This window comes from Sneathiella sp. (assembly GCF_047631475.1).
Classification (GTDB): domain Bacteria; phylum Pseudomonadota; class Alphaproteobacteria; order Sneathiellales; family Sneathiellaceae; genus Sneathiella.
The window spans coordinates 1-57,671 of record NZ_JBLHZT010000007.1 but is presented as its reverse complement, the minus strand read 5'-3'; the positions used below and the strand labels follow the sequence as shown (position 1 = coordinate 57,671).

The following is a 57,671-nucleotide window of genomic DNA, read 5'->3' as shown; positions in this document are numbered from 1 at the left end:
ATTGTGCTGCCAAGCCGGATACACCGGAAAACATTGCTGCTGTAAGACTCATTTTTTTACTCCTTTAGAATACTGCTTGCCTGCCATAAGCAATTTTAAATATGTGTATGACATCAGGATGCTCCTCCTGATGAATCTGGAACCTCAACAGAGGTGATATTTGAAAGTCCGATTGGAAGACCATTGACCATCAGTACGGGAACGCCGTTGACTGTTTCTGCACTTGTTGCAAGTCCCTTGAAGTTAAAGGTGACGTCAGGAACACTGCCGCCCTCAGTCTTGGCATCGACGGTTAGGAAGTAAGTACCTTCCGGGGCCTGTCCGCCGCCGTTAATGGTACCATCCCATGTGAAGGTGTTTGGTCCTTTGCCCACACCATCCGTGTCATCGATGGTATAAACCTTGTTACCCGCTTCATCGTAAATCGAGTAAGAGACTTCGTCTGCGGTTGCGCCAAACTCCATATTCCAGGTTGCTTCACCTTCGTCGAGCCCTGCAATATTGAGGTTCGATCCGATGGTTTTACCCAGATAGTTAATAAGAATGGTTGCCTCATTATTCTGCTGGCTGATCGACTGCAGATTAATGAGTGCTTCCAGATTTTGGTTAGACGCAATGCTTTGCTCAACTTGCGTAAAGGAAACCAGCTGATTGGTAAATTCAGTTGAATCTGTTGGGTTCAGCGGATCCTGATTTTGCAGCTGTGTTGTCAACAGGGTCAGGAAGTCATCGAAGTTATCGGCAAGTTTGACCGCAGATTGGCCCGCCTTCGACTCCTCGTTATAGTATTGGGCATTTGCCTCGGAAATATTCATAAACGTTGCTCCTGTTTCCGGATCCGCATCTTAAACCGCGATATCCAAACCGCCGTCATTCAGCTGGTTTGCAATTTGTTGAGGGGTTGGATTGGTTTCGGTTTCTTCCAATGCAGGCTCCGTTCCATCTGTGTCGCTGTTTCGCGCGGTATCGAAGTCACGGTCCTGGTGTTGTTGCTGGTTCAAGCTAAAACTCAGGCTGTCTTCACTGGTTTCAAATCCAGCGTCCTGCAAAGCTTTTTCCAAGGCCTTTGAATCTTGTTGCAGTAGATCAAGGCTGTCCTGATTATCGGCTGCTATGGCCGCTAGAATTCTGCCGTCTTGTGCGATTTCCAGTTTGATATCAACGCGGCCGAGTTCTGCCGGGTTGAGCTGGATTTTAAGAGTGTCATTTCCTTCTCTCACGGCGGCGGTAATTTGTCTGGAAACCTGCTCAGCAGGGCTTCCTCCATGCATTGTCGCACGGGCACTGTTGGCCGCCTGACTATTGCTACTGCTCGACGAGGCCTCCACACCTGGAATGGCGGCGCCCTGCACGGATGAATTCCCTGTTAATGAAGGGTCCGTTGATGCCTGCTGGTTAATCGGAGCAGGGGCGGTTGTCGGAGTTTGAACGTGAATGGGGGTTTCAGCCTGCTGGGCAGCCTGCGTTACCGTGTCTATTGCCGTGGATCCGTTTGCAGTATTTTGGGTTGCGGCCGATGTTGCTGAAAAGGCTGTCTGGTTGCTTAAAAGTGAAGTAGAATTCGAACCCGCGGCTGTTTGAGGCTGCGTGCTGGTCAGGGAGACTTTTCCTTTCGCACTGTTGAGCATTTCAGTGATTTTTGCTGAAAGAACTTCCTTTTCGGACAGTTTTGCCATTTCGTCAGCGCGCAATAGTCCTAATGCGTTGGGTTGCTCTTTATTAGGTCCAGCGGGTATCTCAGCCTGTTTTGCCGGAGAAGATTGGTCAGCGGCGGCTGCTTTAACCGGGACATCGCTCTGTTTTCCTGGTGCAGATGCGGCATTCGGGTTTGTCCCTGTGTCAACACCCTTGGCTTTTGAGCTGTTTTTCTGCGCCGCAGCGGCTGCATTTCCAGCCAGCGCGTTTGTTGCGGCGTTCCCCTGGGCCGCCATACCCAGTTCAGCTGCTTTCTGCGGGCCTTTGGCTTTGTCAGTCGGTTCGCTTTGGGAAGCCGCTGCCATTTGTTCAGCGGTCTGGTCTGGTGTGCCGGTCGTCAGGCCCTGTTGCGCGGCGGGGGTGACAGATGCTTTTTCCGCCGATCCGGATGGGGCACCTTTAACGTCTGTCGCTGCTGTCTGGGCGGCTGTTTTCTCTGTCGCGCCCGTTACAGTGGCTACGACTGCAGGAGAGGTTGCTGATTTATCCGCGCTTTCCGTATTTATTGGGGCGGCTGCGGCTATGGATGAATAAGCAGGGTCGGTTTTAACATCCTGCTGGTCAGAAGCGGCGGTGGGATCTGGGTCACGATCTTCATCAGATCTATCATAATCCTGTTCGTCTTCCAACCGATCGTCATGTCTTGGCTTTTCTTTGGCTTCACGCACAGGTTCGTCTGCGTTTCGATCCTCTTTGATGTAAGAGGAGAAATCTTCAGTGTGCGAACTCTTATAGGCGATGTCCCATGCAAATTGGGTGCGTTCACTTTTTCCTGTTTGTGATACATCCATTTTCTTACTTTCTCTACAAGTTACCTATTGCGGTCTGTGTCTCGCCCTAACTAATGCAAACCGCGGGCCAGTTTTTGAAAGAAAATGAATTTGGCAGTTTTTCAGGCATCTCAGGAAAATATTGTGAAAGAAACGTGGTCCTGCTTGGGAGTTGCGGGAAAAAACTTCCGGATCATTGCCCAAAACTGCCGGGCAGGAAATGTCGCATCCGAAATCACGTTTTCACTCTTTATATATAGGGGCGTGTAAGAGCGGAAATTTGGCGTTTCCTCAAAATGGATCCATTTGGCATCTTCTTTGCATTGTAAAGGTCAAAGCGCGACATTTGTGTCGTTATCTATGGATCGGAAAATAGGTTTATTTTGAAAAAAAGATATGAAAATCAATGTGTTGATGTGGAAAGGGTCCGGTTTGTTCAGAGTGGAAAAAACTGCCGTCAGGATGACATTTTCGGTCAAACACAGATTTCGGGGATCTTTTTACCTAGCGATGATCCAATAGTCGGGAGAACCTGAAATGAGCTTGTCATCGATTATGAATTCTGGCGTCAGTGGTATGCTGTCTCATCAGCAGGCCCTGTCCGTCACATCTAACAATATTGCCAATGTCCAAACCGAAGGCTATTCCAGAAAAGAGGTTCTGTATTCCTCTGTGGTGCTGAATGGTATCGGCTCTGGTGTAAATGTTGAAGATGTCCGGCGTGTGACAGACCAGTTCATTACCAAAGAGCTTAGACTATCAACGGCTGGTTCAGAACAATATCGTGCAATGTCTGAGATTTATGGCGATTTGCAGGCGCTTATGGGGGATCCTGCGGCAAATACGTCACTGACAGGCAAGCTGGACAGCATTCACACGTCGTTTGCGGCGATGACGGTTGATCCCTCTTTGTCAGTTTCCCGCACGGCAGCACTGACTGAGATCCAAAATTTTGGAATTGAAACCAATCGATTGCAAACGCAAATCCAGAGCCTTCGAAAAGAAGCTGACAATCGCATTGAAAATGAAATCAACACAGTTAATCAGGCCATTTTAAGAATTTATGAGCTGAACCTGGAGATTGTTTCTGCAACCGTTGGAGAGCAGCCAACGGGGGAACTTGAAGATCAACGGGATCAGGCCATTGATCAAATCTCGAAAATCGTTGATGTTAAAACCTATCCGCAAGGTGATGGATCACTTGCGATCGTCACCAACGCGGGTCAGCAATTGCTTGATTTTCAGCCAAGGCAGCTTGTTTATGATGCAGCTGCGACGGTAACATCAGAAACAGTTTTTGATCAGGTTTCCCTGAACATATACGACACCATTACGCAGACGATTGAACCAACCGGGTTGCCGCTGGATCCGGAATTGACAGGTGGCTCGCTGCGTGGCTGGCTTGATATGCGCAATGTGGAGTTGCCGTCGCTGTATAATCAGATCGGTACCCTTGCTGCGGCAACGGCAGAACAGTTCAACGCGGTTCATAACGATAATATCGCCGTACCGCCACCGGCAACGTTGACCGGAAAGAATTCTGGCGTTTTGTCAACTGATGCACATGGATTTACGGGGCAGGCGACCTTTTACAGCTTTGATGCCAATAATGATATTGCGGCCTCTTACACCGTCGATTTTGATAATGTCGGGACGGTCACCGTTGCTGATGTAATGGCGGAAGTAAATGGTGCGTTGGGCGCGGGAACCTTGACCCTGACCAATGGGGTCATGGCAATGACCGCGCAAGGCGGTGCAACGGGCGTTGGAATGGCGCAAGATGCAACAACGCCCTCAGAACGTGGCGGGAAAGGCTTTTCCCATTTTTTCGGAATGAACGATCTTGTTGAAGCAACAGTAGAATCCAGTTTTGCAACCGGCCTGTCAGGCACGGATGCCCATGGTTTTACCGGTACAACTGAAATGATTGTGCGGGGTCCAAACGGCGAAAATTCATCAACTTTTACGGTGGATTTCGGCGCGATCGGTGCCACGATGAACGATGTGATTGCAGAAATAAATACGGGGCTTGGTTCCTCTGGAACTGCATCGCTTGCCGCCGACGGCTCCATTCAGATCAGTTATGCAACTGGTTACGAAAACTACACATTATCTGTTTCAAATGATTCAACTGTGCGCGGGGCTACCAATTTATCCTTCCCCGATATGTTTGGTGTTGGTCTTCGTTTTCCAGGAGATCAGGCGCTGGGCTTTACCGTGCGGTCCGATATTCTGGCGTTGCCAATGACAATGGCACTTGCCGACATCGATCCAACCGGCTCCCCGGCGATTACTCTTTCTGATAACCGTGGTGCACTGGCATTTCAAAACCTGACATCGACAAAAACAAATTTTGGGACCGTCGGTGGCCTGCCGGGATCAAATGTTACCCTGTCAGAATACGCCTCTCAAATTCTGGCCAAAGCCGGACTGGATGCTGCCCGTGCGGACAGCCTTTATTCAGATCGAGAAGCGTTAAAAGGGGTGCTGGAAAACAAGCTTGCGACGATTTCCGGCGTCAATATGGACGAGGAACTGGCAGACCTTATTGTGTATCAAAATGCGTATAACGCGGCGGCTAGAGTGATCACAACAGCGCGCGATATGTACGATATCCTGCTTAATATTGTTTAAGTGGGCCCTGTAGGAGAAAAGAAATGACACGAGTTTCAACATTTCAGCAAAGTCAGCTTCTGTTAAATGACATGTTGCAGAACCAGCAGGCCGCGAACAAGGCTCAACGACAGGTGTCCACGGGTCATGTCGCGGACTTCTACAAGGATATTTATCAGGATACGGCAAGCCTGACGGGCGCAAAATCGCTGCTTGCTCGCCTGGAGCAGCATAAAGAAAATAGCGGTGTCATAAAGTCGACCCTGTTCAGCTACGATCAGGCGTTGGGCGGCCTTGAGAAGGCGGGAACAGATGTCAAGGAGGCTGTAATCGGGGCGATTAACTCTTCGACGGCGTTGGGCTTTGATGCGGCGATAGAAGGGGCCTTTGAGGCGACGATGAATTTTCTGAACAGTCAGACCAGTGAAGGATATTTGTTCAGTGGCTCCAAACAGGATACGTCGCCGTTGAATATCACGCAGGTGAGTGACTTGCTGGCAGCGGCAGAGCCTCCAACTGATATTTTCGTAAACAACTCTTTGAAAAAGACAATCAAAATTGATGAAAATCGGTCGATCGAGCTGGGCATACTGGCGGATGATGTTGGCCTTGAAATCATGACGGCCATTCAACGCATCGTTTTATGGCAAAATGGCACTGTTCCATCGACAGCCCCGGTTCCGGCCGGCCCGGCAGGACCAGCATCAACACCGCTGAGTGCTTCTGATCAGGCTTTCCTGACCGGTGAAATCGCGAATTTGGAAGATCTGGTAAAAAATCTTGCTGAAAAACGCGGTATTAATGGTCTTAACCAGAAGATTGTTGATGAGACACTTGTTTCTTTGGATGCGCAGATCGACCAGTCAAAAGTTTTTATCAGTAATATTGAAGATGTCGATGCGGCAGAGGCTATTACGAATCTCAATCAGAAGAATTTTGCGCTGGAAGCGTCCTATAACGTACTGAGTCAGGTAAACCGGCTTAGTCTCTTAAATTTCCTCAGATAAGGGGCTTTAAGGGGCTTTAAGGGGCTTAAAATGTGATAGCGATAACGTCTGAGCTCAGAAAACTTGCATCCTGCTAAATGGGGCCTATAGTGCGCGCCATGAATTCATTAGGTTTTGATACAGCACCCGAAGAAACCCGCGTTGTCGTTGCCATGTCTGGTGGCGTGGACAGCTCGGTTACGGCTGCCCTGTTGAAAGATCAGGGCTATGATGTCGTCGGGATCACGCTACAACTGTATGATCATGGCGTTGCGGTTCAGAAAAAAGGGGCTTGTTGCGCCGGTCAGGACATTCACGATGCGCGGCGTGTTGCCGATGCAATCGGTATTCCCCATTACGTGCTGGATTATGAAAATCGCTTTCAAGACAGCGTAATGGACGAGTTTGCGGATAGCTATCTGCGCGGAGAAACCCCGGTTCCGTGTGTTCGGTGTAATCAAACTGTTAAATTCCGCGATCTGCTGGAAACCTCTCAGGATTTGGGGGCGGTTGCGTTGGCGACCGGTCATTACATTCGCCGGGAAGGCGGGCTTGAAAATGCCAAGCTTTATCGCGGGCAGAATTCGATAAAAGATCAAAGCTATTTTCTGTTCGCAACAACACAGGAACAGGCAGATTATTTGCGCTTTCCGCTCGGGGGATTGACGAAAGAAGAAACCCGGGCGCTTGCCGAAAAATACAATCTGTCTGTGGCGGCGAAGCCGGAAAGTCAGGATATCTGTTTTGTACCCAACGGAAATTATGCCAGCGTGATCGAACGGATCCGCCCTGGTGCGGGCAAAGAGGGCGACATTGTTGATCTGGCCGGCAATATACTGGGCCGGCATTCTGGTATTATTAATTACACCATTGGGCAACGGCGGGGTCTGGGCATTGCCACCGGGACACCGATCTATGTGGTTCGTCTGGATCCGGTTCAGAACCGTGTGATTGTTGGTCCGCCCGAAGCCCTTCTTGTCGCCGGGATTTCCCTGCGCGAGATGAATTGGATTGGCGACACTCCGCTTTCTGATCAGGGAACAGACGTCATGGTCAAGGTGCGCTCGACGCAAGAGCCTATGAAGGCAACTGTTTTCGGAGCGCCCGATGGATGGGCTGAAGTGCGGTTGGCGGATCCTGAAGCAGGCGTTTCTCCGGGACAGGCATGCGTCATGTATGACGGGGAGCGTCTTTTGGGCGGCGGATGGATTGCCGGAACAGAAGCACCGGTTACAGTTTCTCAGTCTGCGTAGACGCCTTCTTCCGGGCCAGCTCTGCCAGTTGTTTTTTCATGTTTATTGCGGCAAGGGCAAAACCACCATCTCCGCCATCAACAAAATGAATATGGGCGCCTTCCGCCAGGTTGAAAATCAGGCAGGTCATCAAGGCAGAGTCTGATTGATGCATACCGTAGACAATTTTCCCCTCTTCATGGAGCGCGTCTAAATACGTTTCCATTGCAGCGATCTGATTTTCGCGGCAATCCAAGACAAGTCGGATCATGTCGTCAAAACGCTGAAAGTCAGTATTGGCGATGAGCTCGGTTCGGTAAACCGTGCCGTCATAGCTGCCTGCCTTTTTACCGGAGGCATCCAGAACGTAATGGATAAAGCTTTGCCAGATCAATCCGGCAAAGACCTTCAGTACATTCTGGTTTTGCGCGGTAAGCTTTGCTTCTGCCCACAAACCGCGCGGGGGCCAGCGTAGTTTAAGATTTTGCTCGGTCGTTGGCCGAAAGGCGGCCACTCTCTGGTCCAGAATGCTGTTCAGTTTTTCAAGAATGTCACGATATAAACGGGATTTCTCGTCCGCACTACCTGACGGGCTGTTAATCATCAGGCTGACCATCCGGCCATTGCGCGAGACAATGGGCTCCCAGCGGCAGGAAAGGCCATGTAGGTCAGGCGGGGTTTCAGGTTTCGCCTCGGGAGAAATGATATAGGGGTTGTCCGGGGACTCATCCTTCAGCAGACGATCTGCTTCCAGAAGGCCACCGCCAGAGAACATGGCAAGGAATAAGTTCGGACTTACTTCATATTTAAGAACATCAACGGAATGCCCTTTATCCAGAATATCTGACACTGGGATGATCCCAACTCGCAGGCTGAGGCCGAAATTGGCAGCGGCCAACTCACGGATCTGGATCAGAAATGTTTCGGCGACCTGTCGAAAAGAGGCAGGTATCGCGAGGGTCGCGCCATCACCGCCAAAAACATAGGGCAGATCTGTTTCATCCAACAGATTAAGAATGCCCATGATACAGGCCGCGCCGACCATATTCACGTTCTTGTAAGCGCCTTCCTGAATGGCTTTGGTCGATCCTTTTACATCGGCAAGAACAATGATCCAGTCTTTAGGTAAAGGCGTATAGGCATCATTCTGGGTCACGGCAGAGAAATCTGAAACGGGCGTCAAAGACGCGAAAAAATCTTTTGACTGCTCCATGAACGCGGATTGCCTCGGTAAAATTTTGAGTTTGATTTGTATAAGGATAGGCATCCAAAAGAAATTGAGAAGTAAAAAACGGGATGCCGTCGAAATAAGCGTGCATTTTCTTGATTTACGCGCTTGACAGCGCTGTAAAAAGACCCTAAAAACCGGCTTCCAGACACACCTTCGGGTGTCCTCGTATATGTTTTCATATACCGTGTGGCGGAGTAGCTCAGCTGGTTAGAGCAGCGGAATCATAATCCGCGTGTCGGGGGTTCAAGTCCCTCCTCCGCTACCAATAATTCCTTTATATATCAATGCATTATAGATTTTGCGCTTTGCTTGACTAGACGTTAGGCTCCAGATAGGCACTTTCAAAAGTTGTGAAATTCTTTGGTTAGCACTACCAGTATGTGCTATTTTCTAGGAATGAAAAAAGGGCGATACCATTTCGATCTGCTGTATAGGCACTCCAATGAGTTGTCTTTGGAGACGCGTCGAACTTTTAAGAATGAGGTCAAGTCGATAAAGGAAGCCTTTGGGTTTCTTGACCAACACTTAGCCGAATTGGAAAAATCGCCAAAAAACCATCATCGAAACGTCAAGATGGCGCTCACGGCTAGGTTTTTAAATCATCTCTTTTCGTATGTCATTTTAACTGAACGAGGTCTGATCCTAGATGCAAGTAATTGTGGACGCAGCGCGACCGAAACAACCGCCTTCTATTGGCTAGTCTGCAAAGACCCTTCTTCTTCCAGTTTGTACGATAAGGAACAAAGTCCGCGACCGATTGACGTTCGGAAAAAATTGGAAGCGATCGGCGTAGACGTATCAGAACTTCGTGATAAGTACGGTTTTGAGAGCAATATTGCTCACGTTGGTAACAAGTATGACAACCTCCAAATTAGTTGGGAAAAACAAAAATCTGGTTCGCTACACATTGGCGGCGGTGGTGATGTAAATACCCGTCGCGAGTATTTGCAAGCTGTCTCGCATTACATTTATATGTTTGTGCTCCACGATCCGAATTATGTGGTAACCAATGATGCTGGGAACTAGTCGGATGTACTATTGAAGTTTTTCTGAGTTCTCGTAGATATTACCAATGGCTTCGATATGGCTACATGAAAACGTAAATCTGCTTTCAGAGGTTGAATGTCTGCATTCCCAAGAGTGAAAAGCTCCCCACTCTAAGACGCATACGTAAGAGATTGTATCTGGGCTGAGAATTCCGCCCGCAGCCTGCTTCCAGATGACAATATCACCCTCATATAGCTCCTTACCATTCTTGTCTTTGAGGCCGGTGTACTGAGAAATGCTAAATTTTCCATCTTCGTCATCATATCCGAACTCATGAGTGCTAAATTGAGCAGCTACGGGATAAGGGTTTTCAGCCCAGTTTTTCTTTATGTTATCCCACGCTCTAAATTTAATTTCTCTTTTCATATTATTTTGAATTATGTACCAAAAAAGGCAGACCGTGTTGCAAGTAGTCTGCCGTTTTTAGTTGCAACACTATTAACCTAATTATCGTATCACGTTATGAGAATTTGTCTAATTTTAGGCTCTTTTTTAGGCACATTATAGGCTCCAAATAATTGCTTTCAGAAAAAGTCAACATATATCAAGGGCTTAGAGTTCTATACACGCGGTAATTTACTCCGCTGTTCTATAAGAAGTGTTGTTTATCAATGCCTTAGTTGTGTACTGGGAGCATCATAATCCGCGTGTCGGGGGTTCGAGTCCCTCCTCCGCTACCAAATATCCCATTGATATTATTAATTTTTTTGCTGTTCCGAAAGATTTAAGATTTTGTAATCCGCGTGTCGTGTGCCCGCTTTTGTGCCCACCACCTCGTGAAGATGCTCGATCTCAAGGAAGGCACAGGTCCTTTGAACTTTCTCTGGATTATGGAATAGTCTTGTATCCCATGGCAGCGACAATTTCGCTGGCAAGCCACGCTCGATAGTGTGTTTGAACCTTGCGCGATCGGCCGCCGCCATCAAACTGCTTGAGAATTTTCCGTATTTTGTTCTGATTGAATTGTAGAACACTCAGTCGTGCTTATTTCTGATCACCGATAGGCCTTGGGAATATGCCCAGTATTGTGCCGCCCTGTCTAATTGCGGCTTCCATAATAGAGGACATACCGATTTTTGGCCTATCTCCTTGAAGAGAAGGGCGACCAGCGATCAAAGCAGTTTTGGTGGCGAGGCTGGTGTTGTGCCATCGTCTTCAAAGAACGGTGAGTTCTTGTATTTTTTGAGAATTTTTCCTTTCAGTAAGAACGGAAGAACTTTGAGCGTATCCAACAGGCCTATTTTGTCAGAAATCTTATAAGGTGGATTATTGTTTGCATATTGTCCCATGATCCGGGCCCGGATAGGGCCGAAATCTTCGAGAAAATTGGGATCCTCTACCGTAAATACCGAGTGCATTAAACCCGCCCACGGCAGATTGGATTTGGTGTTTGCAATGGGTGAATTGCAGCAGTTAGCCGTCCACCGGTTTAGTCCCTCCGGAGAAAGGCGATTGCACTGCAAAAATTCCTTTCCTTTTAGAATTTCAACTTCGCTCGGGTAAACTGGAATGACTTCGGTTCCGCCGTACTCATCCAAAAGATCGGTACGGTTGATTTTTTTCAGAAAATTCTGGCAGTCGTTACAATAACATACAAGCCTACCGGGTGTGTGTCTTGGAAAGCCTGTCAGTTGAGCCTGAGCCTTGCCGCACTGGCATTGAATTTTCATGGGGTATCCTGTCTGTCATCACGCTTGGATGTTCCCACTTTACCAGTGTTGTGAAAGGATGAAAGGGGCTAAGCTTATCTGATATACAATTTTTGCGAGCCCTGTGGTCTTTTTGTGACCAAGACATTTTTGGACGGGCCTTCAGCATCGAATATTGGTGCATTAATCGATGGCCGTAAGGGCGGTACGAGCCCCCGCCAGACACCATGTTCAAGCTTTGTATGTCCGGCGACGGCTGTCCGTTTGCCAGCGCCGTATTGATGGTGCCGGCAGAGAGATATTTGGTCGTTTCAGAATACCATCCAAAGCCCAACGGCAATCAAAACTGCCCCAATCGGTTTTGAAAGATGTTGGGGGCTGGGCACAATTTTCTCGATCAATACATAGGCGGTGATGGCAATGATCCAGCCAGTATTCATGATGCCGGTGACGAATAGCAATCCCATCAACGCCCAACAACAGCCAACACAGAACAAACCGTGCGAAAGTCCCATTTTCAGCCCGCCCATGCTGCCGTTTTTCCAACGGGTCATCAGGAAACTGATCGGCGATTGGCACTGACGCAAGCACGTTTGTTTGAGCGGCGTAAACTGATATATTCCAGTGATGATCACAATTGTGCCGGCAATTGGACCCGCGGCCACCTTCATCATCATCGGTGACATCGCGGAAAATTCAGTCAGGCCTGCCTGCATGACTGCCGCCACCAGACTAAAGCCTGCCCAGGCGACAACATAGCCGCCTGAGAACATAAACACCGGCAACCAGCCCGCGCCATTATTCCGATCCACCATCTGCATGCGCGTATAGGCGATGATCATCGGCGCGGCAGTTGGCAGCATCATGGCAGCCATCATGATTGCCCACATTAAAAACAACCCGAAAAGTTGCAGCGGATCGAGCATTGCGGGGTTCATCATCATTGCCGACATGCCCGGAATGGCAGACATATCGGCAATCATTATCCCTAGATAGATCCAGCTGCCGATTGCAATGGCAATCGGACCAGTTGTCATGAGGGCTAGTCTGGCGGCTGAGGAGGGCGAACCCGTGCCGGCTTTTGCTCCGTCGGTCATCATTGTTCGCTTTGATAACTGAACGGAGAGAAAAGACCGCTTTTGTCAGAAAACTCCCACGCCATGTCATGATCAGCATAAGAAAAGCTATTGGATTTTGCTACTGTCAGGGTTTGTCCCGGTGCAATACATAAAGGATGGCCGGATATTGAAATTGGTCCATCTTCCTGCCCGGTGCTGGTTTCGATTTCAGTATGTGCAATTTCGGGTATTTTTAAGGAATGCTTGCCGTTGGACGCGGTGAACTCTATGGGCACTTGTCTGACTCCAACAATTTCGCCGATATGGCTGGCAAGACGGGCCGGGTGTCCACCGCCCTGACCGCCGTAAATTTTCATGAGACTGGCATTCTGTTTTTCGTCGGCACGCGCATCAACATAGACGGCGACACTCCATTGGTTTTCAGCCATATTTCCTTGAGTGTGCACCGCAAGAGCGACATTCAAGCCGGAGAGCGAAACCCCTTCATCATGGCCTTCGTCAATATGCCAGCCAACAAGGGCGGTGCATTCACCAGTGGTTGGCGGGCCCAAGAAAATACACGGGCAGACAACGTTACAGTTACAGCTTTCAAAATAAGTACCGCTTAGTGACCAGGACATGGTTTTTTCCTTTTTTGGTAGGATTGACCATCCGACCTTAGGAGCAATCAGCAACCATTGCTTGAAGAGACGATTGAGATTACATTCAGATTCCAATGATTTCTGGTCATGATTGGGCTAAATAATGATTTACCGGTTTGGCGAATACCATTTGGATACGGTGAAAATTGAGTTCAACCGCGACGGAGAGGCACTGGACATAGAGCCCCAAGTCTTCAGTTTGCTTCAGCATCTTGTCGAAAACCGGGATCGTGTCGTGTCAAAAGATGAACTGATCGGTGCCGTCTGGGACGGGCGGGCAATTTCTGATACCACGTTGAGCAGCCGCATTTTTTCCCTCAGACGTGCCATAGGGGATACGGGGCAGGCCCAAACCCTTATTCGTACCATTCCGCGTCGCGGTTTTAGGTTTGTCGGCGAGGTAACTGTGAACGCGGCACCAAGCGAAAGCGCGGGGGCTGATCCGCTTTGGCCTCTGTCTGACGTAATGCATTGCAAAGCAACGGTTATGCTAACACTGGCGGTTCTACCGTTCAAGAAATCAAGTAACGGCCTTGATGAATATTTCTGTGAGGGTTTAACCGAAGACATTATTTTCAACCTTACTCATTTCAGCGAAATTCGTGTGATTGCCGGAGGGTCGTCCTTTCAGTTTAAAGATCGGTCATTGAGCGTCCCTGAAATTGCCAAAAGACTACAGGCCGATTTCATTGTTGATGGGAGCGTTCGGCGTGACGGAGAACGATTGCGTATTGCCGTTCAACTGGTTGAGGCCGCCAGTGGTGTTTCCATATGGGCGGATCGGTACGATCGGGAAATGTCGGACCTGTTCGCCGTTCAGGACGCCGTGACCCACATGATTGTTGCTTCCCTGGGCGTTAAAATTCAAAACGCTGCGTTGACGCGGTCGCTTGAAAAAAGTCCATCGAACCTTGACGCGTATGATTGCCTGCTACGGGCCCGGCGCTATACCGCAACCCTTAACGAGGAGATGCATGCCGAGGCGCGCGATCTTCTGGAAAAAGCCATATCAATTGATCCGAATTATGCTGATGCATATGCGTTGCTTGCCAATGTCTATCTTGCGGAATATCGGTTTGATGCTAACCCGCGGCCTGATCCTGTGAACCGTGCCTTGACGATGGCGCTTACCGCGACCCGACTTGATCCCGAAAATGCCTATGCTCATTGCTGGCTGGCGATTGTCCATTTCTTTCAAAAAGACAACGCAAAGTTCGAGGCCGAAGCTAAACGAGCGTTGGACCTCAATCCGAATGATCCTGAAATTCTAGCCGATATTGGTCATTTCCTCGCATATATGGGAGAGTTTGATCGTGGGACTGAGTTGTCAAGACGGGCGCAGGCTTTAAATCCGCTGCATCCGGGTTGGTATCATTTCGCTAGTGCCCGGTACCATTATCATGAAGGCGCCTATGAAGAGATGCTCGTCGATATTGCCCGTATCAGCATGCCTGATTTTTACTGGACGCATCTCCTGAATGCGGCTGCTTTGGGGCAATTGGGCCGAGAGGAGGCGGCGCGTTCGCTTGAGCAAATGAACAAACTGAAGCCAGATATTTCCGTTGCCGCTGAAATGCATAAATGGAACCTGGCACCGGATGATTTTGATCACATTATGGAAGGTTTACGCAAAGCCGGTCACCCCGAATAGGGAGCCATAAGTCGGCGGTGAGATCGTCTCAAGCTGGTCGAAACATGCGGGTTTTAAGTACTCCTGAAGCGGTCACATTCCCTGATTGCCGTTTGTTGTTCAAAACCTTACCGGATCGCCGAACCTTTTTAATCGAGACTGAACTTACAAAATCAGATAGCGAGCCCTAATTTGGTATTCGCGACGCATCGTCGGTTGGTCTATGCAATCACGAACTATAGCAGACACAGTTTTGTAGGCTTTGCTGATGGCGGTGTGCCGACGAAAAACAAAGTCTACGGAGATGTCTCATTCCGATCATGGCAGGCAGTTTAACAAACCAAGCGCGCCACATGACAAAGACTTTTGTTGCCGACTGGTTTTTCCAGGATCTCATATCAATAAAACACGATAACCCAGAAAGGAAAAGCCCGCTATTGAGGCGATTCCGGTAAAGGGTTTTCTCCATGATTTAAAGGAAGAAGGACTGTGGCTATTTGTTTGCGAAGCCATTGGTGCGCTGGGTTGTTATTGGCACGTTTGTGCCAGATCATGCTAATGAGCGCAGGGTCCATCGGCATTGGTGCTCTGTATATTTCAAGGCCCAGAGACGGCGCGACTGCTTCTGCATATTGCCGCGGGACCAGCGCAATATGATCGCTGTTGGAAACGGCACGGCAGACACCAGAGAAAACCGGTAATGTCATGACGACGGTCCGTTCCTGTCTAACACGAGCCAATGCGGCATCACCCATGGCTTTCAGTTTTCCTTCCGGCGAAAAGAGAATATGCCCGAGATCACAAAAGAGAGCCATTGGAATTGTCGATCCCGGCTTTATTTGAGCGGCCTCAAGAGCGGCGTGCCGGTTTCGGGCGATGACTACAAAGCTCGAGTGAAATACCGGCTGGGAATTGATCCATTCAGGGAACTGGGTTTGAGGAATCAACGCAAGATCCACTTCATATTTTTCCAACGTTCCCACATAATTATCCGGAACCAAGTCCACCAGCTGAATTCGAATGCCAGGAGCTGTATCTGATAGGAAGGCTGCAAGAGGTGGCATGAGTATTTCTGCAAAAAAATCGGAACCCGATAGCTTGAAGCACTCTTGTGCAAGGGCGGGGGCAAATCGGGCCGGCCCCGCTAGTATTTTTTCAAGTTGGTCCAGAATTTCTTTGATCGGTATTTCCAATGCGCGTGCATAGTCAGTGGGTTGCAGATGTTGACCATGCCGAACGAATAACGGATCGTTCAAGCCCTCTCGTAATCGGCGTAAAGCTGCAGATACCGCAGGTTGCGACAAGCCCAGACGCTGCCCGGCAAGCACAGTCGAACCCTCATGCAAAAGGGCATCAAGCACACGCAACAGGTTAAGGTCGAATTTGTGTATATTCATTCAATTTATATTATATATAAAAACAATTCATTATATAAATATAATAAAATAAGCAACACTGAGATGGAAGTTGTTTTTGGAGGAGGGAGATATGACAGGAATAGCGTCTCGGTTCTTTATCGTTGGGGCCATAACCGGAGTGATCGGAATGTTATGGGGGGTTCAGATGTCGGCCTCGGCCGATCATGCCCTTTATCCGGCACATGCCCATTTGAACCTTCTTGGATGGGTAAGTTTCGCCTTGTTTGGCCTTTATTATCATGTACAGCAGAAAGCGGCGGAAAGCGTTCTTTCGACTGTCCATTTTTGGATGGCGACGGCTGGGCTTGTTCTGATGATCCCGGGGATCGTCCTTGCGTTACGGGAAATAGATGAAACACTGGTGAAACTTGGCTCACTTTTGACTGTAGGGGCGATGCTGTTATTTGTATTCATAATTTTTCGGTACCGCATTCGGACAGCCGAAATGCCGTCCGTATCGACCATATCTTCCAGAAAAGTATGAGGCTCCGCATGCCTGGACGTTTGACTGTTTACCACATTCCTGTTTGCCCTTTTTCACAACGGCTCGAAATTCTACTGACCCTGAAAGGGCAAATGGAAAGTGTACGGTTTCAAGTGGTGGATATAACAAAGCCGCGGGATACGACCTTGTTAAAAAAAACCAATGGGACAACTGCACTTCCGGTTTTAGAGACCGAAGACGGATTAATCCTGAAGGAAAGCCTTGTCATCCTGCGTTACCTTGAAGAGCGGTTTCCAGAACCCCAGATCGCTCGTTCCGATCCATATGAGCGAGCAGTGGAGCGTATGCTGATTGCGCGGGAAAATGCGTTTGCCATGGCGGGGTATCTGTATGTCATGAACCAAAATCCAGACGAAAAACAGAATTTTGAAGAAAAGCTTCTCGAATTATATCGGGAGTTTGATGCTTTTCTGATGCGCTATAATCCTGAAGGGGTTTATCTATTTGACGATTTTGGATTGGCAGAGGTTGTCTTTACACCATTTTTCATGCGCTTTTGGTTTCTGGATTATTATGAGAATTTTTCCTTGCCATTTAAGCCAGAATATAATCGGGTGCGGCGCTGGCAAGAGGCGTGCCTGAACCATTCTACCGCGCAACAAGTCAGCCGTGAAGAAATTGTCAAACTCTACTTTGATTATGCCCTTGGGGCAGGAAACGGGGCTTTGCCAACGGGGCGGGAGCGGTCCAGTTTTTTGTTTGAACCTCATTGGCGGAGCCGACCCTGGCCCCCGAAAGACAAGTATACCGCTCGGCCGGATGATCAGGAACTGGGTCTTGTCTGATAAGAGTGCCACTCTCCACTGTGCGGAATCTCAGGCTTGTGGTTCTAAGGCGTCATCGTTGAATAAAACTTGCGCTGGCCGGTTAGAGATTTCAGGCATGCATTGGAGGAGGCGTCCTGGCGTGCGCGGGTACAGGTTGACATCAAAAAATCGGTTTTCCGGAATTGCCCGATGCATTTACTCTTCCAGTGCTAAGGCACAAGGTCTTTTGGTCTGCGGTTTTATCGGTCTGTTTGAACGTTGAGCGGGCCGTTCATTTCCAACAGCTTTTGATTGCCGGTTCTACCATCTGGGTCTTGGGAGTACATATCTTTAAGGCGGTCAAGAAAATACATCGACATGGGGGCTTTGTTTTTGACCTCAATCGTTCCTTGTCCTGTAAAGTCGAAGTATGGAGCCATTTGATGATAAACACGGTCAGAGACATTTATTCGACCGCTTTCACTGTGCGCTTCCAACCGCGCAGCAACATTCACCGCATCCCCCCAAATGTCGTAAGTAAACCGTTTTCGCCCGATCAGGCCGGCGATGACAGGACCGCTATTAATGCCAATACGAAATTCAAAAAAAGGTAAACGCAGTTTTTGGCGTTCCGTCTTTTTCTGTTCAGCAACCTTTTGAACGGATAAGGCTGCAAGACAGGTATTTTGGCAGTGCAACCTATCTGAAATTGGGACCCCGGCGACCGCCATATAGGCATCACCAATTGTCTTTAGCTTTTCCAGACCGAACCGCTCCATTACGGTATCGAATTCTGAGAAATAACTATTGAGCATATTAATGAGCGTGGCCGGTTCCGCTTTTTCGGCAAATGATGTAAATCCTACGATGTCTATGAAAAGAATAGTTGCATCACTGAAAAAACGGGGGGCGACTTTATCATTTTCAATCAATTCATGGGCAATGGTGTGTGGTAGAATAGTTTCCAGTAGCTGGTCGGCCCGAGCTTTTTCTTTTGCAAGCGCAAGATGTGCAGCGTCTAACTCATTAATTGTCTGATCCAGTTCGATAATCCTACGTCGGTATTCTAATTGTGCAATTGTTTGGTGGGCCAGCCGGCGCAGGGATTCTTGCTGCTCAAAATTCAATTCGCGGGGCTTCATGTCCATGACACATATTGTTCCGATAGCATAACCATCCGGAGTGACGAGCGGCATTGCACAGTAAAATGCAAAGTGAGGGGGCTCGAGAACAAAAGTAAAGTTTTTAAAATAGTCATCCTTGGTCAGATCTGGAACAATCACAATGTCTGATCCACAAACGGTTACAGAACAAAATGCTATCTCTCGAGGACATCCTTTAAATTCTTCAGGTAAACCATATTTTGATTTGAACCAGAATTGATCATCTTCAATGAAACTGACATAGGCAACGGGGCAGTCACAGATCTGTGCCGCAAGATTACTTATTTCATCAAAGGCTGTTTCAGACCGGGAGTTCATAATTTTGTAGGATCGAACTGCTTCATTTCGCTCAGTTTCGTTGTCGGGGGTTGGGTACACCACAGTCTGACCTCACGATGAAGATTTTTTAATATTCCTATTATCTTATACTATATTGTGGTGTTTGTGATTGTTATTTTAAGTCGACAAATTGGTGACATAGGGATGTGTGCATGCATGAGGGGAGCGGCATGTTCGGTCCATATCTAGGACGGATGTACCTTTTATGAGGCTGAATTATTGCCCCCACCAAGACTATAAAGCCCGTGATGATTGGAGGCCCGCCTCTCACACCTTAACTATATTCTTTAATTCTGATATAAAGAATATAGTTCGGGAAGTATAAGGCGCGATTTACTACTCTTATTATTACAGTTCCTCCGAATATACGCTTGTTCCACCTGTAAATTTCTTTCCTGTCGTCAACATTAAAGAGAAATGTCGATGTCCGATACTTTACGACAATGGCTGGCTGATCTTGACCTTGAGAAATATATTGAGGTTTTTCGGGAAAACGAGATCACCTTTGACGATGTTTCGGATCTGAACGATGCGGATTTAAAAGAACTTGGACTGCCAATGGGTCCTCGGAAAAGAATATTGCGCGCGGTAAACTCAGCAGGCCTGACACCAGATGAAAGCACAGGATCTGTTTTAAAAGAGTTGAGAGAGATCCCGCGAACCGCAGCAGAGCGCCGGCTGCTGACGGTTGTTTTCTGCGATCTTGTTGGGTCTACTGCGTTATCCCAACAACTGGATCCCGAGGATCTTCGCCACCTCATAAATCAATATGAAAATACCATCATCACTGTGGTGAAAAAGTATGGTGGGTTTGTTGCAAAGTTTCTGGGGGATGGCGCTTTAATATATTTTGGGTGGCCGCTGGCCCATGAAGATCAGGCCGTGCGGGCCATATATGCCAGCCTGGATATTCTATCAGCGGTGAAGGATTTATCGGTCATTGGAAACCTGAAACTACAAACGCGCGTTGGTATCGCTTCTGGGGAAGTGGTCGTCGGTAATCTGGACGGTGAAACAGAGCGCGGTATCGGTGAGGTCACCGGTGTGACTCCCAATTTGGCCGCTCGTCTACAAAGCGCAGCGAAACCAGATCAAATTGCAATCAGTGCCATGACAAAGGAGCTGGTTGGGCAGTCCTTCATCCTTGAAGAATTGGCTCCCGTTAATTTAAAGGGATTTGAAGAGCGTGTCCCCCTGTGGTTGGTCGTTGGAGAGGCGTCAGTGGGGAGTCGCTTTACCATTTTTCATGAAAAAATGATGTCAGAATTTGTTGGGCAGACACGGGAATTGTCGATTATCCGAGATGCCTGGAACCAGGCCTGCCATGGTCAGGGCCAATTTCTGATCATTTCGGGGGAAGCGGGAATTGGGAAGTCGAGGATTATTGAAGAGATCCGGCATGAGATACGAGGAGTGCGCCACCTTGACCTTCAGCATCAATGCTCGGCCTTTCATACAAATAGTGCATTTTTTCCCATCATTCAGCGCATTAAACTGGCGGCCAATATTACTTATGACGACACAAATGAAAATCGACTGGCTAAACTCGAGATGTTGCTAGAGGATATTTCAGTAGATCTGCCGCGAGATGTCCCTCTTTTTGCTTCGCTTCTTTCATTACCTTATCTCGGACAATACAAGCCGTTGAATTTGCCTGCTCATCAAAGGCGCGTTTTGCTGATGGACGCCATTGTAAACCAATTAAGGAAATGCGCTCAATCGCAACCGGTTCTGTTCGTGCTTGAAGACGCGCACTGGATTGATCCAACAACGGAAACATTGATCTTGGAAATCATGCCATTTCTAAAGGATCTTCCAATTCTGATGATTGTTTCCCATCGCCCGGATTATACCCCTCCTTCCAGCAGTGAAACGCCGACAACAGTAATCAATCTCAAGCGCCTTGGATTGGAACATTGCAGGAAGATAGCCAGCAGACTTGGCGGTAATGTCTTAAAGCCCAAGGTCATTGAGGAAGTTGCTAAAAGAGCGGAAGGTATTCCGCTCTATGTGGAGGAAATGACTCGTTCGTTGCTTGACAATGGATCGAAAACGGAAAAAATACCGATATCCCTGCAGGCGTCGCTGATTGCGCGCTTGGATCGTCTGGCAGAAGGGAAAATTGTTGCCCAGATTGGAGCGGTTATCGGGCGCGAATTCAGCGGAACGCTAATTGAAATGCTGGTGCCAATGTATAAAGAGGATATCCAGCACACGCTTCGCCTTTTGGTTCGCTCCGGCCTGGTGACGGAGCATCAGCATGGCGGAGACGTGCATTATGTTTTTAAGCATGCGTTAATTCAAAACGCCGCTTATGAAGCGCTTCTTAGAAGCAAAAGGCTGACTTATCATAGCCAGATTGCGGATGTGTATATCCGCGACTATCCCGAAGTAATCTCAGACTATCCACAGCAAATTGCCCATCACCTTTCTAAGGCGCACCGACCTGTTGAAGCCGCAGATTATTGGATGTTAGCGGGTAAGCGGGCGGCTGAAAGGTCAGAGCAACAAGAAGCTGTGTTCAACCTTGAAAAAGCGTTGCGTGAATTGAAATATTTTACTGTCGATGTCCAACAGGATGAATATGAGCTGGGTATCCGCCTTGCCCTAGGGGCATCCTTACTGGCGATACATGGTTGGTCAGCGTCTGACGTCAAAGAGAACTATGACAAGGCTGCAACGTTAGGGAAGAAGGTTGGAACGGTCCATCAACGGGTGGCCGCTTCGCATGGACTTGCCAACGTATTTTTCCTGAACGGAAAAATCAATGATGCCCGGACGCTTGCAGATCAGGAACTGGAAACAGCGATCGAGCAAAATGATCAGACGTTACTCATGGGGGGCCATCGATCTGTTGGCATGTGTGGATTTTTTGCCGGTGATTTTCGGTATGCGGCGGATCACTTGTCTCAGGCTATCTCACTATATGATCGGAAATTGCACAGCGTTCAGGCTTTTGATCAGGGAACGGATCCAAATGTTATTGCCGTGAGCGTAAGAAGTTGGGCAAACTGGTTTTTGGGTAAGAACGGCGAGGCCAATAAGCAAATGAAAGAAGCAGTTGCATTTGCAGATCGACTAAATCATCCGTTCAGCACGGCATATGCAAAATCGATTGCCTCCTCAGTCTGCCAAACAGATCAGAATTATCAACAAGCCCAAGAATATGCATCTGAAGCCAGAGAGATTGCAGCTGAGTTTTCGTTTCCCTATTGGTTGGGGTGGGCGTCGATTATATTCGGATGGTCTATCGCCGCGTTGGGCGATTGCGATAAGGGGCTAAAGATATTGCGCGACGGACAAGCGATGTATGAAAGTACGGGGGCTCTGCAGATTAAGCCCTATAGTTTCACGCTGGAGGCCGAGATCCATGGTTGGGCGGGCCGTTACGAGAGCGGCTTGGAATTGTTGCAACAGGCGTTGGTTGAAAACAGCGAGACCGATGTCAGCTTTTATCAAGCGGAAACCTTGCGCTTGATGAGCAAGTTTACCCATTTTATAAATCCAGGTTCTGCTCAGGTGAAGGAATATCTGAATAAAGCCATGGCTGTTGCCAGACAACAAAACGCTTTGGCGCTGGAGCAACGCACCCTGATCAACGCGGCGTATACCAACGCAATCCCAAAAGAGAACATCGCAAAGCTTACCTCTGAAATCGAAGCACATTACGGCTTTGTTTTACAGTCCCGTCTACTGAACAAGGTCGACCGACCAATTTCCGATAGGCCAACTCAGCAAGGAGGCTCCCAGACACGGCGGCCTGAGTGATTGGATATGAGTTAGGTGACGATCAAACCTTCAGTTTCAGCAAACGAATGATCTGTTAAAGTGAGTGCCACGGCGTGCGTTGCGCTGGATAGTTTACATGCCGGTATTGACGATAAGCGGGCTGGTACATCGACCCAGACAATAGAGCGGCGGTGCCATGTCTGCCAGATCCGCAGGCGGATATCCTTGAAACAGCATATCAATGCAATTGTCGTCGGCAGAAGTGTAAAGGTGCTTATAGGGAGAGGTGGACGAGCTTGAATTATCGACCCATTCCCAATTCCAGTTTCCGTTCAGCATTTCAGCATGCCAGACACCTTTGATCTTTATTTTTTTACCCTTTGCCCAAAGCTTATAGTTGTGACCCAATGCATTTGATCTTGCCACCATTTCACGCGTAAAGGGAATTGTTCCGGGAAAAGGATCATCATCCCGCCATTTATTGACAATTGTGAACCCGCCCGGCTTTACATTGACCTTCCAAATGAAGGCTTCAGCTTCGACACTTGCTTGCCCCATAGTGGGTTCGGGTTTCGGGTTGTTTGAAAAGGGATTTGTCATTGCTACAACAGGCGTTACCGTTGTGGTGAGGTAGGTTGCAGCAATTAACACGCCGCTGCCTGCCAGTTTGTCAAATTTGTAGTTTAGTATTTGTCCCGACATGGAAAGCCTGACACGCACTGCAGTATTGAATGTAACCTCCGGATTAGGACCAGTTGTTATTAATACTGCTTTTTGGGCGGCGTTATAAAACGCACGTGATGGAATACCTCCAATTCCATTATGCTGACGGAGCAAATCTTGCGTGCTGATTTGGTTCCACAGTTCCGTTAGCGAATAGGCCTGACCCTTATCGTCTGTTTTGATTGAATTATAGATTTTCAGGGCCTCAATCAAATTTTCTTCACTTGAGAGCGCCTTGTTGACAGGCATTGGCGCGCGAGGTTTCGCGGGCCTCATGGCTGCGAGGTCAAAATTTTCCGCAAGGACCAGGTTGGTCGGTGTTATTGCCTGCCATGGCTTTCCTGCTAAATTCGGAACAGACTCCTGCGCACAGGCTGTCAACGGTATAAGGATAAGCGCTAAGTAAATGGGAATTTGGCCAAAAATATTTTTCATTGTTCCCCCCCAGAACCACTAATTACTATCAACAGAGTAATAGCGTGATTCTAATATTAGAAAAATATAAAATAAAACGCAAGTCATAAGGCATATTCAAGAGGTGCTGTATGATTCAGCATCACGACAAACAGGTTGGTATCTAAGAATTTGGGGAGCTAGTCTGTCTGTTATAGCTTCAGTGCTTACTTTGAATTGAAAAAGTACAGTTTGACCAAAGCTGTTCTGCATTTCGATCGGTCTGCCTTTTGGCTCCATCCCAATCAAAGCCCGCGTTGTTGAGTACCCGATGCAACAACGCCATAATTTCAATTGTTTCACCGAGTAGTAGTTTCTCATCTCCATATTTAATTTTTTCAGGAAACTGTATGTGTCCCTCATCCAATCGAAGATTATGGGCAATGAACATGTCCCTATTTGCTTTGAGCTTTTTATTGACATAGTCGGTGTTTGCTTTTTCAATCTTGTTGATCGCATCTTCGAGCCGTTGTTTTTTTTGCCTTCTATTGTTTCTGAGGGTTGTTCCGCATCTTCGTGCTCGAGTGAGAGTTCAGCCCTGAAAACCATTGTGTCATCAGCCGAATTTGGTTTTTCCTTCCGATCATTGAGATGCCATAGACAGATGTCTTCGACGATCTTCTTTTTTATCCGGGGTGTGTTGATGAGGGCATGGACCGTTAAAATACTTTCACGGTCCATTGCCCCGCTATCCCAAATGGCGCAAAGACGCACGAGTAGAAAATAATGCACACTATATTGCAAGGTGGTGAACGCATTCGCCGCATGTGACAAGGGGATCTGGTCGGCTAATGAAGAGGAATAGACAATATGCTGGGCGTTTGCCTGAACCGGTAATAAGGCGCGAACGTGATCGACAAGTTTGTCAGTCAAATTTTTCGCTTTTTGTATCCTCTGCTCATCAGAGAGAGTTTTGAGCCATTTCGTCGTTTTGTTTTTTGTCAATTTATTGTCCTCGTCCCGCGTGCTAGTGCTCCTCTATGGCAGGTTATTCGCCTGTTGGACCATTAGTCTTCTGATTGCACCCATTTTGCTGGAGGGAGCTTGCAATAAATATTCTATATTATGGTATTTGGATGGCAAAAAACTGGAAGGAAGCTCAAATGAACTTCCTTCTGTAGGATGGGAGGTTAGCCTTGTGCGGGACCATCGCCTCCGTCGTCTTGATGATCTTCTTCTTTTCCTTCTTCTTTTTTAAATCGGGACAGATCAGCCGCTATGCGTCTTTCCGATCTCGAGGGGGCAGCCGATGATGGGACTGGAGGACATATTACAGCGGCCAATTCATCATTGATGCAATAGCCCAGGATAATGTTCATAATGTCTTCATTTAACGTCGGGTTCACATTTTCCTTTATTTCTGGTCGTGCATTCTGCCAAAGAACGAAAGGAAGACGGTGCCGTATTCGATGGACGAGCCTCTGGGTCAGTTGAAGAAGGGCAATCGGCCTTTCCTGCATTTCATTGTCAACGTCACGGGCGCGAAAGAGCCGTCTTACGGTTCTGAGTTGACCGGCGAGGTAGCCTAGATACGCAAAGTTCAGATTTTCATACGGGTTCAGTTCATCTTCATAATTGTCACCGGCTTGCCCCCTTAGGAAGGCATTGAACAGTTCCTGATCTGGCAAACTGTCACATTCTTCAAGCCAGATTTTTATACCATCCAGCATTTGTGCCAAAATACCATTGCTGTTCAGGGCGACAATGGCCTCAACACGGGATTTACCAAGACGAGGGAAGGAAGGAAGGTCCAGCTCTGCGCTGTCGATTGCATCCTCTTTTTCCTCCTGGACGGCTTCTTCTCCATTTCCAAGGCGGGCCAGTTGCTCAAGGGTTTCACCGGGTGATCTGCCGTAGCAAAGATCGCTATGAATTGTCCCGTAAGGGGCATCATCCGGATGTTTGGTTTCGATGAAAATGTTAAATAACGTGAGTGGCTTCATGGCATTCCCTTTTTGCGCTAAAGGAATGCATTTAGGTGAGTTTCAACATAACTTAAACTAGTTAATTTAAAATTCAATACACTAATATGATGTGCTTGATGTCGTTCAGATAAGTCTCGGTTCTGGGCGTATAGGCTTTAGGCCAGATGCTTTGCCAGGTTTTTTGCGGCTGATTGTAGAAGCAGCCGTGAATAAAATTCATGGAACCAAGCTGTTGCCTGAAATAAGAATCCAACCTGCTGACTTCCATTTTTACCCCCTTTTGTCGGGAGGACGGCAGAGCCAAAATAAAGGGATGTCCGTCCCTCCTGATCCGGATAGGCTGCGAGCCAACTTCTAATAGGGCCGGTACCGACCTTCATCAGTATTTCACGGTTGGATCTTTTTGCAACCTGCCAGACGGCAAACGTCTTTTCTGTGCCTGAGGCCAGTTTTTTTACCTGTATTAAGCCCGCCTGCTTGCGGGTAAGGATCCGGATCAGTAGCCGTTCCAGCCTAAAAATAGGGCTGTCAAAGAAAGCATGGATAAAATGTTCCAAACTAACGGAGAAATCGACCTTGAAGCAGAACGCATCGGTTTGGCAGCCAGGTGTTTTGTCATAAACCTGCATGTAACTGCTATCCGGGATGTTTGTTTTTTCGGCCTGTTGCAAGGGCTTCATTCCGAACTACAGTTTTTGAAACTGTTTTGGCGTGAGACCGACAGCGTTTTTGAAGCGTGCAGTAAAGTGCGCCTGTGAAGAGTATCCGCAGGCTATGGCGATTTGTGCCAACGGTGTAACTTTAGCCCTGAGCATTTCTTTTGATTTTTTTATCCTAAGTTGTTCCAGATATCGATGAGGCGGGAGGGCAAAGCTCTCTTTGAACATGCGAGCGAAATGGAAGCTGCTATATCCGGCAAGACTGGCCATGGTGTCGATACTGATGGAGTCGCCAAAATGTGAATCCAGGTAATCGGCAATTTTTTTGCAGATTGACGGCGGTAAGCCTCCCGTGACAGGGGGCATGTTTTGTTGTGTTTGTGAATAGTTTTTCAGGATATGGATGAGCAACAGGTCGCCTGCACTGGATAAAGCAAGTTTGTTTGCCCTCTCTGACCAATCAAGCGGAAGGATTACATGCTTTAATATATTTTCTGCATAGGCGTCCGCCTCAAATGTCAGGTCTTGTAAATCTACCTGCCGAGGATCCCGATCAAAAATCTGTAAGGCGAGTGATTTAATTTTCTGAGAGTCAAAATATAGGTGAAACATTTCCAGTTTTTGCGGAATATTCCAGCGAGATCTGTGGTCTTCAGGCAGCAGACAGATCTTTCCGGGTGCGCCCCCAACTTGCGCGCCATGTTTGTCGATACGCTGTACCGCTTCGCCGCCGTTCAAATAAACACTGAAGGTGTGATGGCCCGGTTGATCATAGGCCGCTTCACCATTTTGATTGAACCACTGAGCAGCAAACAGGCCGTTGCCAATATCCACGGACCGCAGGATCGTTGCGCCTGCATCCTTCAATATACCAAAGACATCTTGATGAGAAATTGGGTTGTTCATTGGGGTCCGTTTGTTGACATTTCCCTCTCTAAATACGGCGAATGGAAACCGGTGACAATAGAGGGCTCTTGGTCTGCGTCACTAAACCGCAAGAATATGTAAAAAAATGCAAGAAGGTGAAAGAATGGCGCCAAAGGTTATGGCATGACAGCAGCCCTGTTTTAAGGAGTGTATTATGTCAGGTTTTTTATACATTTTGACTGTGTTGATCTGGGGGACGACCTGGTTCGCTATTTCGCTGCAATTGGGAACGGTCCCAGTCGCGCAATCAATCGCCTATCGGTTTGCCTTGGCTTCGATTGTTTTATTCAGCGGCCTTGTGATTATGCGAAAGGGGATGCGCTTGCCTCAACAGGCTCATTTAAGGTTGTTTGGACAGGGGCTGTGCCTTTTTTCACTTAATTTCATGTGCTTCTATTATGCGACAGATCGCATCCCAAGCGGGCTTGTCTCTGTTGTATTCTCCCTTGCGACGATTTTTAACGTGCTGAATAGTCGGTTTTTTTTCAACACTGCTATTTCTTTAAAAACAGTGTTCGGCGGCGCATTGGGATTAATCGGTCTTATTTTGCTGTTACTCCCGACATTGGACGGAAGCCGGAGTTTTTTAGACATGTTTATTGGATTGCTTCTGGCATTTTGCGGAACCTATTTCTTTTCGTTGGGCAATATGATTGGAAAGTGGAACGCGGCCAATAATGTGAATACAATAACCGGCAACGCCTACGCCATGCTGTACGGCGCGTCCGTCCTCTTTGCGTTCACAATTTTCCTTGGAGACCCTCTGACAATTGATTTTTCACTCCCCTATATTGGGGCTCTGTTTTATCTGGCGATCCCGGGATCGGTGATTGGTTTTACAGCCTATTTGTCATTGGTGGGACGCATTGGTCCGGAAAAGACGGCGTATTCCACTGTGCTATTTCCTGTCATAGCGCTGGTGTTTTCTTCTTTTTTTGAGGGGTATCCCTGGAACATGGTTGCTACGTCGGGCATCATCATCGTCCTTCTAGGCAACGCGATTGTTTTTACGCCCGCAAATTTCGTTGGCCAGGTTTTATCAAAATTTTTCAAACGGTCTGAACGAGAGACGGAACATGGACGGGCAAGTTAAAATCCGCCCGCGTGAGACGAAGCGCGGGAATTTTGGTGGATATTTCATAAAATATTCTAGGCGGGCCGTAAAATGTTCGTATTCTTAAGTCAGTCATATTAACATGCCCCCGGAATATCAGAATATATAAGAATGAAAAAGGAATTTAGATGTTTAGTCATATTATGGTCGGGGCAGACGATGTCGAAAAAGCAAAGGTTTTTTACGATGCGATCCTTGGCGCGTTGGGGCATAAACCTGGTGTGATTGATGACAAAGGCCGGTGCTTTTACTTCACAAGAGAAGGTATCTTTTCCATCTCAAAGCCCATTGACGGAAAGGCCGCTAGCCACGGCAATGGCAGTACCATTGGCTTCGCAGCAGCGGATCCGGATGCTGCAGACAAATGGCACGCAGCAGGCCTTGCGAACGGTGGAACGACTTGTGAAGACCCTCCGGGCGTAAGAGAAGGCGTTAAAGGTGATTTGTATCTTGCATATTTGCGCGACCCTTCAGGAAATAAAATTTGTGCCCTTCACCGCATGGGATAGCAGATAAAAAATAAAGCAGTATCTGAACGTGATTTTTGGCTTTAAGCCCTTTTAAATATCCTGTTGGGTAAGGCTCTTTCCGTATCCCCGGTTTTAAGTCAGGCCGGGGAGCGGTTTTCAACTTGGTATGTAAAAATTTTGAGGGTGGGTCTATTGGTCGGGTGCCCTAGATTTTTGCCAGCATACTGCTTTTCATCAATGACAGTCATACAAACCGGCTGAACCGCATCTACATTTTTTAAGGAAACCCTTTCGGCTGTTCAATACCATGTTTTCGTAGGTATTTACCGAATAACCCTTCTGATCTGATTTCATCCAATGTGTTTTGAAGATGTGCGATTATCCGGTCGGGTGTTTTTGGATGAAATGCAATAGACACATTCGCATTGTCCAATTCAAAGACTTTTTCGAACTTATCGGGGTCAAGGCCAAGGGACCGTGCATCGTCCTTAAAAGCTTCCCAACCGACAACGATCATATCAACCCTTTGGCGCATTAGCATCTCCAGATTTGATTTGGTGTTATTATGGCGAGAGAAGTTCTTGGGGGCGACATCGTAACGTTTTAGATACAGTTCGCTCACATCGTTCCGGATTGTTCCAAAACGATAGTTTTTTAAAGAATGTCCGTCTTCTATTTTTATATGGCTGTCTTTGAGGGCGATCAGATAGGTCGTGTTATAAAAAATAGGGCCAACCCATTTAAACTTATTTTCGCGTTCGGGTGTTCTTGTCACGGAAAATAGAAGTGTATTTTCCGTGGTTTCCAATTCTCGGTAGGCTCGGGCCCAAGGTAGCAACTGGATATCTTTTTTTGTTTGAGAGGATCCTGTTCGTTTTAGTAATTCTGCAACAATATCAACCGCATAGCCCTTGAGTTCCTTTCCGTCTTCATACTGATACGGAGCCCAATGTTCGGTCATCAGTTGAAACTTGTTCAGAGGGCTTGCTTGAACCGTCGTCGACACTGCAAGGGCCATCAAAAAGACCATAACAACTGAAGGAATTTTATCTGTTGAGATTTCAGGCTGATTAAAAACAACGAACGCAATGGCCCCCTTTTCCCGTTGGTTATGAACTATCAAATTGAGGCGTTCAGTCTTTACTAATGATGAAGACGATAAATCTAACTTGTATTTAAATCAATAGAAGGGGCTTACTAAGGGACTGGTGAGGTTGGCAGAGCCTCGGTTCTGGAGCCGGGGAAAGAATATTCAGCATGGATAGTTTCATAGGGTGTTTAGGGTAAAATTTCCTGACCGTCCCAAGCAAAAATCTTACCGCTGTGTTGAGGAGATAGGGTGCTCAGGACTTCTAACATTTTTGTCGCGGCGAAGTCAGGTGTAAAGAGTTTCTGGGGAGGTACATTTGCCTGAAACGGTTTAGAAAGACCGCTGGCGACAGTACCGGGATGCAGGCCAACAATGATCGCATTTTTATTGCGTCGGGCGGTTTCTATCGCGGCGTTTTTGAGGATCATATTCAACGCAGATTTAGACGCGCGGTAGGCGTACCAGCCCCCTAGCCGGTTATCAGAAATACTGCCGACGCGTGCAGAAATTGCAGCGAAGGTCGATTTGTTGTCTCTGTTTAGTTCGGGAATAAAATACTTCGCGATGAGGGCGGGTGTGATGGTGTTTGCTTCAAATATTTTCTTGAATTTCTTCGCCGACAGGTCCTTGAGTGATTTTTCAGGGCTAATATCGCCCTCATGTAAAAGACCGGTTGCAACAATGACAGTGTCCAATGGGCCAGTTTCAGCGGCAAGTGAGGCTGCATTCTGTATAGACCCTTCGTCCGTATAGAAGATGGGATGGCACGCGACATTGCCCTTAGGGGGCGTCATCGGTGATTGAGAAAATGCGTGAATTTTTGAATCCGCGTGCAAAGCATACGTTCTGTGTAGAAAAGCACTCCCGATTGCGCCAGAAGCGCCAATGATGACGATGTTTTTAGGCATTTGAGTATCCTTGCTATGCAGCCGTAAGAATGGTTCGTGCAACTTGTGCGCCGCTGGTGAACGCGGCTTCCATACGACCCTGAATAAAATAGTCGCCACAGAGCGCAATTTTTCTTTGGGTATCGGCAAAATGCGTAGGCCCTGATTGCTTTTCAATGTTGGCGAAGCGCCAGCCGTGGATCGATTTGTGCACTGCCTTGCGTAGGTCGTGGCCTATAATCTCACCGGTATGTTGGCATAGATATTTTAAAACGTCTTCGCGATCGTCATCCAGATGGGCATCGGCCCATTTGTTGGTAGAATGGATCAGCAGGCTATAGCTATTTCCTCTATCGGGTTTGGTTTGGTTCGCCGAAATCCAGCTAATATTCTCGTTGACCACCACAGCGGCATCAAACGCAAGCGGCAAGGGTGTTTCAAATCCGAGCATCACCGAGAAGCACCCGCTCATTGAAGTTGACTCAAGGATTTGTTGTACAGGGGCATTGGCAGGAACTAGTTGGGCAGCCTGTTTCGGGGGGATCGTTGAAATAACCCAGTCAAAGGCCCCCAATGCTTTGCCGTATTCATCCTCAAGGTGCCATTTTTTGCCGGTTTGCTTAATGGATATTACGGTTGTGTTCAGTTTGACTCTAAGGTCTTTTGCTAAATATTTTCCAATTGCGTTCATGCCGGGGGCACCGACATAATGAGGTTTTTGGGCATCCCATTGCCATTGCTGCGTTACTTTCCTTCCATCAATCTCAGCAAATCGTGCCCGCCAAGGTTTAATGACACCGGCTTTGATCATCGGAGCGATGAAGGCTTTGAAGTCATCCGTCTTGGGAGAGAAGAATTGTGCTCCATGGTCAAAATTATAGGGCTTTGAACGCCGTGTCGCCAACCGCCCCCCGACACCTTTCGACTTGTCGAAAAGGGTAATTGAGAAATGGTCCTTTAACATATTTGCAGCGGTCAGACCTGATAGGCCTGCGCCAATGATCGCAATGTCGGTCACGCGTAAAATCCTGACGTTATGAGAGAGAGAATGGCAAGAGCGGATGCAAGACAACGGGTTTTGAAATAGCCCGGTGTAATAAGCGCCTCTTGATATAGTTTTCGGTCAATTTCCAAAGACACCAGATAGCTTAGAACGAACGCAAAAAGCATTAGCTGGGACGGTAGCAATAAGTATAGGAACCAAAGCATCAGGATATTAGTATTGCTCAACACAGGAAGATAGCGGCTCCACTTTCCAGTTAAAGACAGATGCTGTCCCCAGTGAATGCCAGTTAGAAAAGATGCAATTACGAGTGCATATGTCTTTAAAATAGTCTCGGTATTTCCAAAAACAGGAACCGTCTCTACACCGGCAAAAAGCAGAAATGCACAGAAAATAAAAGGGAGGGCGCCTGATAAGGTCAGGTAGGGATAGAAGGTTTTCATACGTCCATGCTTTGTCTGAAATTTTGACCGCTGGGACTGTATACGTAACAAGATCGGAAATGGTTTAGGTTTGGGGCTGTTATTCGGCAATAACTATTATCGATTTGCTGTGTCCAATGGTGCTGAGCAGGGCTGAAAAAGGTGGTCTGGCACCGAAGGCTGGAAGGTTAATAATGCTAACACTCTTTCCGGAGCCTTTCGTCGGGGCCATCAAGATATTCATCAGGTGTAGTATCGTTCTGACCATACCTTACCAGATGATGGAGGGCTCATTATCGGCAGATAGGCGTGCCTCATCAGAAGTATCGCGTGCTGGGATCAATAGGGAATAGATCATCAAATGTCATTCCCTCTTCAAGTTCCAAATGCGCTAGAATTACTTGCGTTACTTCATTACCGTCCATTAGTGGGAGATCAACGCCAACGACTTTCTTGTGAGGTCGGTCATGTTGATCCAGTTGTCCTTGAACAAGGCCAATAAACGGGTTTTTCACCATATTCTTGAAATATCGCCCTTCCACTGTTTCCCAGATGGCAGGCGAAAGGGATTCCTCCCCCAAAAGTTTGTTGGTGTAGTCAACACCCCACCATTCTGTCAGTTGGGTTCCCCACAGAACGAAACGGACATTAAAGGGATCTTTTTCAAACTTTACGATCGCAATCTTACCCCACCATCCTCGAAAATCCGGAAAGTCGAAATCTTTTCTATGCGGAAGTGATGTAGGAGTGCATTTGCTTTGCCAAAGAGATACCAAGCTTTCAAATGGTCCAAATAGACCCGGGTCTGATGTCAGAGGACAGAGACCGTATTGCCAGTTTATTATTTTTTTTGACTCGTCCGAATTCACGTAAACAAACTAACTTTTTTGGCAATAATAAAGGCGTTAGGGTAGCGTAATCGGCTGTTTATATCAAATAAACATTAACTGGTTGATTGGACGTATTCGGGTGATTTGACCTATTCAACCAACAGGTGCGGGTGCGCAAATTTGATCGAATGTGTATTTTTTAACATCACGGCCATTATAGGCGAATATATCCACAGTGGCATCAAATGCGTCTTGGGTGATCTCTACATGAGGTGTCCAACATCCAAGTTGTTGGTAACTTTTAATGCATTTGGCAAGAACAGGTTCTTCAATTTTAGGAAAGAACGGTTTTTCGAGTTTTGCAATCTCCGCCGCTGGGGCGTCATTTATGTAGTGACGGGCATTCCGATAGGCGCGCATAAAAGCTCCCGCCATATCACTGGCCAGCCAATCCGTTTTTGCCGCAAGGCTTGAGAAACCACACGGACCAATTAATGTACCGACCTGTCCGACGATATGGCCAACGCCATCGGCTTCCAGCTGTTGTGGGAACGGGCCTTGTTGCTGAATATATTGGCCTATCCCTGACCGGAAAGCTTTGTCCATTTCAACCGCATTGCCAACATGCAGGGCATTAATTTTTTCATAGTTTATCCCTGCTTTGTGGCAAGCATATTTAAACATCGCCAGAGGTTGTCCGCCCCCGAACAAGATGACATCAGCACCCTCCAGCTTATTCCAGCTAAAGTCTGGATCGGCGTCGCGCCCGGTTAGAAAAAATCCATCCATTTCATTGATTTGTGCAAAGTGAACGGCGGTCGGTTGCTGCCCCTGTTCTAAAACCCCAAAACCTTGACTCAATGCAGATTGAACGACATGGGCTGTGCCATTTTCTAAAGCACTAATGGCAGAAACACCGGGTGCGGCGACGGACCAATCGGGTGTCAGGCCTTCGTCTTTTAAAAAGGGGCCGGCGATCGTGCAAATTAGGGGGGAATAAAAGGCTGAGAATAACGTGAACTGAATGTTGATTTGTTCCATATGTCTTCAAATTCCCTTTTATGCATCATGTGCGTTTATTGTGTAAGTAGGACAGGGTAATATTGTCCTCTGCTTATGTAAAGGAGGCTGCCTGAGGTGTGTGCCCGCACAAATGTTCCTTCGGTTTATTGGCTTTTCATTGTGGAGGTTAAAAATTCTATTCCAGTATCAAAGTGAAAAGACTAAGCTCGTGTGGCTTGGCATATAAGAATAATAATTATGGGAGAGTTTGATGAAAAAACTCGTGATGGGTGTGGCGTTGGGAATTTTAATCGCAAATACTGGGGTGGCAGCAGATAATCGAATTGACGGATTGCGACCGGACGCGCCGGAGCTGGCCGCGCCGGGTGATCAGAAAATTGGGGTGCGGACATTGCAGTTGGTCCACAAAGAGCAGGCCGACATTCTTAATGTGAAAGCAGGAGAGCCGCATCCAACCTATGATCGTCCTTTGACCGTGGAAGTCTGGTATCCATCGGCGGAAAACCGGGAAGGGGGACAGTATGAAAATGTCTATATTCGCGACGGAAAAACAAAGGTCACCCTTTATGGTAAGGCCGTTCGCGATGCAAAGCCGGTAAAGCCTGCTTCACCGGCCCCGTTGGTTCTTATCTCGCACGGATATCCGGGAAACCGCTTTTTGATGAGCCATTTGGGCGAAAATCTGGCGTCCAAGGGATATGTCGTCGTATCAATCGATCATACGGAAAGTACCTATGATAACAAAGCCGCCTTTGGCAGCACGCTGGTTAACCGGGCATTGGACCAAAATTTCGTACTAAACGAAATCGATCGGCTCAGTAAACAGGACGGCCATTTTATGAAGGGTATCGTTGATACGTCAACAACTGGCTTGATCGGTTATTCTATGGGCGGATACGGATCGGTGATCACAGCAGGCGGCGGTGTCACAAAAGCAAGTACGGAATATAAATGGGGGGCGCCTGATGGAACCTTAACCCGGATGATGGCGGGTTCAAAGGAGCATGAGGCTTTGATGGATGATCGTTTCAAGGCGATAATATCTATTGCTCCGTGGGGTATGAATACTGGTTTCTGGGATGCCAAGGGACTAGAAGGCGTTCGTGTCCCCATCTTCTTTATGGCCGGCAGTGTAGATGATGTTTCCGGTTACGAAAAAGGAACAAAGGCTATTTTTGAAAATACTGTGAATATTGATCGGTATTTGTTGACGTTTGAGAACGCAAATCATAATGCAGCCGCACCAATCCCTGCACCGGCAGAAGCCTGGAAACCAAGCGAACATTTAGATTTCGTACCGTTTGCCCATTATGCTGACGCTGTTTGGGATACGCTTCGCATGAATAACATTACGCAGCATTTTGCGACGGCTTATTTTGGAAAATATTTGCGGGCAGATAAAGAAATGCAGTCTTATCTGGATTTAGTCGAAGACGCGCAAAAGGGTGTCTATGCCGCCGAAAAAAACGGTACTTTGAAGCCGGAGCATACCTATTGGAAAGGCTTTGCCAACCGGACTGCAAAGGGATTGAAGCTTCAGTATTTACCTAAAAAGTAATCTGTTGGAAATGGTTCAGTGGGGCCGGTGATGGCATCGGTCCTATTGAACGGATTATCTGCGGTAAGCACCTGATTAGTCATCGTTCTGTATGCACCAGCTTTGACGTTTGCCGCCCTGATAAGGCTTGCCGTGTCCTTTTTCGATGATAAGGCTTGCAACATCCTCGCCTTCATGTAGGACATCTGCTAAGGCTCGGCCGGCATACTTGCCAAGCTTAACATTTATTAAGGTAACCTTGGCCATTGGTTTTCCTAAAACGGCGCCTCGATAGGGACTATTGAAACGATTGATCAGAAAATCCGTTGCTGCTTTTCCTGCAATTTTCTCCTGATCACATTTAGGCCGCCAACTTTCCGGCGTATCTACACCTCGGATACGAATACTGACGTCAGTATTGATGCCTGGCCATAAATTGACTCGTGCGAAAAATGTATCTCCATCGGTGATATAATAAACCTCTGCTGAGTAGGGACCGGGATATTCAGGTCCTTTCGCCCATGCAGAGGAGATCATCAAAAGGAATATCGGAACACACAAGAGCCATATTTTGTTGTTGATCATGTGACCTCCTAGTTTTCCACATCCACTGCGTTGGTGCCTATCCTAAGGTGAAAAGGATTTGCAATTCAAGATTGTCTGCCAAAGCCGATCGTCTTTTAACAGGGCGGTTTGGGTATTTGTTTCGCTTGCTAGTGTCCACCCTTTTAGTGGGCATCAGGAGGTGCCAACGCCGATCTGCCAGGCAGGTTCCTTTTGGGTATATCATCCAGACAATAACTCATGATGAGAGTCATCGTTTCGTTTCCGAGTTGGTGGTGAAGGTCAATTGGAAAATGCAATGCGGTGCTTCGCCAGAAAAACAGTGTCAGCTTTTGTCTTAATCGGATGATTTTCTGATGAATGCCGGTAACCAGATCTTGCAGATGAATGAGCTGATTTAAGGCGTCATTTTCCAAGGGGTCTTTGGATAATTGTTCCATTTGGTTGAGCAACGATTGTAGATAGGAGAATGTCAATGATTGAGGTTCTTCCTGTCTCTGCACCTTATTGGAGGGACTAATTTCCTGGGGGGCATTCTGTGCGGCTATCCACAGAAGACGTTTATCCAGCCAACCATCAAGGCCCCGCAAAATCTTTTCCACAATTATTTCAATGCGCATGATAACAATTTCGTTCACGTGGCGCGGCCCAATCAGAAACGAGTCTCGTGGTGGCAAAGCTTCGCTCTTGTTGCCCGCTTCCTTTCTCTCCTCATCGGCGTTTTCTGCATTAAAGGCTTTAGCAAGGCTGATCAAATAGACAAGAACAGTGCCGGCAGGCCGTCCATTTTCAAGATCTTCTCGAATTTGGTCCATCTGATTTTCCAAAGATTGGGTTTCTGATGGGAATATGTCAGATGGGTGAAGGGGCTCCATCAATCTTGCTCCTGTTTTTTGGTCATTAACAAACATATGGGTGTATTTTTTAATTATAAAACCCCATAAAATTGTTTTTATGGCGGTTGGCGGTTCGTATTGCTCTCACTGATTTCGTGTTTTACAGTGCGGTCGTTCAGTAGAAGGATTTTGAAATGTCAAAAATGGATCAGTATATCAGTCAGATGCCAAAGGCAGAGTTGCATGTGCATATTGAGGGAACTTTAGAACCAGAGCTTAAGTTTCATCTCGCTGAACGAAATAACATCAAGCTGCCTTACCAGACGGTTGAGGATATGCGCGCGGCTTATGGATTTGATGATCTGCCCTCGTTTCTGAAAGTGTATTACGAGGGAATGAGTGTCCTTCTCACCCAAACTGATTTTTATGATCTGACACTGGCTTATTTTAAAAAATGCGTTGAACAGAATGTCATCTATGCCGAACTCTTTTTTGACCCTCAGGCCCATATGGTGCGCGGTGTATCATTTGACACCGTTATTCAAGGTATCCACCAGGCCCAATTGGAGGCTGAGGAACGCTGGGGCGTGAAGAGCCAATTGATCATGTGTTTTTTGCGGGATATGGACGCAGCGTCAGCACAGGATGCTCTGGAGGCATCAATCCCTTATAAGGACTGGATTGTCGGTGTCGGGCTGGACTCTGATGAAGCAGGTAATCCACCCATTAAATTTAAAGAAGTGTTCCGAAACGCCCGGAATGAGGGATATAAACTGACCATGCACTGTGATGTTGATCAAACGAATTCCGTTGATCATATATGGCAAACGCTGAACGAGATCGGCGTTGATCGAATTGATCATGGTGTGAATTCTCTGGAAGATGAGGCTTTGTGCCGGGAACTCGTTAAGCGGAAAATGGTACTGACCGTCTGCCCAATTTCAAATGGGTATGTGACACAAAGCCGTAAAACGACTGAGGTTAAAACAATGCTTGAAAAAGGGATGCGGGTTACGATCAATTCAGATGATCCTGCCTATTTTCCGGGTTACATGAACGAAAATCTGATTGCGACGCAACAGGAAGCGGGATTAACAAAGCAGGACGTGACAACGTTAATTGAAAATGCGTTTAGCGGTGCCTGGCTGAGCGACGCTGAAAAACAGGTGATGTTGTTGCAGTTGCATACCTACAGCGAAACCACACAGGTTTCCTGAAATGCCATTCCCCGGAATGAGGAGAGAGCCTGATGGCTGAGAGTAAAAAAATACGCACGGTGTGTGTGCGACCTGTAAATGCAACAGAAAAGGTCCTCGATACGTTTGTAAAAATCGTTCTGGAGAGCGGCGAAGTGCCCTTGGCAAATCTGAAGCGCGGGCTGCCGATGGCAGAGATGCTTTTTCTGACGGTTGATAAAAGCTCGACTATCTTGGGCGTTGGGGCCGTTCGTTTCGCACAGGAAGCCTATCATCGTCATCTGTTTGAACGGGCGGGCGCCATCGAAATGTTTAATCCTTTTAGTGTTGAATCCTGTTGGGTAGCGGTGCGGCCCGAATATCGGGGTATGGGGGTTTGGGGAAACAACCGCAAGGCCCGCCTTGATTTTCTAGGCAATCGGCCCTGTCATTCCATTCGCCGGGCAGATAACAAATTAACCGGAGGGAACAGGGAATGGGATCAAGCGGGTGAGGATTTTTACGCAGCCACCAGCAAAGACAAGCTCAGGCTTTTGGTTTATAATCACGAGCCGGTTTTTGATCCTAAGAAACGGCTGCAATATGTGTGATTGGAAATAGGCCTGTTCTGAAGATGATTTGCAGACCTTAGGTAAATAATCCGAAATTTTGACTTGTGCAGTGCGGTAATTAGTTGCACCTTTAGACTATCAGAAACACGAGCTATTTATCGACGGCCTTTGGACCGGAATTCATCTCATAAGTGATGAAGGCAAAAATGCTGGTGTAGAAAAATGAAAAAGAACGGGAGCCGAATTGTGTTAGACAAACGCAAATTTTACATCAATGGTCAGTGGGTTTCACCGGCCAAAGAAAATGATCTGGACGTTATCAACCCTTCAACAGAAGAAGTGTGTGCGGTTATTTCATTAGGAAGCCAGGCGGATACAGATGCGGCAGTTAAGGCTGCTAAAGATGCCTTTATTCCATGGAGCGAACGATCAGCAGAAGAGCGCATTGGTTATATCGAAAAGCTTGCTGAGGTATATAAAGCACGCAGTGCTGAAATGGGTGAAGCCATTTCCATGGAAATGGGGGCCCCTATCTCTCTGGCACAGACAGCCCAATCCGGGTCTGGATATGCGCATATCAAGAATTTTATCCGAGCGTTTAAATCCTTTGAATTTGACCGTGAATTAGGGGCACATGCACCAAACGATCAGATTTTATATGAACCAGTAGGGGTTTGCGGTCTGATCACACCTTGGAACTGGCCAATGAATCAGGTGACTTTGAAAGCTGTTCCGGCAATGGCGGTTGGTTGTACTGTTGTCTTGAAACCATCTGAAATTGCACCGCTGTCTTCACTGTTATTTGCAGAATTTGTAGACGAAGCGGGCATCCCTGCCGGTGTCTTCAACCTGGTGAACGGTGATGGCATGGGCGTTGGAAGCCAGCTTTCCGGCCACAAAGACGTTGATATGATTTCCTTCACCGGTTCTACACGGGCTGGTATTGCCATTTCGAAGAACGCAGCGGATACCGTCAAACGGGTGGCGTTGGAACTCGGCGGTAAAGGCGCGAACGTGGTCTTCGCCGACGCGGATGAAAAAGCGGTCAAGCGTGGTATCATCCAATGCATGAATAACACAGGCCAATCTTGTAATGCTCCGACACGTATGTTGGTCGAGCGGTCAATTTATGACAAAGCGGTTGAAACCGCAGCGGAAGTTGCGGCTGGTGTTGCTGTCGGCCCTTCTGCTGAAGAAGGTCGCCATATTGGACCGGTTGTTTCCGAAGCCCAATTCAATAAAATTCAGGGATTGATTGAAAAAGGGATCTCTGAAGGTGCAAGAGTTGTTGCAGGTGGACTAGGACGCCCAGAAGGTCTTGAAAAAGGTTATTTTGTGCGCCCCACAGTTTTTGCGGATGTCAATAACGAGATGACGATTGCGCGGGAAGAGATCTTTGGCCCGGTTCTGGCAATGATCCCGTTTGATACGGAAGAGGAAGCGGTAGAAATTGCGAATGATACTGTTTACGGTTTGACCAATTATATTCAGACAACGGATCTGGACAAAGCTCGCCGGGTGGCCCGTCGTTTGCGTTCGGGCATGGTTGAAATGAACGGACAGATGCGCGGTGCCGGAGCACCTTTTGGTGGCTACAAGCAATCCGGTAATGGCCGCGAAGGTGGCGTTTGGGGACTTGAAGATTTTCTTGAAGTGAAATCCGTTAGTGGTTGGAGCAACAACTAATCCTGAACGAAACTCATTGAGAAGAAGGCGCCGAAATTCGGCGCCTTTTTTTGGTGCCGTTAAGATAATTCAATTAAATGTATATAAACCGGTTAAATCCAATATACAGAAAAAGTTGAGTGATTGACAATGTGGGTTTGTTCATTAATGTAGTGAGTACAGAAAATAAACTCATGGAGCGTTCTTGGAATGACCAGACCTGAAATAGACCAACGGCCCCCCAAAACGACTATTCCACCACTTACCCGGATTTTGACGGCGCCCATTGTTCCGACGCTTCTAAAACTAGCTGCGCCCAATATTGCAGGATTTGTGATTATGGCGTTGGTGACGATGGCCGAATTATGGTTCGTTGGTCAGTTGGGGACTTCTGCTCTTGCTGGTTTGGCTCTCGCTTTTCCGATGGTTATATTGATGCAAATGTTGAGTGCCGGGTCGATGGGGGGTGTTGTAGCCGCCACTCTGGCAAGATCTCTTGGTGCCGGGGATCATGCGAAAGCGCAGGCCGTTGTTTGGCATGCGGGTGTCGTCGCCGTCATCGCGCCGGTTTTATTTTCATTGATATTCCTGAATTTCAGTGAGCAAATATTTGGCCTTATTGGCGGAAAAGAAGAGAGCCTCGATCAGGCGGTTCTGTATGCAGAAGCGCTGTTCTCTGGCGTGGTTTTTGTCTGGTTCTTCAATATTTTTTGTAGCCTTCTGAGGGGCGCTGGCGATATGAAATCCCCAGCTCGGGCAATGATCCTAACCGCAATTGTTCAAATTTTGTGTGGCGGGGGATTAAGCCAGGGATGGTTTGGAATACCAAATCTGGGTATCGCGGGTATCGGATGGGGGATGGTCATTGCGAACGCGATCGGCGCATTAATCGTGTTTCTAAAAATTTATTCAGGCCAATCTACAATTTCTTTTGAGCGGAAATTTTTCAAAATGAACCGGTCCATTTGGGGTGATTTTTTTAAGGTAGGAATGGTTGCCTCGCTCAATCCGTTTTTATCGGTCGCCTCAATTGTTTTTCTGACCTCGCTCGTCGCAATGTTTGGTGAACAGGCTCTTGCCGGGTTTGGTATTGGCGCACGACTTGAATTTGTTCTGGTTCCTGTTGTGTTTGGGTTAGGGGCCGCGATGATCTCCCTGGTCGGCAGTAATATTGGTGCCGGGCAGATCAAGCGCGCAGAAAAGATCGCTTGGATCGGCGGCGGAATTGCTGCGGGTGTTTGCGGGGGAATTGGTCTTTGGGTTGGATTGTTTCCAACAAGCTGGGCGGGTTTGTTTACTGAAGATATGGCCGTTTTTGGGTTTGCAGAACAGTATCTTGCGGTCGTCGGCCCCTGTTATTTTTTCTTTGGACTTGGTCTTTCTTTATATTTTGCTTCACAAGGCGCGCACGCTGTTGTTTGGCCCGTCCTTGCGGGCATTGGTCGGCTGATTATCGCCGTCGGTTTGGGCCATCTGGTTGTTGCGCAAACGTTCTCGTTTATGGCGTTGTTGTATTGTATTGCGGCCAGCTTTGTCGCCTATGGCGTTTTTTCTGCCCTTCCACTCCTTCTGGGTTCGTGGCGGCGTGCCAATCGAGCCCATTTGATCGGCGGCGCGTCAAATCCAACAATTGGATAGGGAAAGACCCTGAGTAGCCCTTATCCCTGGCGCCACCGGTTTTAATCCATGAGTGCGGCATAGACCCAATTTCTGATCAATGACCGCATGGCCCGGCGTTGATCCGGTTGTTGCATCATATACACTGCGATCATTTCTTTCTGTGGGTCAATCCAGAAATAGGTGCCAGCGTAACCACCCCACCAATAATCCCCTTTGCTACCTGCGGGTTGTCCGTCCTTGATGAGCCGAACAGAAAAGCCCAAACCGAAACCGTTTTCCTTTCCAAGCAAATCATAATTACCGGGTCTGATGGTGCCCAGTTGATTGCTGGTCATCATTTCAACTGTTTTCTCTTTGAGGTAACGGGTGCCATCATATGCGCCTTTGTTCAGCATCATTGCGGTAAACTTAAGATAGTCTTCCGATGTTGAAAATAATCCGCCGCCGCCTGAGAGGTAATTCCGATCCGCGAAAGGGTCACTTAATCCTTGATAGGTCGGTTCAACAACTCTGTTCTTCTTGGTAAGCGGGACGGAAAAGGCTGTATCTTTCATTCCAAGCGGGGATAGAATTTTCTCTGACAGATAAGTGTCCAGTTTTTGGCCCGAAACAATTTCGATAATATGACCAAGAACGTCTGTTGAGTGGCTGTATTCCCATGTTGTTCCCGGTTGGTGCTCTAACGGCAGAGAGGCAATCTCATCAATAATCTGTGCAGTCGGTTTGTTTATATCGTATAGATTTATCTTTTTATATTCTGTTCGTGCTTCTGTATCTCCAAAGAAACCATAGACAATACCGGATGTGTGACGAAGCAGGTCCTTGACGGTGATGGCCTTCTCCACGGGCAGAAGCTGACCCTGATTCAAGACTTTTGATGTGCTAAAAGCAGGAATGTATCGGGACACCGGATCGTTCAGGTTTATTTTCCCCTCTTCAACGAGCATCATGATACCGACAGAGGTGATCGGCTTGGTCATGGAATAGATCCGGTGGATGTCGTTTGCCTTCAATGGCCCTGTCGCTGCGTCGGCACCGCGGGTCCCAAAGGCTTTATGATAGACCAATTTTCCTTTACGCATGATGGAGAGAGAGGCACCGTTTATTTTTCCTTTGGCGATATGGTCTTTCAGGCCTTGGTCGATTTTTTCAAGATGCTTTGACGACAATCCAACTTGTTCGGGCGGTATTGTTTCTGTGGCAACTACGGGACCTGAAAACAGCAATAATATGGCGGCGAACGTCAGAAATCTCATGCGATGTTGTCTCCCGGATGGTGGAACAAGAAAGTATTATTATTGAGTTGTTTTACTTTAGCGGGTGCTGTTTTGTTATCAAGCGTTTTCCTGCTGAAACTTCTATGCCATAGTTTGATGATGGAATTAAATTTGCTCATTTCGATGCTCGACTTGGTGGGAGTTGCCGTTTTTGCTGCGTCCGGAAGTCTGGTCGCCAGCCGCAAGGAAATGGATATCGTCGGATTTACACTGATGGCGACATTGACCGGTATTGGCGGCGGTACTTTGCGGGATCTCATTTTGGATCGCCCAGTTTTTTGGATCACTGACCAAAGATATCTTGTCGTTTGTTTTGGGGTTGCTGTTCTTGTTTTCTTTACGGCCCATAAACTTCAAAAACGGTATGTAGCGTTGCTGTGGGCGGATGCGGTCGGACTATCCGCTTTTGGCGTGATGGGCGCCCATATTGCAATGAAGAGTGGGGCATCTCCGTTGGCCTCTATCGCCTTTGGGGTTATGACAGCAACATTTGGCGGATTGGCGCGTGACATTGCTGCTGGGGAAAAGCCGTTGCTATTACAGCCCGAAGTTTATGTAACGGCAGCTTTATTCGCTGCCGGAAGTTATCTTGGCCTTACCTATGCAGGACTTGCGCAGGTATTCGCTGTCTTTATTGCCATATTGGTCGGTTTTCTGATCCGAGCAGGCGGGATAGCCCTTGGATGGGCATTGCCAAGGTATAAAGGGCGCGCGGGGCGGGATTACGGCTGATCCTGCTTAACCGCGATGTAACAAAGTAACCCACCGATTAATCCAGCGACTGCAATACTGTTCGAAATATTGATGATATCAAAATCCGCATCCAAGGCCCATCCCAGAAGGATTGGTCCAAGGGCAGATCCAAACACCATGACAACGGTCGCAGCTGCCCGGATCGCTCCTAAATGGCGGGTGCCATATAGTTCAGGTAGCAAGGACGACATAACAGGGTTTGTCATGCCGGCACCAAAGCCCAAGGTAGACATGATAACCGCTGCCATGAACGATTGCTCGGATTGGCCGAAAAGATAGATCCCTAACGCGAGAGGGAGAAGGATGAACGGCACTAGCCGGCGTGCCCGAAAAAGATCCACCAGAATGCCCGAAAAAACACCCCCTAACAGGCTAAAGCCCGCAAAAAATGTAAAGCACAGGCTCCACCATCCAAAGGACCAGTTCTTTTCTTCGATTAAATAGACCTGATGGAAGAAAAACGCAGTGATGGCAGCGGATTGCATCATGGGTGTGATGGCGATCAGGTAAAACCGACCGTCTTTCAGAATTTGTGCCCTTGTCCAACTTGTCTGTTGATCTTTAATTTGTCCATCCGCCGCGGACGCTCCGCCGCCGTCCTGATCAGGGGTGCGTACAATCAGGTAGGGGATAAGGGGAAGTAATGTCAGGGCCATGCAAGCTGCAAGAAGATACCAGAGGGTCTGCCATTGAGTGAAGGCAAGTCCGTAAACGATCAATGGGGGCAGCAGGGCCTCTGCTAGAGGAAACCCGAGGCCGGCAATCGCAAGGGCCCGCCCTCGCTCGTTTTCATACCGGCGTGCCATTGCGGTGAGTGAGATATGATTGAGCATTCCCTGACCACAAAAGCGCAAGGCAAAGATACCAAGTAACAAGCTGATGGGTTCAAACGCGAAGGGGAATAAAGCCGTCACAACAACCATTAAGACGGCCATTTTAAAAGCGATTTGTCTGAGGGGAATACGATCGACAAGTGGACCTGCTTTCCAAAGACAAAGGGCGCTTAATAACGTGCCTGCGGTATATAAGGCGCCGTATTCACTATGGCTTAACAAAAAATCCTGGCGGATCTGTTTACCAAATAATGAGATCACAAATGTCTGCCCAGGGCCGGACCAGAAAGTAAGCAACAGGCCAAATAATAAAAATCGCCATTCCCGAATTAGAAATGGCAATGTGCTGGACGTTAAAAACATAAGAGCGATCCGAATTCCAGTAATTGGCCAGATTTTGAAATAGGTTTAGGACAGCATAAGGAGCGGGTGAGGAAAGGCTACTCTTTTTGACATACGTAAGGTGTTCGCGGCTATCGCTTGTTTTTGGCAGGCGGAAGGCAGTTTCGGATTATCTGATAACATTGTGTAATAGCAAACCCATCAGCATCGTTTTGCCGAAAGGAAATCGACGCAACTTTGTCATCCTTTAGACCAATCGTTGCAACGCATTCGCGCGTTTCGGTGCGACTTCCCCCAAAAAAGTGCCAAGTTCCATACATATTGTGGCGCCGACCCCCTAGCCCGATACTCGGATAAAATCCGGGATAGCCTGCATCTGAGGGTACTTGAACAGATTTCTTACTGGAATAACTGTAAAATTCCTGTCCGTCAGTGGCTTGCCCGACACGTTCAGGAACGCCAGCGCAGGTCATCAAGTCTGCCTTGGTCAGGCCAATCAAGGCCGTTTTTGCGCGTTCACTTTCAATGCGGGCCACATTTGTGCAGCCCGACAGGGTGAGTGTTAGGCTCGCCATACATATGAATTTTCCGGTTTTTCCAAGCAATGGGTTATTCTCCTCTTGGCTCCGTCTATGTTCACGACTTGCGCTCCGTCATTCATTTTACAAGAGGAGTTTAGCGAAATTGACCATGTCGGCCTTCTCCTTTCGCAAAACGGTCCGCACCAGATTGCGCTTCATTGAACTGTGCTTCTTGTGCAAATTCCATTTCGCGTTGAAGGGCTTCTGCTTCAGGTCTGCCTTCCTGATCCAGTAGGGCATGACGGTCGGACAGCATCGCGAGAGGAGGAAACGCCGCAATTTGATGTGCCAGTTTCTTCGCGTCGTCCAGTAGGTGGGCCGACTTACTCAAGCGTGTTACAAGACCAAGTTCTTTGGCCTCCTCTGCGGTCACGCCTTTGCCTGTGAGCATCATATCCATTGCAGGCCCAATTCCGATCAGCCGCGGCAGTCGGGTAGGCGTTCCATCACTCATCGGGACACCCCATCGTCGACAGAAAACCCCAAAAACAGCGGTTTCATCGGCTATACGAATGTCACAATATAAGGCAACACCCAGACCCCCAGCGACAGCCGCGCCAGAGACAGCGGCAATCAAAGGTTTGGATAAAGGCTTGTGCAGTGGGCCTTCAGGATGACCTGCCCAGGCTTTGTAATTAATATTCTCGGCCGCTTCCTTCAAATCGGCACCTGCGCAAAAACTTCCTTCTGAGCCCATAATAATGCCGACGCGCTGCGCATCATCTTGATTAAATTCCTGCAATGCGGCCGCAAGAAGATCAGCACTTTCGTGATCAAGGGCGTTTCTGACTTCCGGCCGATTAAGCGTGATGATGGTGATCGGGCCGTCTTTCTGGACCAGGATTTTTTGAGCCATTTTGCTCTCCTTTTCGTATCAGTATTGACGAGACGGGGCGGAAGAGCAAACTGATTTATTGCTTATGATTGATCGTCCTTGCAGGATATGACTGCGCAGGGTCACCCTTTAAAAAGGTAGGCACCAGTTCAATCGAAGGAACGGGGCAGCCCAAATTGAGACCAACAAATTATTCTTAACTTTGGGGATACGAAAACCCCCAAAGTCAGCAGGTGTGATTGCGTCACCGGCGATGCCCGTCGGTGATTAATCTGTTGGATTACGGACCCGTTCGCGTCGCAGGCGTTGTAATTCAACAATGGGATCGTTGCTGACACGCTGCGCCTTCAAGCGGTAGATGTCATTTCTGCTAATCCCGATATCCTGAAGTAGATAATCGTCATGTTCCAGCAATAAATTGAACGTCTTCTGACTGGCTCGGTTCTCACGATAATTTTTCCACGCCCGGGCTGTCCATTCCCAGATCCTCAGGGTGGGGTTCAAGGGCTCGGCATCGTGACATTCTACATAACCGTTGTCGCAGCATACTGGGGATGTCATTTTCAATCTCCTCTCATCAGAGTTTCTATAACTGGACATTTAACGATAATAATGGTTCAATCAAACGAATAGATTTGAAGGTATCGTTCAATTTTTTTGAACATGGAGCCGTTGCATGAAACCAGCCGAAATTTTTAAAGATCAATTGCTGTCAAGTTTGGATATGGAGTTTTTGAAAACTTTCATCGCCATTGCCGAGGTTGGTAGCTTCTCAAAAGCCTCCAAACAGGTCTTTAGAACACCGTCCGCCGTATCCATGCAGATAAAGAAACTGGAAGATACACTGGGAACTTCTTTATTCGTGCGCGACGCGCGATCAGTGAGATTGACAGAAGACGGGGAAATGTTGCTGGGCTATGCCAAGCAGATACTGGCATTGAACAATGAAGTCATGGCGCGTTTTCTTGAACCTGAAATGACAGGTACTGTGCGACTGGGTTCGCCTGATGACTATGGTAGTCGATTGCTGCCGGTTATTTTGCGGAAATTTGCCTGTTCTCATCCACAGGTAACCGTAGATGTGGTTATTGATACAACTGAGCGCCTCATGGAGCGGATGGAAGAGCGAGAGGTGGATGTTACGTTATTAACAGCTTCTCCAGATCAGCCGATGCATAAAGATGAAATTGTCGCATTGGAAGAGCCGTTGGTATGGGTGGGCTTGAAAGGTGGTCATGCCCATCTGCAAGACCCTCTGCCGATTGCGATGTGGGAAGCGGGGTGCGTCTGGCGGGCATCAGCGATTCAGTCCTTGCAAGGGATGAACAGAAGCTACAGATCAGCCTATATGACGTCTTCGACGGTTGCACAAAGAGCCGCCATACTGTCGGATCTGGCCGTAGCTGTCGCCCCGAGGTCCTTCATCGATGAGCCGATTGTTCGTTTAAGTGAGGTCGATGGATTTCGGGATCCCGGTGTCTATCAGATCCGGTTGCGTGCGCGTCCTGATCTTGACAAGGTCGCTCAAGCCGTGCGTGAACATGTTATCACCAGCTTTGAAGCGTTCAAGGTCGGCGAACTGGAATGTTTGTAAGGGATATCCAGAACACTGGATACCCCGGGGGTCTGGTTAGACTGCTGACAAGATGTGAATGGCTTTATCTTCGACCATGTCTTTAGTTTTCTTGCCGTATTCTTTCATATGTGGCGAAACCGCGTGAGCCATCAGGGCTTCTTTGCTTTCCCATTTTTCAATAACAGCAAAGCAGTTTTCGCCTAGTTTTGCCTGAAAGGGACCGATGTCTTCGGCATCAACGACCGCAGCATATTCGATACACCCTTTTTCTGCCAACACGGCAGGAACATTGGCATTAAAAGCTTCTAGGACTTCGGCGCGTTTCCCAGGTTTTGTGGTAATCATGGCAACAATATTCAGCATCTGCGTTCCTTTTCTTTTTCGTTTTTTTATCGTGCTGGATCACAGCTTACAGAATAATACGCAGTGAAAAAGGATTTTTTCAACAATCCTCCTTTGCCTTTGTCAAAAAACGTAACAGGTGAATACACTTGTTTCTTAACAACTCAGCAACATATTTTGTATATCTAGATTGCTGCTGTGGTATTGACAGGTCATACTGTCAAAAAAAATAACAGCAAGGTCTAAACCTCGCTCAAATAAGGAATATGTAAAACAGTGATGGTATTTGGCGAACTTGTACTGTTTTTGTGCTTATTCCTTTCCTTTGCCTATTTTATAGTTCAGCGAAGCAAGTTTTCACGGGTAAAAATTGGCCACAGTTTGTTGACCATCGGCTTGGGATTGGTGAGTTTTACGTCTGTTGTCGATTTTTTGTTTGTTGGACCCAATTTTGTAGCTCCAGTCAGTCTTTCCGGTGAGGAATTTATCGAGATATGGCGGATTTTCGGATATCTGCCGGGGTTGATTTTCATTTCCTCTGGTATCTCGGCTTTTCTGCCTGCAATAGCGTCCTTAAACGAGGAGGTGGGAAGCCGGGAGGTTACGCAACGAAAACTTCTGGCCCAAACTGCGGATTTGCAAATCGCCAAATCACGGGCTGAAAAAGCAGAAAAGGTTCTAGTGGAGGCATTGGAATCCATCTCGGATGCGTTCATTATTTTTGATGTTGATGATCGGGTTGTCGCCTTTAATCAGCGTTATGTAGAACTTTTTTCTTCTGTTGAGGATATTTTGGCACCCGGTGTCCATTTCGAAGAACTTATCCGTCATCAAGCCGCACAGTCTAATTATTTTGTTGATCTTGATGCGGCCGAACAATGGGTGCAGGCGCGACTTCATGAGCACCGTAATCCGTCTGAACCAAAAGAACAGATTTTTGAAGGCGGCCGGATTTACAGGCTGTCAGAATTTAAGACCGTCTCTGGCGGTACCGTTGCAATCCGAACAGACATTACCGAACTCAGAGAGCGGGAAAAAGCACTTCAACACTTGAACGAGCGTTTCGAAGAAGCCCAGTCAGTTGCCCATATTGGAAATTGGATTCATGAATTGGACGGGAACTTCTATGACTGGTCGCGCGAAACATCACGGATTATGGGATACGATCCGGAAGACATAAAGCCCGCGGCGGAAAGTTATCGCAGCAGGGTCCATCCGGATGATCTGGAGCGCATGGATTCCGTTGTCAAATGGGCAATTGAAAATCATGATGATTATCAGATTGAATACCGGATGGTGCGTCCGAACGGAACGATGATCTATGTTCGGGAAATTGGACGGTTGCATTATGATAAAAGCGGCAATCCCGTTTTGCTGGGGGGGACCTTGCAGGACATAACGCAGGAACATTTCGCAGAACTGGAACTGATTGATGCGAAGTTGCAGGCAGAGGAAGGCACGAAAGCCAAGTCATTGTTCCTTGCCAATATGAGCCATGAACTGCGGACGCCGTTAAATGCCATCATTGGATTTGCCGAAGTAATCGCAAAGGAAATATTTGGTCCGATCCACCACGCCAAATATCATGAATATTCTGAAAATATTTTATCGTCCGGCCAACATCTTTTGTCGCTGATCAATGATATTCTGGATTTTTCCCGTCTGGAAGCGGGAGAACAGAAACTGGATGAAGAAGAATTTTCTTTGGCCGAAATTATTGACTGGACTGTGGTCATGCTGAAAACGAAGGCCCGGGAAAAATCAATCCAAATTGACGTCTGCGAGCAAACCAATTACCGCATTCTGGCGGATAAGAGAAAAATGAAGCAGGTCATGATTAATCTGCTGAGTAATGCGGTTAAATTTACGCCTGAAAACGGGTATGTAAAGATTTCGGTTTCGGCTGATCGTGAGGATTACTTCAGTATTATTGTCGAAGACAATGGCCATGGAATAGAAGAATCAGAGATTAATTCTGTAATGCGTCCCTTTGTTCGGACATCATTTTCGACGTCCAGCTCTATTGAAGGAACGGGCCTAGGCCTACCACTGTCAAAATCCATCATTGAAATGCATGATGGCGATCTGAAACTAAAAAGCAGGGAAAATGAAGGCACTCGTGTTGAAATTCGCTTGCCCTACAAAAGACTTGTCAATTCCCCTGTTATCTTGTTGTCTGACTAGAGACAACTGATCCGGTAAAAAACCGCTTGCTTTTGAATTAGTTTAAATGCAGAAGTGCCTCGACGTTTAAGCGCACGTGCCACGACGCGTTCCTCAATTTTTGAGATTTTGTACGGGCAACGACGCAAATGTCCTTTTTTGGTTTGCCGAATTATTCGGCTGGATTGATTGAGGGGTTTGCTGACATGGTCCGACCGTCACAACCAAAGTTTGTTGCTTTTGAGAATTCTCTTCACCGTGCATCCGATCTCTGCGCGTTGACTGATCTGCGCGTTTATAGAAGCCCTTCTGATGCGATTGTCACAGAAGAATGCGATGACGCGTTGCATCTTCTTTCCCGCGAAAAAGTCAGGACGCAGGCGTCTCTTTTCAGGGACCACTTCAATGGAAGAAGCATGTATGCGGTTAAATCCAACCCGCATATGGCTGTTCTGAAATTATTGTGGGATGAAGGTATTCGTGATTTCGAGGTCGCCTCCCTTCGGGAAGTGAAATATGTTCTTGGTCTTTTTCCAGACGCGACACTCTATTTTATGCATCCGGTGAAAAGCCGTCGCGCCATTCGTGAAGCCTGTGCCATGGGTGTTCGGCATTTTGCTTTTGATGGTCTGGAAGAGCTGAAGAAAATTGAAGTTGAAACCGCTCAAGTGGAAGGGCTTCATTTGTATTTGCGGGTTCAGGTCGAACAGAAAACAGCCGTCCATCCGCTCAACGGTAAATTTGGTGCGTCCATTCATGAAGCCCCTTTATTGCTGCAAAGAGCCTCTTTGCATGCATCAAAAATAGGGGTCACTTTTCATGTGGGATCGCAGTGCATGGACCCTCAGGATTATGGGAGGTCCATTCATCAGATTGCGGCGATGCTTTCCTCCTCAGGTATCTCTATTGATCGGCTTGATGTAGGGGGGGGATTTCCTGTCTATTATCCGGGCATGGACGTGCAGCCACTCACATCTTACTTCGATGCGATTGATACTGCTATCCATACAGCAGGTCTGGCGGATGTTGATATTATTTGTGAGCCGGGTAGAGCTCTAATTGCGGAAGCCGGTAGTGTGGCTGTTCGGGTGGAACTTAGAAAAGGGCAATCGCTTTATTTGAACGATGGGACCTATGGCTCTTTGTTTGATGCGGGCATTTCCAAATGGCCCTATCCTTTGGAAGTCTATTCAAGTGAAGGGGCTTTGAAAGCGGGCGTCGGCGCTGATTTTCAATTGTATGGTCCTACCTGTGATAGCCTTGATGTGATGCACGGACCTTTCCAGCTGGATGCAACCATAAACGAAGGAGACTGGATACTGTTTCAGAATCTGGGAGCGTACGGTTACGCCATGCAGACCCAGTTTAATGGGTTTTATTCAGAAACAGTTGTTGCGATCGATTAAGGAACGCATGAGTATGACGAAAAAATCTGATTTATTAATCAAGCCCGTCGAGCATATCGATATCACAAGTTTTGACGCCCGCCCCATTGTGCAGGCCATGGAAAAAATGTCTTTTTCATCCCGGGATCTGGCGCGTGCGACACGGATCTTTGAAATGGCGGTTAAGGATCCAGATTGTGCCGTCATTTTGACCCTTGCAGGGTCGACCTCTGCTGGCGGGTGTATGGACGTATACAGGGATCTTGTAAAATTTGGAATGGTTGACGCCATCGTATCGACCGGCGCGTCTATTGTTGATATGGACTTTTTCGAGGCTCTTGGCTTCAAGCATTATCAAGGCGATCCGTTCGCGGATGATACCCAATTACGAGATCTTTATATCGACCGAATTTATGATACCTATATTGATGAAGAGCAGCTTCAGGCCTGCGATGAAGCAACAAAAGTCATTGCAGACAGCTTAGAGCGACGCCCATATTCTTCCCGGGAATTTATCTGGGAAATGGGGCGCTGGTTGAAGGAAAACGCTGTCAAGAAAGAGAGCCTCATCGAAACCTGCTATGACCATAATGTCCCGATTTTTGTACCTGCTTTTTCAGATTGTTCTGCGGGCTTTGGTCTCGTGAAACACCAGGTGGAGAATCCTGGTAATTATATGAGCATCGATAGCGTTGCTGATTTTAGGGAGCTTACGGAAATCAAAATGGCGGCGGGAACATCCGGGCTGTTGATGATTGGCGGCGGTGTTCCTAAAAACTTTGTCCAGGACACTGTTGTTTGCGCGGAAATTCTGGGTAAAGAAGTTGATATGCATAAATACGCGGTGCAGATTACTGTTGCCGATGTGCGTGATGGCGCCTGTTCGTCTTCTACACTAAAAGAGGCGTCCAGTTGGGGTAAGGTTGATACGGCCCTTGAGCAGATGGTGTATGCCGAGGCGACAACGGTTGTTCCTTTACTCGCCTCCTCGGTTTATCATGATGGCGGCGGCAAAGATCGGCCGCGGCGGAATTTTGCAAAACTTTTCGAAAAGTAACTCTTATGTCGATCACAGACCTTGCGTTTATGGCGTCAGAAGATGGATTTCTGGGGCTACCTGAAACAGACAGCCATCCCGTATCTGACGCAAAGGCTGTGATCGTTCCGTTTGGCCTGGAGGCATCTGTCAGTTATGGCGGTGGTACTTCCAAGGGGCCTGCGGCTATGATTGAAGCAAGTCATCAGGTCGAGTTGTTCGACGAGGAATTCTGGTGCGAGCCTTTTCGGAAATATGGGCTTGCAACTTTGGAAAATCAGCCCGTAGAAAGCGGAGATATAGCGGCGGCTTTAACCCGGCTTGAAAACATCACTCAAGCGATTTTAGAGACCGGGAAATTTCCGCTGGTTTTTGGCGGGGAGCATTCCATCACTCCGGGCGCAATAAGGCCCTTTCTAAAGCAGTTTGATGACTTGATCATCTTGCATTTTGATGCTCATGCTGATCTTCGGGATGGCTATGAGGGTGAACATTTTTCGCATGCGGCAGCTATTCGCCGGGTACTGGATCATCCTACGGTTCCAATTGTGTCCGTCGGCATTCGAAATATTTCTGCAGAAGAGATCCCGTTTCTGGAGGCCAACAGCCATCGTATTACAGTTCACTGGGGAAAAGATCGTGAAAGCTGGAATATTGATGAGATTGTTTCACCTTTAAAAGGCCGGCCCATCTATCTTACCTTTGATCTGGATGGTTTTGATAGCTCCCTGATGCCTGCAACCGGCACCCCGGAACCTGGCGGTTTCTTCTGGTCAGACGCGATTAATATTATTCGGGCTGCTTCTGGTATTGGAACAATTGTTGGTGCTGACATCAATGAATTGGCGCCCATTCAGAATTTCTCTGCGCCAAATTTTCTCGCCGCGAAACTCGCTTATAAAATCTTGAATTACGCGCTTGCTAAATAGCCCTGCTATGGGAGTCAGATATCGTCTGAAACGAAGCTGAATTTTTGGCGTAATTGTTCAATCAAATTGAATATGAATTGGGTACCTTCTGATTATTCAAGGAGGGTGCGCGATGAATTTCAATCTAAACGGAACCGTTGTCACAGTGCCAAATGACTGGTCAGACTATCGGTTGCTCTGGGTCTTGCGAGATCATTTTAAGCTTACAGGTCCAAAATTCGGGTGTGGGATTGGTGTTTGCGGTGCGTGCTGTGTCCACGTGGACGGCAATGTGGAACGATCCTGCTCCCTAACAGTATCCGATATCGAAAACAGTGATTTGGTCACATTGGAGGGGTTGGCCCCTCCTGACGATCTGCACCCGGTTCAGGAAGCCTGGATAAAGGACAATGTTCCGCAATGCGGATACTGCCAAAATGGGCAGGTTATGACCGCTGCGGCGTTATTGGCAGCAACCCCACCACTGACAGAAGCAGAAATCACTGAGCAAATGAGTGGGGTCCGGTGCCGATGTGGAACCCAGCCGCGCATAAAAAAGGCCCTTCGGCAGGCTCAGCTAAAAATGGGAGGGTCAAAATGACATCTGCCCTGTCCAAGTCGTCCCGAAGAGAGTTTTTAAAACTACTCGGTTGGTCTGCCGCTGGTATCTCTGCGACCTGCCTGACCGGATGTGCGTTTCCGCCGCTACCGCATAGGAATGATCCAACTGCGGAAGAGGCGAGATTATGGATCGCCTTGTTGCCAGATGGTACTGTGGAATTTGTAAGTCCGCGCGCTGAGATGGGGCAGGGTATTTCCATTGGAATTCAACAGATTATTGCTGAAGAAATTCGGATTGACCTTCATCAGGTTCGGTATATTCATCCGCGAACCGATCGTTTTCACGCAGTAAAGGCGACCGTGGGGTCTGAATCAATTCTTTCGTTCGGGCCAGTGATCGCGGCGGCTGCTGCGGCCATTCGGATGGAGCTTGTTACGCGCGCTGACGCCAAACTGGGCAGATCGGGTGACGAGGGCGTTATTCATGGCGCAACGTTCAAGTTGCCAGACAATCAATCAATTCCGTTGGCTGAGTTGCTGGCAGAGCCTTTATTGCTGAGTGAAGATCTAATTGATCAGGCAAAGCCAGTTTCTTTCAAAGCCGGGCGAACAGGGCGGTTCGTAGGTCACGCAACATCGGCGCCTCTCATAAAGTCTTTGGTGACGGCATCTCAACCAATGTTTGTCGATGATATCGATTTATCGGATATGGTCTATGCCCGCCTTTTAACACCCCCTAATTCGAACGCGGGCTTGGCCTCCATTGCGGAGAATAAAGCGCAGGACATCGCGGGGTATGTTGATTTTGTGCAGGAGGACGGATTGTTGGCTGTCGTCGCTACAAACCGAAACAGTCTTGAAAGGGTTCACGCGGAATTTCTGAGAACGGCCAGTTGGGATTTGTCCGCCCAGCCCGTGCAGAACGAAGGTTTGTCGTTATCAGGCCATACAGAACCGGGAGCATTAGAACATGTGCTGGCGCAACAGGGTGACATAGGGAAGGGTATGCCACAAATTGATATAACGCTGACCGTGCCATTGGCCGCGCACGCTGCGATGGAGCCAAGAACAGCCATAGCGCGCTATCAACAGGGTAAACATCCGCAACTCGAAATCTGGACGGGATCTCAGGATGTAACGATTGCTCATCGTCAAATCGCCGATTTTTTTGACCTCAGCGAAGATCAAATCATTATTCATAATCAGCGGATCGGCGGCGGATTTGGCGGAAAGGTTTTCAGCGGTATCGAATTGGACGCCGCGCGTTTGGCGAAACACATAAAAAAGCCGGTTAAACTTCAATGGACACGCGAGGATGAGTTTCGAAAAACATATTTCCGGCCACCTTCTCAGCATCGAATTCGGGCAACGCTCAACGATCAGGGGCGGATTGAAAGCTGGTGGCATGCGTTCAAGTCTGGCCATGTTATTTTCAGTTCTGCTTTTCTGCCAGACTGGATGCAGTCTGTGACCAGCCTGATTGCGGATAAAGGGGCCGCGCGGGGGGCGCTCCTGCCTTATGATGTTCCAAATCAGATGATCGAATTCGAAGATGTTCGATTGCCGATAGACACGGGTCCGTGGCGAGGTTTAGGGGCAATGCCAAATTGTTGGGCGATTGAAACTGTGATGGATCGTCTGGCGGTTCTCGCGGGCAAAGACCCTTTGGCTTTCAGGATGGATCAACTGTCTGGAAGGCACCCGCGATTGCAAAATCTATTGCAACGGGTTGCGGCCTTGTCCGGCTGGAATAACCGATCTGAGAGTGAAGGCACGGCCTATGGCGTTGCGTGCGGTATCTACAAAGAGATGTCGTATTCTGCAACTGTCGCAAAAGTACGCAAACGTGAAAGTGGTGAACTTTCGGTTGTCCAGCTCTGGTCTGTTCATGACTGTGGTATTGTCGTTAATCCGGATCAGGTTATGGCACAGGTCGAGGGCAATCTGATGTGGTGTCTGGGGTCCGTCTTGCATGAGGACGCTGGCAGACACGGAAATTCAGTTTCATCTGTCAATTTTGATAGTTACACTTGGGCCAGTTACGAGGAGACACCGGAAATGACAATTGATCTGATCCAGTCGAATGAACCACCGACAGGAGCCGGAGAGACAGCAATTGTTTCCGGGGCTGCGGCTATCACAAATGCGATGTCTCTTCTTACAGGTGAAACCATTCTTTCATTGCCGGTAACATGAGCCAAATGAATTCTGAAACTGAGGATTTTAGCAGCGGTATTCTGGTGCAACTGATTACCAAGTCATTTGCGCGTCAGGGAATTTTGGAAGATGTTCAAAGTGGTTTCAGCCCAGAGAACTCGTTTGGTCCCAAAGTCGGCCTTCAGTTGAAACGAACCCTTCTTGAAAACGGTTTTTCCGGTCATGGTGCGAACTGCGTGTTAGAAGCAGGCCTAAACATCTGTACGCTTTATGACAGCCCGTTTGCCTATTTTCTGTTGAGGGCCAAGTCTGTTGATGAATTGTTAGATCGTTTTTCCCGTTTTGAACGTTATTTTCATTCAAGGCATGGGACTGAAATCCTTGCAAAATCAGCCAATCAATTGACGGTAAGGCATTTTTCAAAAACGCTTGAAGCGCCTTTGTCTTCTGAAGATTTATTTATCGCGGGGCTGCTGGCAGGTCTGTTGAAGCTTTATGGCTGTCTCTCGCTTTCGTTGGCAATCGGTGGCATTCAGATCCTTGAAGACGGCCAATTGATCAAGGCAATCGAGATTAGTGAAAGAACCACGGATTTTGATTTTAGCTGGAAGGGTATTAAGAAAGTCAACCTTCCAGCATTTGATGGAGAAGAGACGCTGTTAAGCAGCCTGACCAAGGCCGGACAGGGGCCTTATTCGCGCAAGGTCGGGAGGCTGCTGCTACGTGATTTGGGCAGGCGCTGGACTGTTCGGGAGATCGCTCTTGAATTGAATATGACTGAGCGGACGTTACAGCGCCGCTTATCAGAGGAAGGCTCAGGGTTCGGCGATTGTATCATGGCTGTCCGGTGCCAAATGGCCATATTTTATATGACTGAGAAAATTGACAATCTTGCCGCAGTTGGCTTTCTTGCCGGTTTTAGTGACGCCGCCCATTTTTCCCGAGAATTTAAAA

53 protein-coding genes, 1 tRNA gene and 1 pseudogene (1 of these 55 running past the window's edge) are annotated in these 57,671 nt (G+C 47.7%); 25 read left to right on the top strand and 30 right to left on the bottom strand.

Annotated elements, in window-relative coordinates:
- From flgE to ACJAYR_RS04585, 3 genes are all read right to left on the bottom strand, one after another.
- Positions 1–52: the 5' end (the start) of a flagellar hook protein FlgE gene (gene flgE / locus ACJAYR_RS04595; protein ID WP_415235504.1), read on the bottom strand. Its footprint begins 1,277 nt before the window's first position; only the first 52 of its 1,329 coding nucleotides appear in the window; its start codon is at positions 50–52; its stop codon lies beyond the left edge, outside the window.
- A gap of 61 nt (positions 53–113) precedes the next feature.
- Entirely contained in the window at positions 114–815 is a 702-nt protein-coding gene (locus ACJAYR_RS04590) for a flagellar hook assembly protein FlgD (RefSeq protein WP_169542888.1), read from the bottom strand.
- Between the two features lie 30 nt (positions 816–845).
- Positions 846–2,486: a flagellar hook-length control protein FliK gene (locus ACJAYR_RS04585; RefSeq protein ID WP_415235503.1), complete on the bottom strand. Its 1,641-nt coding sequence runs from the start codon at positions 2,484–2,486 to the stop codon at positions 846–848.
- A gap of 516 nt (positions 2,487–3,002) precedes the next feature.
- Here ACJAYR_RS04585 and flgK point away from each other — a divergent pair.
- From flgK to mnmA, 3 genes are all read left to right on the top strand, one after another.
- Positions 3,003–5,099, top strand: a complete 2,097-nt coding sequence (gene flgK, locus ACJAYR_RS04580) for a flagellar hook-associated protein FlgK (protein ID WP_415235502.1) — start codon at positions 3,003–3,005, stop codon at positions 5,097–5,099.
- A gap of 23 nt (positions 5,100–5,122) precedes the next feature.
- Positions 5,123–6,085 (top strand): flagellin, encoded by a 963-nt coding sequence (locus tag ACJAYR_RS04575; protein WP_415235501.1) that lies wholly within the window; start codon positions 5,123–5,125, stop codon positions 6,083–6,085.
- Between the two features lie 98 nt (positions 6,086–6,183).
- Positions 6,184–7,317, top strand: coding sequence for a tRNA 2-thiouridine(34) synthase MnmA (mnmA, locus tag ACJAYR_RS04570; protein WP_415235500.1), 1,134 nt, complete (start codon positions 6,184–6,186; stop codon positions 7,315–7,317).
- Here the strand turns inward: mnmA and ACJAYR_RS04565 are convergent.
- A complete protein-coding gene (locus ACJAYR_RS04565) occupies positions 7,295–8,509 on the bottom strand; it encodes a DUF3095 domain-containing protein (protein WP_415235499.1) in 1,215 nt (404 codons plus the stop codon). The two genes, mnmA and ACJAYR_RS04565, sit on opposite strands and share 23 nt — an antisense overlap.
- 206 nt (positions 8,510–8,715) lie before the next feature.
- Between ACJAYR_RS04565 and ACJAYR_RS04560 the strand changes: the two genes are divergently transcribed.
- Positions 8,716–8,792: transfer RNA gene (locus tag ACJAYR_RS04560), tRNA-Met, on the top strand.
- Positions 8,793–8,980: 188 nt separating this feature from the next.
- Positions 8,981–9,553 carry a hypothetical protein gene (locus tag ACJAYR_RS04555; protein ID WP_415235498.1) on the top strand — a complete coding sequence of 191 codons (573 nt, stop codon included), beginning with the start codon at positions 8,981–8,983 and terminating at the stop codon, positions 9,551–9,553.
- Positions 9,554–9,562: 9 nt separating this feature from the next.
- On the opposite strand, the gene ACJAYR_RS04550 is transcribed toward ACJAYR_RS04555, so the two are convergent.
- From ACJAYR_RS04550 to ACJAYR_RS04535, 4 genes are all read right to left on the bottom strand, one after another.
- Positions 9,563–9,940, bottom strand: a complete 378-nt coding sequence (locus tag ACJAYR_RS04550) for a YopX family protein (protein WP_415235497.1) — start codon at positions 9,938–9,940, stop codon at positions 9,563–9,565.
- Between the two features lie 746 nt (positions 9,941–10,686).
- Positions 10,687–11,244, bottom strand: coding sequence for a DUF6151 family protein (locus ACJAYR_RS04545; RefSeq protein ID WP_415235496.1), 558 nt, complete (start codon positions 11,242–11,244; stop codon positions 10,687–10,689).
- 290 nt (positions 11,245–11,534) lie between these two features.
- Entirely contained in the window at positions 11,535–12,323 is a 789-nt protein-coding gene (locus ACJAYR_RS04540; RefSeq protein WP_415235495.1) for a DUF2182 domain-containing protein, read from the bottom strand.
- Entirely contained in the window at positions 12,320–12,922 is a 603-nt protein-coding gene (locus tag ACJAYR_RS04535; RefSeq protein WP_415235494.1) for a DUF1326 domain-containing protein, read from the bottom strand. The genes ACJAYR_RS04540 and ACJAYR_RS04535 overlap by 4 nt, the downstream gene beginning before the upstream one ends.
- Before the next feature lie 124 nt (positions 12,923–13,046).
- Here ACJAYR_RS04535 and ACJAYR_RS04530 point away from each other — a divergent pair, with 124 nt between their 5' ends.
- A complete protein-coding gene (locus ACJAYR_RS04530) occupies positions 13,047–14,594 on the top strand; it encodes a winged helix-turn-helix domain-containing protein (RefSeq protein WP_415235493.1) in 1,548 nt (515 codons plus the stop codon).
- Between the two features lie 413 nt (positions 14,595–15,007).
- On the opposite strand, the gene ACJAYR_RS04525 is transcribed toward ACJAYR_RS04530, so the two are convergent.
- On the bottom strand, positions 15,008–15,970 hold the full coding sequence (locus ACJAYR_RS04525; RefSeq protein WP_415235492.1) for a LysR family transcriptional regulator: 963 nt from the start codon (positions 15,968–15,970) through the stop codon (positions 15,008–15,010).
- Between the two features lie 91 nt (positions 15,971–16,061).
- Here ACJAYR_RS04525 and ACJAYR_RS04520 point away from each other — a divergent pair, with 91 nt between their 5' ends.
- Positions 16,062–16,475, top strand: a complete 414-nt coding sequence (locus tag ACJAYR_RS04520; protein ID WP_415235491.1) for a hypothetical protein — start codon at positions 16,062–16,064, stop codon at positions 16,473–16,475.
- A gap of 8 nt (positions 16,476–16,483) precedes the next feature.
- Complete coding sequence (locus ACJAYR_RS04515; protein ID WP_415235490.1) at positions 16,484–17,281, top strand: glutathione S-transferase family protein; 798 nt, start codon at positions 16,484–16,486, stop codon at positions 17,279–17,281.
- A gap of 221 nt (positions 17,282–17,502) precedes the next feature.
- Here ACJAYR_RS04515 and ACJAYR_RS04510 read toward each other — a convergent pair whose 3' ends face one another.
- Positions 17,503–18,786, bottom strand: a complete 1,284-nt coding sequence (locus ACJAYR_RS04510) for an adenylate/guanylate cyclase domain-containing protein (protein ID WP_415235489.1) — start codon at positions 18,784–18,786, stop codon at positions 17,503–17,505.
- Positions 18,787–19,167: 381 nt separating this feature from the next.
- Between ACJAYR_RS04510 and ACJAYR_RS04505 the strand changes: the two genes are divergently transcribed.
- On the top strand, positions 19,168–22,512 hold the full coding sequence (locus tag ACJAYR_RS04505) for an adenylate/guanylate cyclase domain-containing protein (RefSeq protein ID WP_415235488.1): 3,345 nt from the start codon (positions 19,168–19,170) through the stop codon (positions 22,510–22,512).
- 93 nt (positions 22,513–22,605) lie between these two features.
- Here ACJAYR_RS04505 and ACJAYR_RS04500 read toward each other — a convergent pair whose 3' ends face one another.
- From ACJAYR_RS04500 to ACJAYR_RS04475, 6 genes and pseudogenes are all read right to left on the bottom strand, one after another.
- Positions 22,606–23,631, bottom strand: a complete 1,026-nt coding sequence (locus tag ACJAYR_RS04500; RefSeq protein WP_415235487.1) for a hypothetical protein — start codon at positions 23,629–23,631, stop codon at positions 22,606–22,608.
- Between the two features lie 178 nt (positions 23,632–23,809).
- A complete protein-coding gene (locus ACJAYR_RS04495; protein WP_415235553.1) occupies positions 23,810–24,094 on the bottom strand; it encodes a hypothetical protein in 285 nt (94 codons plus the stop codon).
- A 152-nt stretch (positions 24,095–24,246) separates the two neighbouring features.
- Positions 24,247–24,522 (bottom strand): annotated as a pseudogene (locus tag ACJAYR_RS04490) (hypothetical protein); the annotation flags it as partial.
- Positions 24,523–24,779: 257 nt separating this feature from the next.
- Complete coding sequence (locus ACJAYR_RS04485; protein WP_415235486.1) at positions 24,780–25,592, bottom strand: hypothetical protein; 813 nt, start codon at positions 25,590–25,592, stop codon at positions 24,780–24,782.
- A gap of 137 nt (positions 25,593–25,729) precedes the next feature.
- Positions 25,730–26,254: a hypothetical protein gene (locus ACJAYR_RS04480; RefSeq protein ID WP_415235485.1), complete on the bottom strand. Its 525-nt coding sequence runs from the start codon at positions 26,252–26,254 to the stop codon at positions 25,730–25,732.
- 6 nt (positions 26,255–26,260) lie between these two features.
- The gene (locus ACJAYR_RS04475) at positions 26,261–27,139 is read right to left on the bottom strand and encodes a helix-turn-helix transcriptional regulator (protein ID WP_415235484.1); all 879 of its coding nucleotides are present in this window, start codon (positions 27,137–27,139) and stop codon (positions 26,261–26,263) included.
- A gap of 175 nt (positions 27,140–27,314) precedes the next feature.
- Between ACJAYR_RS04475 and ACJAYR_RS04470 the strand changes: the two genes are divergently transcribed.
- Positions 27,315–28,253 (top strand): DMT family transporter, encoded by a 939-nt coding sequence (locus ACJAYR_RS04470; protein ID WP_415235483.1) that lies wholly within the window; start codon positions 27,315–27,317, stop codon positions 28,251–28,253.
- 149 nt (positions 28,254–28,402) lie between these two features.
- Complete coding sequence (locus tag ACJAYR_RS04465) at positions 28,403–28,783, top strand: VOC family protein (RefSeq protein ID WP_415235482.1); 381 nt, start codon at positions 28,403–28,405, stop codon at positions 28,781–28,783.
- A 238-nt stretch (positions 28,784–29,021) separates the two neighbouring features.
- Here the strand turns inward: ACJAYR_RS04465 and ACJAYR_RS04460 are convergent, their stop codons facing one another.
- The 6 genes from ACJAYR_RS04460 to ACJAYR_RS04435 form a co-directional block, all read right to left on the bottom strand.
- The gene (locus tag ACJAYR_RS04460; RefSeq protein WP_415235481.1) at positions 29,022–29,867 is read right to left on the bottom strand and encodes a substrate-binding periplasmic protein; all 846 of its coding nucleotides are present in this window, start codon (positions 29,865–29,867) and stop codon (positions 29,022–29,024) included.
- 155 nt (positions 29,868–30,022) lie between these two features.
- Positions 30,023–30,742 (bottom strand): SDR family NAD(P)-dependent oxidoreductase, encoded by a 720-nt coding sequence (locus ACJAYR_RS04455; protein ID WP_415235480.1) that lies wholly within the window; start codon positions 30,740–30,742, stop codon positions 30,023–30,025.
- 13 nt (positions 30,743–30,755) lie between these two features.
- Positions 30,756–31,739 (bottom strand): NAD(P)/FAD-dependent oxidoreductase, encoded by a 984-nt coding sequence (locus tag ACJAYR_RS04450; RefSeq protein ID WP_415235479.1) that lies wholly within the window; start codon positions 31,737–31,739, stop codon positions 30,756–30,758.
- Positions 31,736–32,167, bottom strand: coding sequence for a DUF3429 domain-containing protein (locus ACJAYR_RS04445; protein ID WP_415235478.1), 432 nt, complete (start codon positions 32,165–32,167; stop codon positions 31,736–31,738). The genes ACJAYR_RS04450 and ACJAYR_RS04445 overlap by 4 nt, the downstream gene beginning before the upstream one ends.
- A 296-nt stretch (positions 32,168–32,463) precedes the next feature.
- Entirely contained in the window at positions 32,464–32,922 is a 459-nt protein-coding gene (locus ACJAYR_RS04440; protein ID WP_415235477.1) for a hypothetical protein, read from the bottom strand.
- Positions 32,923–33,129: 207 nt separating this feature from the next.
- A complete protein-coding gene (locus ACJAYR_RS04435; RefSeq protein ID WP_415235476.1) occupies positions 33,130–34,017 on the bottom strand; it encodes an ABC transporter substrate-binding protein in 888 nt (295 codons plus the stop codon).
- A 232-nt stretch (positions 34,018–34,249) separates the two neighbouring features.
- On the opposite strand from ACJAYR_RS04435, the gene ACJAYR_RS04430 reads away from it, so the two are divergent.
- Positions 34,250–35,557, top strand: coding sequence for an alpha/beta hydrolase family protein (locus tag ACJAYR_RS04430; RefSeq protein WP_415235475.1), 1,308 nt, complete (start codon positions 34,250–34,252; stop codon positions 35,555–35,557).
- 75 nt (positions 35,558–35,632) lie between these two features.
- On the opposite strand, the gene ACJAYR_RS04425 is transcribed toward ACJAYR_RS04430, so the two are convergent.
- Both ACJAYR_RS04425 and ACJAYR_RS04420 read right to left on the bottom strand, forming a co-directional pair.
- Complete coding sequence (locus ACJAYR_RS04425; RefSeq protein WP_415235474.1) at positions 35,633–36,121, bottom strand: thermonuclease family protein; 489 nt, start codon at positions 36,119–36,121, stop codon at positions 35,633–35,635.
- A 143-nt stretch (positions 36,122–36,264) separates the two neighbouring features.
- Positions 36,265–36,915, bottom strand: coding sequence for a hypothetical protein (locus tag ACJAYR_RS04420; RefSeq protein ID WP_415235473.1), 651 nt, complete (start codon positions 36,913–36,915; stop codon positions 36,265–36,267).
- A 224-nt stretch (positions 36,916–37,139) separates the two neighbouring features.
- Here ACJAYR_RS04420 and ACJAYR_RS04415 point away from each other — a divergent pair, with 224 nt between their 5' ends.
- The 4 genes from ACJAYR_RS04415 (at position 37,140) to ACJAYR_RS04400 (ending at position 41,986) form a co-directional block, all read left to right on the top strand.
- On the top strand, positions 37,140–38,153 hold the full coding sequence (locus tag ACJAYR_RS04415; protein WP_415235552.1) for an adenosine deaminase: 1,014 nt from the start codon (positions 37,140–37,142) through the stop codon (positions 38,151–38,153).
- A gap of 32 nt (positions 38,154–38,185) precedes the next feature.
- Entirely contained in the window at positions 38,186–38,722 is a 537-nt protein-coding gene (locus ACJAYR_RS04410) for a hypothetical protein (RefSeq protein WP_415235472.1), read from the top strand.
- A 207-nt stretch (positions 38,723–38,929) separates the two neighbouring features.
- Positions 38,930–40,369, top strand: a complete 1,440-nt coding sequence (locus ACJAYR_RS04405; RefSeq protein ID WP_415235551.1) for an aldehyde dehydrogenase family protein — start codon at positions 38,930–38,932, stop codon at positions 40,367–40,369.
- Positions 40,370–40,558: 189 nt separating this feature from the next.
- A complete protein-coding gene (locus ACJAYR_RS04400; protein ID WP_415235471.1) occupies positions 40,559–41,986 on the top strand; it encodes an MATE family efflux transporter in 1,428 nt (475 codons plus the stop codon).
- Between the two features lie 41 nt (positions 41,987–42,027).
- Here the strand turns inward: ACJAYR_RS04400 and ACJAYR_RS04395 are convergent, their stop codons facing one another.
- Positions 42,028–43,224 carry a serine hydrolase domain-containing protein gene (locus ACJAYR_RS04395; protein WP_415235470.1) on the bottom strand — a complete coding sequence of 399 codons (1,197 nt, stop codon included), beginning with the start codon at positions 43,222–43,224 and terminating at the stop codon, positions 42,028–42,030.
- Between the two features lie 117 nt (positions 43,225–43,341).
- On the opposite strand from ACJAYR_RS04395, the gene ACJAYR_RS04390 reads away from it, so the two are divergent.
- Positions 43,342–43,977 (top strand): trimeric intracellular cation channel family protein, encoded by a 636-nt coding sequence (locus ACJAYR_RS04390; protein ID WP_415235469.1) that lies wholly within the window; start codon positions 43,342–43,344, stop codon positions 43,975–43,977.
- Here the strand turns inward: ACJAYR_RS04390 and ACJAYR_RS04385 are convergent.
- From ACJAYR_RS04385 to ACJAYR_RS04370, 4 genes are all read right to left on the bottom strand, one after another.
- Positions 43,968–45,194, bottom strand: coding sequence for an MFS transporter (locus tag ACJAYR_RS04385; RefSeq protein ID WP_415235468.1), 1,227 nt, complete (start codon positions 45,192–45,194; stop codon positions 43,968–43,970). The genes ACJAYR_RS04390 and ACJAYR_RS04385 overlap by 10 nt on opposite strands.
- Positions 45,195–45,304: 110 nt before the next feature.
- Entirely contained in the window at positions 45,305–45,748 is a 444-nt protein-coding gene (locus ACJAYR_RS04380; protein WP_415235467.1) for a hypothetical protein, read from the bottom strand.
- Between the two features lie 100 nt (positions 45,749–45,848).
- Positions 45,849–46,610, bottom strand: a complete 762-nt coding sequence (locus ACJAYR_RS04375) for a crotonase/enoyl-CoA hydratase family protein (RefSeq protein WP_415235466.1) — start codon at positions 46,608–46,610, stop codon at positions 45,849–45,851.
- A 246-nt stretch (positions 46,611–46,856) separates the two neighbouring features.
- The gene (locus tag ACJAYR_RS04370; protein WP_415235465.1) at positions 46,857–47,150 is read right to left on the bottom strand and encodes a DUF1127 domain-containing protein; all 294 of its coding nucleotides are present in this window, start codon (positions 47,148–47,150) and stop codon (positions 46,857–46,859) included.
- 115 nt (positions 47,151–47,265) lie between these two features.
- Here ACJAYR_RS04370 and ACJAYR_RS04365 point away from each other — a divergent pair, with 115 nt between their 5' ends.
- Positions 47,266–48,183, top strand: coding sequence for a LysR family transcriptional regulator (locus ACJAYR_RS04365; protein WP_415235464.1), 918 nt, complete (start codon positions 47,266–47,268; stop codon positions 48,181–48,183).
- A gap of 36 nt (positions 48,184–48,219) precedes the next feature.
- Here the strand turns inward: ACJAYR_RS04365 and ACJAYR_RS04360 are convergent, their stop codons facing one another.
- On the bottom strand, positions 48,220–48,528 hold the full coding sequence (locus tag ACJAYR_RS04360) for a putative quinol monooxygenase (protein ID WP_169542852.1): 309 nt from the start codon (positions 48,526–48,528) through the stop codon (positions 48,220–48,222).
- 258 nt (positions 48,529–48,786) lie between these two features.
- Between ACJAYR_RS04360 and ACJAYR_RS04355 the strand changes: the two genes are divergently transcribed.
- The 7 genes from ACJAYR_RS04355 to ACJAYR_RS04325 all read left to right on the top strand — a co-directional run.
- Entirely contained in the window at positions 48,787–50,691 is a 1,905-nt protein-coding gene (locus tag ACJAYR_RS04355) for an ATP-binding protein (protein WP_415235550.1), read from the top strand.
- 185 nt (positions 50,692–50,876) lie between these two features.
- The gene (locus tag ACJAYR_RS04350; RefSeq protein ID WP_415235463.1) at positions 50,877–52,076 is read left to right on the top strand and encodes a type III PLP-dependent enzyme; all 1,200 of its coding nucleotides are present in this window, start codon (positions 50,877–50,879) and stop codon (positions 52,074–52,076) included.
- A 7-nt stretch (positions 52,077–52,083) separates the two neighbouring features.
- Positions 52,084–53,112, top strand: a complete 1,029-nt coding sequence (locus ACJAYR_RS04345; RefSeq protein ID WP_415235462.1) for a 1,9-bis(guanidino)-5-aza-nonane synthase — start codon at positions 52,084–52,086, stop codon at positions 53,110–53,112.
- Positions 53,113–53,117: 5 nt separating this feature from the next.
- On the top strand, positions 53,118–54,020 hold the full coding sequence (gene speB, locus ACJAYR_RS04340; RefSeq protein ID WP_415235461.1) for an agmatinase: 903 nt from the start codon (positions 53,118–53,120) through the stop codon (positions 54,018–54,020).
- Positions 54,021–54,132: 112 nt separating this feature from the next.
- Positions 54,133–54,600, top strand: coding sequence for a (2Fe-2S)-binding protein (locus ACJAYR_RS04335; protein WP_415235460.1), 468 nt, complete (start codon positions 54,133–54,135; stop codon positions 54,598–54,600).
- Complete coding sequence (locus ACJAYR_RS04330; RefSeq protein ID WP_415235459.1) at positions 54,597–56,756, top strand: molybdopterin cofactor-binding domain-containing protein; 2,160 nt, start codon at positions 54,597–54,599, stop codon at positions 56,754–56,756. Before ACJAYR_RS04335 ends, ACJAYR_RS04330 begins: the two co-directional genes overlap by 4 nt.
- Positions 56,757–56,761: 5 nt before the next feature.
- On the top strand, positions 56,762–57,671 hold a 910-nt coding region (locus ACJAYR_RS04325), incomplete at its 3' end, for a helix-turn-helix domain-containing protein (RefSeq protein ID WP_415235458.1).

Coding starts and splice junctions, on each gene's coding strand:
- ACJAYR_RS04590 (WP_169542888.1), bottom strand. CDS start 815: ATGAATATTTCCGAGGCAAATGCCCAATACTATAACGAGGAGTCGAAG.
- ACJAYR_RS04585 (WP_415235503.1), bottom strand. CDS start 2,486: ATGGATGTATCACAAACAGGAAAAAGTGAACGCACCCAATTTGCATGG.
- flgK (WP_415235502.1), top strand. CDS start 3,003: ATGAGCTTGTCATCGATTATGAATTCTGGCGTCAGTGGTATGCTGTCT.
- ACJAYR_RS04575 (WP_415235501.1), top strand. CDS start 5,123: ATGACACGAGTTTCAACATTTCAGCAAAGTCAGCTTCTGTTAAATGAC.
- mnmA (WP_415235500.1), top strand. CDS start 6,184: ATGAATTCATTAGGTTTTGATACAGCACCCGAAGAAACCCGCGTTGTC.
- ACJAYR_RS04565 (WP_415235499.1), bottom strand. CDS start 8,509: ATGGAGCAGTCAAAAGATTTTTTCGCGTCTTTGACGCCCGTTTCAGAT.
- ACJAYR_RS04550 (WP_415235497.1), bottom strand. CDS start 9,940: ATGAAAAGAGAAATTAAATTTAGAGCGTGGGATAACATAAAGAAAAAC.
- ACJAYR_RS04545 (WP_415235496.1), bottom strand. CDS start 11,244: ATGAAAATTCAATGCCAGTGCGGCAAGGCTCAGGCTCAACTGACAGGC.
- ACJAYR_RS04540 (WP_415235495.1), bottom strand. CDS start 12,323: ATGATGACCGACGGAGCAAAAGCCGGCACGGGTTCGCCCTCCTCAGCC.
- ACJAYR_RS04535 (WP_415235494.1), bottom strand. CDS start 12,922: ATGTCCTGGTCACTAAGCGGTACTTATTTTGAAAGCTGTAACTGTAAC.
- ACJAYR_RS04530 (WP_415235493.1), top strand. CDS start 13,047: ATGATTTACCGGTTTGGCGAATACCATTTGGATACGGTGAAAATTGAG.
- ACJAYR_RS04525 (WP_415235492.1), bottom strand. CDS start 15,970: ATGAATATACACAAATTCGACCTTAACCTGTTGCGTGTGCTTGATGCC.
- ACJAYR_RS04520 (WP_415235491.1), top strand. CDS start 16,062: ATGACAGGAATAGCGTCTCGGTTCTTTATCGTTGGGGCCATAACCGGA.
- ACJAYR_RS04515 (WP_415235490.1), top strand. CDS start 16,484: ATGCCTGGACGTTTGACTGTTTACCACATTCCTGTTTGCCCTTTTTCA.
- ACJAYR_RS04505 (WP_415235488.1), top strand. CDS start 19,168: ATGTCCGATACTTTACGACAATGGCTGGCTGATCTTGACCTTGAGAAA.
- ACJAYR_RS04500 (WP_415235487.1), bottom strand. CDS start 23,631: ATGAAAAATATTTTTGGCCAAATTCCCATTTACTTAGCGCTTATCCTT.
- ACJAYR_RS04485 (WP_415235486.1), bottom strand. CDS start 25,592: ATGAAGCCACTCACGTTATTTAACATTTTCATCGAAACCAAACATCCG.
- ACJAYR_RS04480 (WP_415235485.1), bottom strand. CDS start 26,254: ATGAAGCCCTTGCAACAGGCCGAAAAAACAAACATCCCGGATAGCAGT.
- ACJAYR_RS04475 (WP_415235484.1), bottom strand. CDS start 27,139: ATGAACAACCCAATTTCTCATCAAGATGTCTTTGGTATATTGAAGGAT.
- ACJAYR_RS04470 (WP_415235483.1), top strand. CDS start 27,315: ATGTCAGGTTTTTTATACATTTTGACTGTGTTGATCTGGGGGACGACC.
- ACJAYR_RS04465 (WP_415235482.1), top strand. CDS start 28,403: ATGTTTAGTCATATTATGGTCGGGGCAGACGATGTCGAAAAAGCAAAG.
- ACJAYR_RS04455 (WP_415235480.1), bottom strand. CDS start 30,742: ATGCCTAAAAACATCGTCATCATTGGCGCTTCTGGCGCAATCGGGAGT.
- ACJAYR_RS04445 (WP_415235478.1), bottom strand. CDS start 32,167: ATGAAAACCTTCTATCCCTACCTGACCTTATCAGGCGCCCTCCCTTTT.
- ACJAYR_RS04435 (WP_415235476.1), bottom strand. CDS start 34,017: ATGGAACAAATCAACATTCAGTTCACGTTATTCTCAGCCTTTTATTCC.
- ACJAYR_RS04430 (WP_415235475.1), top strand. CDS start 34,250: ATGAAAAAACTCGTGATGGGTGTGGCGTTGGGAATTTTAATCGCAAAT.
- ACJAYR_RS04425 (WP_415235474.1), bottom strand. CDS start 36,121: ATGATCAACAACAAAATATGGCTCTTGTGTGTTCCGATATTCCTTTTG.
- ACJAYR_RS04420 (WP_415235473.1), bottom strand. CDS start 36,915: ATGGACCAAATTCGAGAAGATCTTGAAAATGGACGGCCTGCCGGCACT.
- ACJAYR_RS04415 (WP_415235552.1), top strand. CDS start 37,140: ATGGATCAGTATATCAGTCAGATGCCAAAGGCAGAGTTGCATGTGCAT.
- ACJAYR_RS04410 (WP_415235472.1), top strand. CDS start 38,186: ATGGCTGAGAGTAAAAAAATACGCACGGTGTGTGTGCGACCTGTAAAT.
- ACJAYR_RS04400 (WP_415235471.1), top strand. CDS start 40,559: ATGACCAGACCTGAAATAGACCAACGGCCCCCCAAAACGACTATTCCA.
- ACJAYR_RS04395 (WP_415235470.1), bottom strand. CDS start 43,224: ATGAGATTTCTGACGTTCGCCGCCATATTATTGCTGTTTTCAGGTCCC.
- ACJAYR_RS04390 (WP_415235469.1), top strand. CDS start 43,342: ATGATGGAATTAAATTTGCTCATTTCGATGCTCGACTTGGTGGGAGTT.
- ACJAYR_RS04385 (WP_415235468.1), bottom strand. CDS start 45,194: ATGTTTTTAACGTCCAGCACATTGCCATTTCTAATTCGGGAATGGCGA.
- ACJAYR_RS04380 (WP_415235467.1), bottom strand. CDS start 45,748: ATGGCGAGCCTAACACTCACCCTGTCGGGCTGCACAAATGTGGCCCGC.
- ACJAYR_RS04375 (WP_415235466.1), bottom strand. CDS start 46,610: ATGGCTCAAAAAATCCTGGTCCAGAAAGACGGCCCGATCACCATCATC.
- ACJAYR_RS04370 (WP_415235465.1), bottom strand. CDS start 47,150: ATGACATCCCCAGTATGCTGCGACAACGGTTATGTAGAATGTCACGAT.
- ACJAYR_RS04365 (WP_415235464.1), top strand. CDS start 47,266: ATGAAACCAGCCGAAATTTTTAAAGATCAATTGCTGTCAAGTTTGGAT.
- ACJAYR_RS04360 (WP_169542852.1), bottom strand. CDS start 48,528: ATGCTGAATATTGTTGCCATGATTACCACAAAACCTGGGAAACGCGCC.
- ACJAYR_RS04355 (WP_415235550.1), top strand. CDS start 48,787: ATGGTATTTGGCGAACTTGTACTGTTTTTGTGCTTATTCCTTTCCTTT.
- ACJAYR_RS04350 (WP_415235463.1), top strand. CDS start 50,877: ATGGTCCGACCGTCACAACCAAAGTTTGTTGCTTTTGAGAATTCTCTT.
- ACJAYR_RS04345 (WP_415235462.1), top strand. CDS start 52,084: ATGAGTATGACGAAAAAATCTGATTTATTAATCAAGCCCGTCGAGCAT.
- speB (WP_415235461.1), top strand. CDS start 53,118: ATGTCGATCACAGACCTTGCGTTTATGGCGTCAGAAGATGGATTTCTG.
- ACJAYR_RS04335 (WP_415235460.1), top strand. CDS start 54,133: ATGAATTTCAATCTAAACGGAACCGTTGTCACAGTGCCAAATGACTGG.
- ACJAYR_RS04330 (WP_415235459.1), top strand. CDS start 54,597: ATGACATCTGCCCTGTCCAAGTCGTCCCGAAGAGAGTTTTTAAAACTA.